This is a genomic window from Enterobacter cloacae complex sp. 394F7 (assembly GCF_057320385.1).
On the sequence record NZ_JBXWCS010000005.1, the window covers coordinates 230687 to 288237 of the forward strand.

The following is a 57551-nucleotide window of genomic DNA, read 5'->3' on the forward strand; positions in this document are numbered from 1 at the left end:
CCTCAAACGACGCACGTCCGTGAAGTACATGCCATGCATAAATAGCCGAAATGGCATGCACATCGTCGGGAAGGGCATCGCGCACTTCCACTTCGGTTACGGATAAAATATCAACAGCCGACATGATGTGCCTGCTCCTCGTCAAAGAATGCCGGAGAAACGTTTCTCCGGCGAGTGCAGGTACTCTAGTACGATTGAGCTGTGCTTAACAATCTCTTAAATATGGCTGTATGAATTAATCAGATGCTTGCGTAATGGCCTGCTCTGCGTTATCGCTCTCTTTCCAGTATTTATTCCGCGTTGTTTTACCAATGCCGGGATTCATACTGTTTGTAGGGTCATTCTCGCGATAAAACTGCTTTAGTGTCTCAGGGGCTTTGTAAAGATGCCCCACGTTGTGTTCCGCAGGATATTGTGCGCCACGTTCGCGCAGAAGGGCGAGCATCTCCTCTTTCAACGCGTGCGCGTCGACCCCTTTTTTAACGATGTAATCCTGGTGGAAGACGTAGCACATAAAGTGGCCGTAGTAGAGCTTATGCACCAGCTTGCTGTCGATTTCCGGCGGCAGGTGTTCAAACCACTCGGTATCGTTGCGTCGCAGGGCAATATCCAGCGCCAGAATATCCTCTACTTCTTCTGAGTGTACGGCCTGGTAACGGATGGCGGCCCCCGCAGCGGCAAAACGGTGCAGGAACGCTTTGCTCCCCTCTTCAGGTGTACAGGCGAAGAAATCTCCCTCGGCGGTTTTGAAGAATTCGCTCAGCCAGTTTTGTGCTTCGGCGATCCCGTCCCCGGCCATTTTCAGCAGCAGGTGATGTTCATACTTGTCGCGCCAGGTTTTCATTCGCTCCGGCAGGTGGGCCGGGAAAACGTTACCCAGCTTCTGCATAAAGCGGTCGGTGAAGTGGGGTTTAAACAGCGGCACTTTCTCCAGCATCGCATCGGTGCGGCCCTTCATGGTGAAGAAGAACGGCATCTTGTCGGTGCCGAGCTTGTCGATCATCAGGAACGTATCTTTGCCGTAGCGTTCGGCGATGTCGTAAATATCCCGGTGCATATACTCGCCCGCCACCGGCAGATGCGTGAATTCGCCCAGAATATGACGACGGATTTCGGTCAGCACGTCAGGCTGATTGGTGCCGATGTAAAACACCTGCTGTTTTTTCTCGGCCGGGAAGGTGTCGAGACGGACCGCGAAAACGGCCAGTTTGCCCGCGCAGCCGGAGGATTCGAACAGGCGATCCGGGTCGGCGTTGTAACGCGCTGGTGTATCCGCGTTGATATCACGTACGCGGGTGATGTAATCGTGATCGTGGGCATGACGGCCATCGTGCTGTACATCTTCATCTTTCACGCGATCGTCGTCGAGCTTACTCAGGATCTGCTCCGGCGTGACGCCCAGATCGATTCCCAGATGGTTCACCAGCGTCAGCTTGCCGTTTTCATCAATACGGGCATAGAGCGACATTTCGGTATAAGCCGGGCCGCGCTGCACCAGCGAACCGCCGGAATTATTACAAATCCCACCAATGACGGAGGCGCCGATGCAGGATGAACCAATCACTGAATGCGGTTCGCGCCCAAGCGGCTTAAGCGCTTTTTCCAGCGAGTAGAGGGTGGTGCCGGGGAAGGCCAGTACCTGCTCGCCTTTATCGAGCAGGTGAAGTTTGTCGAGGCGCAGGGTGCTGATAATCACGATGTCGCGATCGTAATCGTTGCCGTTCGGCGTCGAGCCTTCGGTCAGGCCGGTGTTAGCCGCCTGCATTAAAATAATCTTGTCCGCGGCGACGCAGGCGCTCAGGACGCGCCACAGCTCCAGCAGCGTGCCGGGAAAAACCACCGCCAGCGCATCGCCCTGTCCGGAACGAAAGCCCTTACGGTAGCGGGCAGTTTTGGCCGGGTCGGTGAGCAGGTGAGAGTGACCAACCAGGCGCGACAGTTCGTTAATAAAAGTCGTGTTATCGGCAGTTCGAACAGAAGACATCTTCCACTCCTTGTGGTGGGGCAAATTTCTCGCTGTAAAGCATAGCGCGATTAGCTGTTTAGAGGGCGCGTATTTGCGAGAAAAATCAGAGAATAACCCTGCAACGTTCTGAGGGTTTGTGGCACACTGCGCTTTTCGCACGCCCTGGCCGAGATCTTCCGGCGGAAATTGATGAGAGAGTAAAACGACATGAAATGGCTATGTTCTGTAGGTGTCGCCGTCAGCCTGGCACTGCAACCTGCGCTGGCAGATGAACTGTTTGGCAATCACCCGCTTACGCCTGAAGCACGGGACGCGTTTGTCACGGAATTGCTCAAGAAAATGACGGTCGATGAGAAGATCGGCCAGCTGCGTCTTATCAGCGTCGGCCCGGATAACCCGAAAGAGGCGATCCGCGAAATGATTAAAGAGAGCCAGGTAGGGGCGATTTTTAACACCGTGACCCGTCAGGATATCCGCAAAATGCAGGATCAGGTGATGGAACTTAGCCGCCTGAAAATTCCGCTGTTCTTCGCCTATGATGTGGTACACGGACAGCGTACCGTTTTCCCTATCAGCCTCGGTCTGGCCTCCTCCTTTAACCTCGACGCGGTGAAAACCGTTGGGCGCGTCTCGGCATATGAAGCCGCAGACGACGGCCTGAACATGACCTGGGCCCCGATGGTTGACGTCTCCCGCGATCCGCGCTGGGGCCGCGCGTCAGAGGGCTTTGGTGAAGATACTTATTTGACCGCCACGATGGGGAAAACCATGGTGGAAGCGATGCAGGGTAAAAGCCCGGCGGATCGCTATTCGGTTATGACCAGCGTCAAGCACTTCGCCGCCTATGGTGCCGTGGAAGGCGGTAAAGAGTACAACACCGTCGACATGAGCCCGCAGCGCCTGTTTAACGATTACATGCCGCCGTACAAAGCAGGCCTGGATGCCGGTAGCGGCGCGGTGATGGTCGCCCTGAACTCGCTCAACGGCACGCCTGCCACCTCTGACTCCTGGCTGCTGAAAGACGTGCTGCGCGACCAGTGGGGCTTCAAGGGCATCACCGTCTCTGACCATGGCGCCATTAAAGAGCTCATCAAACACGGTACGGCCTCCGACCCGGAAGATGCGGTGCGCGTGGCGCTCAAATCCGGCATCAACATGAGCATGAGCGACGAATATTACAGCAAATACCTGCCGGGGCTGGTGAAGAGCGGCAAGGTGACGATGGCGGAGCTGGACGATGCCACGCGTCACGTGCTGAACGTGAAATATGACATGGGGCTGTTTAACGATCCATACAGCCACCTGGGTCCGAAAGAGTCAGACCCGGCGGACACCAATGCCGAAAGCCGTCTGCACCGTAAAGAGGCCCGAGAAGTGGCCCGTGAAAGCCTGGTGCTGCTGAAAAACCGCCTCGACACGCTGCCGCTGAAAAAATCCGGCACCATTGCGGTGGTCGGCCCGCTGGCCGACAGCAAGCGCGACGTGATGGGTAGCTGGTCTGCTGCGGGCGTGGCCGATCAGTCCGTGACCGTGCTCACCGGCATTAAAAATGCGGTCGGTGAAAACGCTAAGGTGGTGTACGCCAAAGGGGCGAACGTCACTGATGATAAAGATATCGTGACCTTCCTCAATCAGTATGAAGAGGCGGTGAAGGTGGATCCGCGCTCGCCGAAAGAGATGATTGACGAAGCGGTAAACGCCGCGAAACAGTCTGACGTGGTGGTTGCCGTGGTGGGTGAAGCACAGGGGATGGCACACGAAGCCTCCAGCCGAACGGACATCACGATCCCGCAAAGCCAGCGCGATCTGATCGCCGCCCTGAAAGCCACCGGCAAGCCGCTGGTACTGGTGTTGATGAACGGTCGTCCACTGGCGCTGGTGAAAGAAGATCAGCAGGCTGATGCTATTCTGGAAACCTGGTTCGCCGGTACGGAAGGGGGTAACGCCATCGCCGACGTGCTGTTTGGTGATTACAACCCGTCGGGCAAACTGCCGATGTCCTTCCCGCGCTCTGTCGGGCAGATCCCGGTGTACTACAGCCACCTGAATACCGGCCGTCCGTATAACGCCGATAAGCCAAACAAGTACACCTCCCGTTACTTCGATGAAGCGAACGGTCCGCTGTATCCGTTTGGTTACGGTTTGAGCTACACCACCTTTAAGGTCTCTGACGTGAAAATGTCGGCCCCGAGCCTGAAGCGTGACGGTAAAGTGACTGCCAGCGTTGACGTGACGAACACCGGTAAACGTGAAGGTGCGACGGTGATCCAGATGTATGTTCAGGATGTGACCGCCTCCATGAGCCGTCCGGTGAAACAGCTGCGCGGCTTTGAGAAGGTCAACCTGAAACCTGGTGAAACCAAAACCATCAGCTTCCCGATTGACGTGGATGCACTGAAGTTCTGGAACCAGCAGATGAAATACGATGCGGAACCGGGCAAGTTCAATGTCTACATTGGGGTGGATTCCGCCCGCGTGAATAAAGGCGAGTTCGAGCTGCTGTAACCTTTCCCTCCTTTGCATCCCCCGTCCACCGGGGGATGCGTCTTACCTTATGCTAAAAAGGCATTTTGCCGGGTAAATCCGCCGTTTTAAGCTACGCTTTTCTCTCAAGCCTCTGAAAAAGGCAGCAAAAAAATGAGGATAGTGGAATGACGATTAAAACGGGGATGGTAGTTTCTGCGGCGTTATTCGCGGCGCTAAGCCTGCCGCTACAGGCGGCAGAACCGGTAAAAGTGGGCTCAAAGATCGACACTGAAGGCGCGCTGCTCGGGAATATTATTTTGCAGGTGCTGGAAAGCCACGGCGTGAAAACCGTGAATAAAGTTCAGCTGGGTACCACGCCCGTGGTACGCGGGGCCATCACCTCCGGCGAGCTGGATATCTACCCGGAATACACCGGCAACGGGGCATTTTTCTTCAAAGATGAAAACGATCCGGCATGGAAAAACGCCAAAGCCGGGTATGAAAAAGTCAAAAAACTCGATGCAGAACAGAACAAGCTGGTCTGGCTGACCCCGGCTCCGGCCAACAACACCTGGACCATCGCGGTGCGTAAAGACGTGGCGGAGAAAGGCAAACTGACGTCACTTGCGGATCTCAGCCGCTATCTGAAAGAGAAGGGCGACTTCAAGCTTGCGGCCTCGGCGGAGTTTATCGAGCGTCCGGACGCGCTGCCTGCTTTCGAAAAAGCCTACGACTTCAAGCTTGACCAGGCACAGCTGCTCTCGCTCGCGGGCGGTGACACCGCGGTGACCATCAAGGCGGCGGCGCAGCAGACCTCTGGCGTCAATGCGGCGATGGCCTACGGTACGGACGGCCCGGTCGCGGCGCTTGGTCTGCAGACCTTAACCGATCCAAAAGGCGTTCAGCCTATTTATGCCCCCACGCCGGTGGTGCGTGAGGCGGTGCTGAAAGCCTACCCGGATATCGCCGACTGGCTCAAACCGGTCTTTGAAAAACTGGATGCAAAAACACTGCAACAGCTCAATGCGAGCATTGCCGTAGAGGGACTGGATGCCAAAAAAGTGGCCGCCGATTTCCTGAAACAACAAGGGCTTGTGAAGTAACAGGACAGGGCTGTGCCAATAAAATGTTATAACCGCGTACTGCTGCTATTGGCCTGTGTGGCCATTGCGGCGGTCGCGCTACCGTTTGTCAATGTGGCGCCAAACCGCCTGATGTCGGGGGAAGGGCGCGCGCTCTGGCAGGTCTGGCCGTTTACGCCGCTGCTGCTGCTTGTGGCGCTGGGTGCACTGGTTGTGCTCTCGCTCAGCCGTGGGCGGGTTGCACAGTGGCTGACGCTACTCCTCAGTGAAGGCCTCTTCATCACCTTGTTCTGGAGTGCCGGGCTTGCCGCCACGCACATGACCTCGGCGGAAAGTCCACTGGCGCGAACCACCGTGGGCAGTGGGCTGTGGCTGTGGCTGGCGCTGTGTCTGCTGGCCTGCAGCGATGCGATCCGCCGCCTGATCCCGTCATCTGCCTGGCGCTGGGTGCTCAATGCCCAGATCTGGTGTATTCCGTTGCTGCTGCTGTTCAGCGGTGAGCTGAATAATCTCTCGCTGTTAAAAGAGTACGCCAACCGTCAGGAGGTGTTTGATGATGCGCTGGCGCAACACCTGACGATCCTCTTCGGCACGCTGTTCCCGGCGTTACTGCTGGGGGTACCGCTGGGCATGTGGTGTTATCGTCATCCCTCCCGCCAGGGCGGGGTTTTTGCCGTGCTCAACGTGATCCAGACTATCCCTTCCGTGGCCCTGTTTGGCCTGCTGATTGCGCCGCTGGCGGGGCTGGTGAAGTCATTTCCGGCGTTAGCCTCGGTCGGTATCGCCGGAACCGGATTAACCCCCGCACTTATTGCCCTGGTGCTGTACGCGCTGCTGCCGCTGGTCCGCGGCGTGGTGGCGGGCTTAAGCCAGGTCGCGCCGGATGTACTGGAGAGCGCCCACGCGATGGGGATGAGCCGGCGACAGTGCTTCTGGCAGATCCAGCTGCCGCTCGCCTTGCCCCTGCTGCTGCGCAGCCTGCGGGTGGTGGCAGTCCAGACCGTCGGGATGGCGGTTATCGCCGCGCTGATTGGCGCAGGCGGTTTTGGCGCGCTGGTGTTCCAGGGGCTGCTGAGCAGCGCGCTGGATTTGGTGTTACTGGGCGTGGTGCCCACGATTGCACTGGCGGTCGTCATCGATGCGCTGTTTGCCTTATGGCTCGCGTTGCTCGGGAGAAGAGCCAATGATTGAATTTCACGATGTCAGTAAAACATTTGCCGGTCGTCCGGCAGCAAGTCACCTGAACCTGAATTTTGCCGAGGGGGCGTTTTCGGTACTGATTGGCACCTCGGGGTCGGGGAAGTCCACCACGCTGAAGATGATCAACCGCCTGGTGGAGCACGACAGCGGTGTAATACGTTTTGCCGGGGAAGAGATCCGCAGTCTGCCGGTGCTGGAGCTGCGTCGTCGCATGGGTTACGCCATCCAGTCCATTGGCCTGTTTCCCCACTGGACGGTCGCGCAGAATATTGCCACCGTGCTGCAGCTGGAAAAATGGTCGCGGGCAAAGAGTGACGAGAGGGTGGACGAGCTTATGTCGCTGCTGGGGTTAGAGCCTGGGCTGCGTGGCCGCTATCCGCATCAGCTTTCAGGTGGACAACAGCAGCGTGTGGGAGTGGCGCGCGCGCTGGCGGCGAACCCGCAGGTATTGCTGATGGATGAGCCCTTTGGCGCGCTCGATCCCGTTACGCGCGGGGCACTGCAGACCGAGATGACCCGCATTCACCGCATCCTTGGCCGGACGATCGTCCTCGTGACCCACGATATTGATGAGGCGCTGCGGCTGGCCGATCATCTGGTGTTGATGGACCACGGGGAAGTGATCCAGCAGGGTACGCCGCTTGAACTGCTGACCCATCCGCAGAACGATTTTGTGCGCGAGTTTTTTGGGCGCAGCGAACTGGGCGTCAGACTGCTCTCCCTGCGAACCGTCAGCGATTATATGCGTCGACAGGATGTGGCGATGGGCGGTGAACCGTTACAGGAACAGATGAGCCTGCGGGACGCGCTCTCCGCGTTTGTGGCGCGCCAGTGCGAGGTACTGCCGGTTACGGATGCCGCTGGTGCACCGTGTGGCACCCTGCATTTTCGCGATCTGCTGGCCGGGGAGGTGACGCGTGAAGGTCATGCGTGATCCGCTCCTCTGGCTGACGGGGCTTTTTATTGCCCTGCTGTTTTTGATGCCGCACAGTGGGGCGCTGTTCAGCTCGCTTTTTCCCGGCCTGCCGCGCCCCGTCTATCAGCAGGAGAGCTTTATCAATCTTGCCCTGGCGCACCTGTGGCTGGTGGCGCTCTCCAGCGCGATTGCCGTGGTGCTGGGCGTGGGGGCGGGGATTGTGGTCACCCGGCCCTGGGGGAGAGAGTTTCGCCCGCTGGTAGAGACGATTGCGGCTATCGGACAGACATTTCCGCCGGTGGCGGTACTGGCGATTGCGGTGCCGGTGATCGGGTTTGGTCAGCAACCGGCTATCATTGCGCTGATCCTTTACGGCGTGTTGCCTGTTCTTCAGGGAACGCTGGCGGGCATTGCGTCGGTACCGGCATCGGTACTGAGCGTGGCCGAAGGGATGGGCATGAGCAGCGGTCAGCGGCTGTGCAAGGTTGAGCTGCCGCTTGCGGCACCGGTGATTATCGCGGGGATCCGTACGTCGGTGATTATTAACATCGGCACGGCGACCATCGCGTCTACGGTGGGGGCCAATACGCTGGGAACGCCGATCATCATCGGCTTAAGCGGGTTCAATACGGCCTATATCGTTCAGGGTGCGGTACTGGTCGCGCTGGCGGCCATCGTTATCGATCGCCTGTTTGAACGACTGGCCCGGCTTCTCAGCCGACACCGCCACGAACAATAAATGAGTACCCGGCCAGCATCACGCCGCCGATGCCGCTTACGGCCATCAGTACAAAAAGGGTAATTACGGCCAGTTTGGTTGCCTTCATCATCTGCTCCTGTTGTTAACGGAACAATTATACGGTGAAGCGCAGCTGTTAATGAACCATTAAATGCCGTTACGTTTCATCGGGGCCCAGGGCGTAAACCGGATAACCGTGCTCCCGCCATTCCGTCAGCCGCTGTTGCTGCGAGGCGGTGGGCACTTCCCCGCACCAGACCAGCAGAGTCTGGCCGTCGAAGAATTCGGGCCGTAGCTGAGCCAGCGAATGCGCCAGCACCTCCACGCGCCAGCCCTGCTGGGTGGCGATCCAGGCTTCGAGCCACAGCCGCGTGGTATCGTGCACGTTCCAGCCAACAACCAGCGCGTCTTTTCCGCCCTTGTTTCGCGCCGAGGCCAGACAGACGGCGATATAATTGATCAGCACCCCGTCGAGCATACTCAGCAGCGCCTGCAGGGTAGAGTGCTGGCATTGCAGCCGTCGACGAAGCGGGATGAAAAGATGGTTGATTAAGGTTTGCGCCGGATAATCGCGGCCTTGCTCTTTTATCCACGCGCGCAGACGTTGAACGTTGCCCGCCTGCAGGAGCCGGAGCAGGGTTTCCTGCTGTTCGCGCCAGCGGTGTTGCGTATCGGGATCGTCATGGCAGAGCAGCGACTTTACCTTGCTCACCTGCACACCGTTATCTATCCAGCTTTTGATCTCGCGGATCCGATCGATGTCGGCATCATTGAAAAGGCGGTGACCACCGTCCGTGCGCTGCGGTTTGAGTAAACCATACCGTCGCTGCCAAGCCCGTAGCGTGACGGGATTGATATCACAAAGGAGTGCCACTTCACCGATCGTGTAAAGCGCCATATTCGCCCCCTGGCTAACGCGTCCCCAGCTTAACTGTAGACCCAGTTTGTCGAACCAGGAAGAATTGCCTTTTTTTTGTACAAATAATGCGAAGCAGCCGTTATGTTCGGCAAAAGATGTGATGACGGACACGATTTACCGCTTTTTTGGACTGCTTCAAAGAAACTTCGGCGCCTTCAGTGTATGTTACGCGTTTTCAGAAGGTGCGGTTCCTGAGTATGTACGAGTTTAATCTGGTGCTGCTGTTGCTTCAGCAGATGTGCGTGTTTCTTGTCATCGCCTGGTTGATGAGTAAGACGCGTCTGTTTATCCCGCTGATGCAAGTCACCGTCCGCCTGCCGCACAAGCTCCTCTGTTATGTGACCTTCTCCATTTTCTGCATCATGGGGACCTATTTTGGCCTCCATATCGAAGACTCGATTGCCAATACGCGCGCCATCGGCGCGGTGATGGGCGGGCTGCTGGGCGGCCCGGTTGTGGGTGGCCTTGTCGGTTTAACCGGTGGGCTGCACCGCTATTCCATGGGCGGGATGACGGCGCTGAGCTGCATGATCTCGACCATCGTGGAAGGGCTGCTTGGTGGCCTGGTGCACAGCTACATGATCAAACGAGGCCGCCCGGATAAAGTCTTCAGCCCGCTTACCGCTGGCGCGATCACCTTTGTGGCCGAAATGGCGCAAATGGCGATCATTCTGCTTATCGCCCGACCTTTTGAGGACGCACTGCATCTGGTGAACAGTATTGCCGCCCCGATGATGGTCACCAACACCGTGGGCGCGGCGCTGTTTATGCGCATTCTGCTCGACAAGCGCGCCATGTTTGAGAAATACACCTCGGCGTTCTCTGCCACGGCACTGAAAGTCGCCGCTTCAACCGAGGGGATCCTGCGTCAGGGCTTTAACGAAGAAAACAGCATGAAGGTGGCGCAGGTGCTCTATCAGGAGCTGGATATCGGTGCCGTTGCGATTACCGATCGTGAAAAGCTGCTGGCCTTTACCGGTACCGGCGACGATCACCACCTTCCTGGCAGACCGATTTCGTCCGCGTATACGCTTCGTGCGATAGAGACCGGTGAGGTAGTCTATGCCGACGGTAACGAAGTGCCTTACCGCTGTTCGCTGCATCCGCAGTGTAAGCTCGGCTCTACGCTGGTCATTCCGCTGCGGGGGGAAAACCAGCGGGTGATGGGAACCATTAAGCTCTACGAAGCGAAGAACCGCTTGTTCAGCTCGATCAACCGGACGTTGGGGGAGGGGATTGCGCAGCTGCTTTCCGCGCAGATCCTGGCGGGGCAATATGAGCGGCAAAAAGCCCTGTTAACGCAGTCGGAGATTAAGCTCCTGCACGCTCAGGTGAACCCGCATTTCCTGTTTAATGCCCTCAACACCCTGAAAGCGGTGATCCGCCGCGACAGCGACCAGGCCGCGCAGCTGGTGCAGTTTCTGTCGACGTTTTTCCGCAAGAACCTGAAACGGCCGTCTGAGATTGTGACCCTGGCCGATGAGATTGAACATGTTAACGCCTATCTGCAGATTGAGCAGGCGCGCTTCCAGTCTCGTCTGCAGGTATCGTTATCCGTGCCGGATGAGCTGGCGTATCAGCATCTCCCGGCCTTTACGCTGCAGCCTATTGTGGAAAATGCCATTAAACACGGGACATCGCAGCTTCTGGGCACCGGGGAGATCACTATTTCTGCCAGCCGTTTTAATCATCATCTGGTGCTGAATATTGAAGACAATGCCGGGCTTTACGTCCCGTCCGCTTCAGGCGGGCTGGGGATGAGCCTGGTGGATAAACGCCTGCGCGCTCACTTTGGGGATGGATGTGGCATCACCGTGGCCTGTGAGCCGGACCGATTTACCCGTATTACGTTACGATTGCCGCTGGAGGAGACCGCATGTTAAGAGTGCTGATAGTCGATGATGAACCGTTGGCACGGGAAAACCTGCGCGTGCTGTTGCAGGAGCAGAGTGACATTGAGATTGTGGGAGAGTGCGCCAATGCCATTGAAGCCATTGGTGCTGTGCATAAACTGCGTCCGGATGTGCTGTTCCTCGACATCCAGATGCCCCGTATCAGCGGGCTGGAGATGGTCGGCATGCTTGACCCGGAGCATCGCCCGTATATCGTGTTTCTGACGGCGTTTGACGAATATGCCGTGAAGGCCTTTGAAGAACACGCGTTCGATTACCTGCTGAAGCCGATTGAAGAGAAGCGGCTCGAAAAGACCCTGACGCGTTTACGCCAGGAGCGTACGGTACAGGACGTCACGCTGCTGCCGGAAAACCAGCAGCCGCTGAAGTTTATCCCGTGTACCGGGCATAGCCGGATTTACCTGCTGCAAATGGATGATGTGGCATTTGTCAGCAGTCGCCTGAGCGGGGTGTTTGTCACCAGCGCCGAGGGCAATGAAGGCTTCACCGAGCTGACGCTGCGCACGCTGGAAAGCCGCACGCCGCTTGTCCGCTGCCATCGGCAGTATCTGGTTAACATGGCGCACCTGAAAGAGATCCGTCTGGAAGATAACGGTCAGGCAGAGCTGGTACTGCGGGCCGGTCAAACGGTACCCGTCAGTCGTCGCTACCTGAAAAGTTTGAAAGAGGCGATTGGGCTGTAAAACTGGTACACTGCGCGCCATTGCATCATCGACAGTTAAAGGCACTCATGCTTAGTAATGATATTCTTCGTAGCCTGCGCTACACCCTGAAAGCAAACAACAACGACATGGTGCGCATTCTTGCGCTGTCTGCCATGGAATCCACCTCTGCTGGTTTTGACACCTGGATGACCAAAGAGGACGAAGAGGGGTTTGTTCGCTGCCCTGACATTATCCTGTCAGGCTTCCTGAACGGCCTGATCTACGATAAGCGTGGCAAAGATGATTCTGCACCTGAACTGGCGCTGGAGCGTCGGGTGGACAACAACACGGTGCTGAAAAAGCTGCGTATCGCGTTCTCGCTGAAAACGGATGATATTGTGGCGCTCATGACGGAGCAAAAATACCGTGTATCCGTGCCAGAAGTGACCGCCATGATGCGTGCGCCGGGCCACAAAAATTACCGCGAGTGCGGCGACCAGTTTCTGCGTAACTTCCTGCGCGGGCTAACCCACCGGGTGCATAATACGAAGGCGTGATTGCGGAATGGGTGCGGCCTGATGCCCTCATCCCGGCCCTCTCCCTGTGGGAGAGGGAGAACAAAAAAAGCCGGAGATAATCTCCGGCTTTTTTTGTTATTTCACCTGCTGACCCGGCTTCGCGCCTTCGTCAGGGCTTAACAGGAAGATATCTTTCCCGCCAGGGCCTGCGGCCATCACCATCCCCTCAGAGATGCCGAAGCGCATTTTACGCGGTGCCAGGTTTGCGACCATGACGGTCTGACGGCCAATCAGTACCTGCGGATCAGGATAGGCAGAACGGATGCCGGAGAAGACGTTACGCTTCTCACCGCCCAGATCCAGCGTCAGGCGCAGCAGCTTGTCAGAGCCTTCCACGAATTCCGCGTTTTCAATCAGCGCCACGCGCAGGTCAACTTTAGCGAAATCGTCAAAGGTGATGGTCTCCTGAATCGGATCGTCTGCCAGCGGGCCGGTCACCGGTGCGGCAGCTGCTTTCACCTCTTCTTTCGAGGCTTCCACCAGGGCTTCAACCTGTTTCATTTCGATGCGATTGTAGAGCGCCTTGAAGGTATTCACCTTGTGGCCGAGCAGCGGTTGCTGGATTGCATCCCAGCTTAGTTCGGTGTTCAGGAATGCTTCTGCACGCGCTGCCAGCTGCGGCAGTACAGGCTTCAGCCAGGTCATCAGCACGCGGAACATGTTCAGACCCATGGTGCAGATCGCCTGCAGGTCAGCGTCGCGGCCTTCCTGTTTCGCGACAACCCACGGGGCCTGCTCGTCCACATAGCGGTTGGCAACATCGGCCAGCGCCATGATTTCACGAATTGCTTTACCGAATTCACGGCTTTCCCAGGCTTCGCCAATCGCAGCGGCGGCATCGGTGAAGGTTTTATACAGCTCAGGATCGGCCAGCTCGGCAGAAAGCACGCCGTCAAAACGCTTGGCGATAAAGCCCGCGTTTCGGGACGCCAGGTTCACCACCTTGTTCACGATGTCCGCGTTCACGCGCTGCACGAAATCTTCCAGGTTCAGGTCGATATCGTCGATGCGGGAAGAGAGCTTCGCCGCGTAATAATAACGCAGGCTGTCCGCATCAAAGTGGTTCAGCCAGGTGCTGGCTTTGATAAACGTCCCACGCGATTTGGACATCTTCGCGCCGTTCACCGTCACGTAGCCGTGAACAAACAGGTTGGTTGGCTTGCGGAAGTTGCTGCCTTCCAGCATTGCCGGCCAGAACAGGCTGTGGAAGTAAACGATGTCTTTGCCGATGAAGTGATACAGCTCGGCGGTGGAATCTTTCTTCCAGTATTCCTCGAAGCTGACGGTGTCGCCACGCTTGTCGCACAGGTTCTTGAAGGAGCCCATGTAGCCGATTGGCGCGTCCAGCCAGACGTAGAAATATTTGCCCGGTGCATTTGGAATTTCGAAACCAAAGTAGGGCGCATCGCGGGAAATATCCCACTGCTGCAGGCCGGATTCGAACCACTCCTGCATTTTGTTCGCTACCTGCTCCTGCAACGCGCCGCTGCGGGTCCACGCCTGCAGCATTTCGCTAAAGGATGGCAGGTCGAAGAAGAAGTGCTCGGAGTCACGCATCACAGGCGTGGCGCCGGAGACCACCGATTTCGGGTCGATCAGCTCTGTCGGGCTATAGGTAGCGCCGCACACTTCGCAGTTATCGCCGTACTGATCCGGTGATTTACATTTCGGGCAGGTGCCTTTGACGAAACGGTCCGGCAGGAACATGCCTTTTTCCGGATCGTACAGCTGAGAGATAGTGCGGTTTTTAATAAAACCGTTCTCTTTCAGACGGGTGTAGATAAGCGTTGACAGCTCTCGGTTCTCCTCGCTGTGCGTGGAGTGGTAGTTGTCATAGCTGATGTCAAAGCCAGCAAAATCGGTCTGATGCTCCTGACTCATTTCGGCAATCATCTGCTCCGGGGAAACTCCCAGCTGCTGGGCTTTCAGCATGATCGGCGTGCCGTGGGCATCGTCCGCGCAGATGAAGTTAACCTCGTGGCCGCGCATTCGCTGGTAACGGACCCAGACATCAGCCTGGATATGCTCCAGCATGTGGCCGAGGTGGATTGAGCCGTTGGCGTACGGCAGTGCGCACGTTACCAGAATTTTTTTCGCGACTTGAGTCATAGTAGGCATTACTTCTTTTAACTGTGAAAAGGGTTTTTGATATTACCAAAAGGGGCATTATTAAGTAAGCACAAACCACGGCCTTTCAGGTAAACTTGTTCATCTAAGGTCTTATTCACAAGAACAAAGGAGTCGGGATGAGTTCGCAATCCCAGGCCAAATCACCGGAAGCCTTACGAGCAATGGTCGCCGGGACGCTGGCTAACTTTCAGCATCCAACCCTGAAGCACAATCTCACTACGCTGAAAGCGTTGCACCATGTCGCATGGCTGGACGATACGCTGCACATCGAGCTGCAGATGCCGTTCGTCTGGACCAGCGCCTTCGACGCGCTGAAAGAGCAAACCAGCTCGGAGCTGCTGCGCATTACCGGTGCAAAAGCGATTGACTGGAAGCTGAGCCACAGTATCGCCACCCTCAAGCGGGTGAAAAACCAGCCCGGCGTTAACGGTGTGAAAAACATCATCGCCGTCAGCTCCGGCAAGGGCGGGGTGGGGAAATCGTCTACCGCCGTCAACCTGGCGCTCGCGCTGGCGGCCGAAGGGGCGAAGGTTGGTATTCTGGATGCGGATATCTACGGGCCGTCAATTCCCAACATGCTGGGCGCAGAAAACCAGCGTCCAACCTCGCCAGATGGAACCCACATGGCGCCAATCATGGCGCACGGTCTGGCAACGAATTCCATCGGTTATCTGGTGACTGATGACAATGCGATGGTCTGGCGTGGTCCAATGGCCAGCAAAGCGCTGATGCAGATGCTGCAGGAGACCCTGTGGCCGGATCTGGATTATCTGGTGCTGGATATGCCGCCGGGTACTGGTGATATCCAGCTGACGCTGGCGCAGAACATCCCCGTCACCGGGGCAGTTGTCGTCACTACGCCGCAGGATATCGCGCTGATCGACGCCAAAAAAGGCATCGTGATGTTTGAGAAAGTCGAGGTGCCTGTGCTCGGTATCGTCGAGAACATGAGCATGCACATCTGCAGCAACTGTGGTCATCACGAGCCTATCTTCGGCACCGGCGGTGCAGAAAAACTGGCGGCGCAGTACCACACCCAGCTGCTGGGACAGATGCCGCTGCACATCACGCTGCGTGAAGATCTGGATAGCGGGAAACCGACGGTCATCAACCGCCCGGACAGTGAGTTTGCGGAGTTGTACCGTCAGCTGGCGGGGCGCGTTGCGGCGCAGCTTTACTGGCAGGGTGAAGTCATTCCTGGCGAAATCGCCTTCCGCGCGGTGTAATTCTTCTGCGCTTGAGTGCCGGGTGGCGCTTCGCTTACCCGGCCTACAAATGGCACCATCATGTAGGTCGGGTAAGGCGAAGCCGCCACCCGACATTAACGCAATCGGTAATGCATCAGATAGTACTCTCCCTCCGGAGAATCCCCCGTTGCCTCGATGTGCCAGCCATGACGCTGATAAAACGCGATAGCCCGTTCGTTTCTCACCAGACACTTTAACGCCCCCGTACTGGTAAACGTTTTTTGTACCTGTTCCAGCAGCAAACGGCCAACACCCAGGCTCTGATACTGCGGATCAACGAACAGATTGTGCAGAAAGTTATCATTCGTCCAGACTGACGCAAAGCCCACACGATGGCCGTTCTGTACGGCAACCCAAATCACTTCGTCTCGGGTTGCCTCGTCAAAATCTTCGAGTTGCCATTCTGCACCGTTCAGCCACGGCCACGCCTCGCGGCGGGCATGCAGGTAAAGGGTGCGCAGGAAAGGACGATCGCTCTCCTGCCACGGCCGAATATGGACGGTATCAGCGATGATAGAAGATATCTCCGTTATAGGCTTTATAGATCTTACCGTCGGCATCGCCGATCAGGACATAGTTCTCGCCCATATAGGTCCAGTGCGTACCCGCATCCGGCGCCGGGAGGTTACGCAGTTGATACTGTTTGATGGTGTATTCAGGGGTTTGATACAGCGCCGGAGCCGTGTCGCCAATTTTGAACTTCGTGAAATCAGCAATGAACTCTTGTTCTTCATAAGCTTTGATGCCGCCAGATGCTGACGCCGTTTGCGGGGCTGCCGAAGCCGCGCTCGCAAGAGACATTACTACACCCAGAAGCAGCCATGTACGCTTAGCCATTTTTTCTCCAGTTATACCGTTACTGATACGCTCAGCCTGCTGTGTTGACGATATGGCAGACAGCCTATTTTAAGTATCCCAGCAGAGCCTGTTAGAAAAAAAATGTAACAAAAGTGGACGGTTTTGTGTAGATCAAACGGTTAATACTATTTTGTTTATGAATATTATTTCCTAGGACTAATTCAGAGCAGAAATGTTTTTTTTAATTAATTCTGAAAATATAAGTTTACTCTAAATTTGTGACCTGAAATGCATGCATTTCATTTGAAGACGATTTAAACTTCTAAAAGCGGAGCGGTTTAATTCTCAATTCTACGTGGTTCCGGTCCTTCAGTTCATTCTACACATCATTCAGTGATGTGTGATTTTACGTAATTGCTTGAAAAACAGCATGTTGAAAAAGTAGGCGATTCTTCCGGAATGGCCTGTTATGCGTTTTTTGCGCTCATGAATGAAATATTAATTCTAATGAAAAACACAACCACACTATCTGTAATATTCTTAGCGATAAGTCAGTTGACGGGCTGCGTATTTTCTCCCGGGCAAACATTAAGCTCAGCGGGAAAAAACGTCATTACGTCGGGTGATGAAAATAATAATTTAGATAAGCGCGTGGATCTCTATCCTGTTACCCCTTCATTGATTGAGAAATTGCGCTCTGCCGTCACCAAATCTCAGTCTAATCCTAAGCTCGATGAGCAGGTCAGAAACTGGGAGTACCGCATTGGATCCGGTGATATTTTGACCGTAACCGTCTGGGATCACCCTGAACTGACAACACCGGCCGGACAGTATCGCAGTGCCAGCGACACCGGCAACTGGGTCAACGCCGACGGTACGCTCTTTTATCCCTATGTCGGCAAACTCCCGGTGGCGGGAAAAACGGTCTCTGAAGTCAGGGAAGAGATCGCCAAACGGCTGGATAGTGTGATCGAAAGCCCGCAGGTTGACGTCAGCGTGGCTGCCTTCCGCTCGCAAAAGGCCTATGTCACTGGCGAAGTCGTCAAATCTGGTCAGCAGGCAATCACCAATATTCCCCTGACGGTCATGGATGCCGTCAACGCGGCAGGCGGGCTTTCTGCCGATGCGGACTGGCGCAATGTGGTTCTCACTCACGAGGGGAAAGATTCGCGCCTCTCTCTGTATGCGCTGATGCAGCACGGCGACCTGACGCAAAATAAGCTGCTCTATCCGGGCGATATCCTTTTTGTGCCTCGTAATGACGCCCTGAAAGTCTTCGTGATGGGGGAGGTGATCAAGCAGAGCACGCTCAAGATGGACAGGAGCGGGATGACCCTTGCTGAAGCGCTGAGCAATGCGGGCGGCCTGAATCAGGATATGGCCGATGCGACGGGCATTTTTGTCATTCGATCCATTGCCAAAGGCAACGATGCGGGAAAAATTGCCAACATTTATCAGCTTAACGCGCAGGATGCCTCCGCGATGGTGTTGGGCACTGAATTCCAGCTTGAGCCATACGACATTGTCTACGTCACAACGGCACCGCTGTCACGCTGGAATCGCGTCATTACGCAGCTCGTGCCGACCATCAGTGGCGTTCATGACCTGACCGAAACGGTCCGTTACATCAGATCGTGGCCGCAATAATGTTTGATTCCATCTTAGTGGTCTGCACCGGCAATATTTGTCGCTCGCCGATTGGCGAGCGGCTGTTGCGTCAGTTGCTACCGGGAAAACGGATAACCTCGGCAGGTATCTATGGGCTGGAGGGCAGCCCGGCGGATGTCAGCGCTCAGGACGTGGCCAGGCGACATGGGATCTCTCTTGAGGGTCATCGCGCGCGCAAACTGACCCCGCAGATCATGCGGGAATCGGATCTGATTCTGGTGATGGAACCTGCCCATCTTCGCTTTATCTCTGACATGGCCCCGGAAATTCGCGGCAAATCGCTGCTTTTTGGGCAATGGCTGGGGCCGCAGGACATCCCCGATCCCTATTGTAAAAGTCGTGAAGCGTTCGATTATGTTTTCGGTCTGCTGGGCAAAGCCAGTCAGGAATGGGCTCATCGTTTGAGTCAACAAGGAATGAAGCGTTAATGTCGTCTTACACAACAGACAGTTACGGTGCGGCAGCACCGGAGAATCATGAAATCGATCTCATTAGCCTGCTCGGCGAGGTGATCGATCACCGTGCAGTCATTTTATCGATAACTTTCCTGTTCACCCTGCTGGCGGGGCTGTATGCCTTTCTGGCCACGCCCGTTTATCGCGCAGATGCCTTAATCCAGGTAGAAGGAAAGCAGGATAACAGCCTGCTCAAAAATTTAAGGCAGTTTGGGAGTGAGATGTCTCCCGATGTCGAACCTGAAATTCTTCTGCTTAAATCGCGCATGATCCTGGGCGCAACCGTCGATGAATTAGGCCTAACGCAGCACGTGACGCAGCGTACGTTCCCGGTAGTGGGACGTCTGTGGGCACGGTTGCAGGGCCGTAAACCGGCGACGGTTGCCCTTGGCTGGCTGCAACTTCCCCCTGTCGAAGGCAAACCTCGCACCCTTGTGCTCACTGTGCTGGAAAAAGGGGCATACCAGCTGGAGGGGGATAACTTTTATGCCGAGGGCAGGGAAGGGAAACCGCTGGAAAAAGCCGGCGTTTCACTGTTGGTGGTGAAAATGAATGCGCCAACGGGCACGCAATTCACGGTGCAAAACAGCACCCGTCTGGAAGCTATCAATACGCTCAGCACCCAATTTAGCGTCGTTGAATCGGCAAAGCAGAGTGGGGTGCTGACGCTCACGCTGACCGGCAACGATCCTGAGCGCATTGCGCATGTGCTTGACCGGATTGCCAACAACTATCTGCAGCAAAACATTGCGCGCCAGGAAGCACAGGATGCCCGCAGTCTTGCATTTTTGCAGAAGCAATTGCCTAAAATCAGAAGCGAACTGGATCTGGCTGAAGAGCGGCTGAATCAGTATCGCAAACAGCGTGACTCGGTGGATCTCTCCCTGGAAGCGAAATCGGTTCTCGAGCAGATTGTGAATATCGAAAACCAGCTCAACGAGCTGACGTTTCGTGAGGCGGAGATTTCTCAGCTGTTCAAGAAAGATCACCCGAACTACCGCGCCTTGCGTGAAAAGCGTCAGACGCTTGAGCAGGAGAAGGTCCGCCTTAATCAGCGTGTCGCCGCCATGCCATCAACTCAGCAGGACATTTTGCGCCTTAGCCGGGATGTGGAGTCAGGCCGCACCATCTACTTGCAGCTCCTCACCCGTCAGCAGGAGCTGAACATTTCGCGCTCCAGCGCCATTGGTAACGTGCGAATTATCGACAGTGCGGTGACGCAACCCGATCCCATCAAACCGCGAAAGCTGGTGATCATCGTCTTAGGCATCCTGTTGGGGCTGATATGCTCAATGGGGCTGGTCCTGGTCCGCTTGGCGCTCAGACGCGGCATCAACACCTCCGAGCAACTGGAAGGGCTTGGCGTACAGGTGATGGCCACCTTGCCCCGTTCCCTGTGGCTGTGGAAAAAAACCAATCTGCGTAAAAAACGCGTATTTGGCTCACGCTGGAGACACAAGATTGTCGATGTCCCTTTCCTGCCGGTTGATCGGCCTGCGGATGTTTTTGTCGAGGCCGTGCGGGGGCTTCGCACCAGCCTGCATTTCACCTTGCAGGATGCCGCTAACCGGATCGTGATGATTTCTGGCCCAACGCAGGACTGCGGTAAAACCCTTGTCAGCACCTCGCTGGCCGCGATTGAGGCGCAGGCCGGGCTCAGGGTGTTATTCATTGATGCGGATATGCGCGAAGGCTATGTACACAACATCTTCGATCTGAAAAACCATACCGGGCTTTCCGACGTGCTTGACGGAAAATGTCATTTCCAGGCGGCGATTCAGCGCTATGAGAAAGGCAACATTGATGTACTGACCTGCGGGCCGGTTCCGTTACGCCCCTCTGAACTGCTGATGAGCGAACGCTTCAGGGCGTTAATGACCTGGGCAGATGAGCATTATGATCTTGTGATCCTCGATACCCCGCCGGTGCTGGCCGTAACCGACGCCTCAGTGGCTGCTCCGGTGGCCGCCACCTCGCTGCTGGTGGCCCGCTATGGTAAAACCAGCCTTAAAGAGATGGAGAACAGCATTAAGCGTTTGCAGCAAACGGGGGCGCATATCAACGGCACCGTGCTGAACGATGTGGTGAAATCAGCAGCGCTGTATTACCGTGCAGGCTATGGCCATTACGAGTATGGCCAACGCCCGGCACGGCAACCGCGCAAGGATTAGTGCTTCACCAGCGTGGCAAAGTAATACACCAGCGGAATGGCGAGGATCCAAAGACCAACAGGGATTTCTCGCCATTTTCCTGCAATCGCTTTGATGACGATGTAAAACAGCAGCCCTCCCGCAATCCCTGTCCCGAAGCTGTTGGCAATCAGCGTAATCATTACCATCATCAGCACCGGCAGCCCGTCGGTGAAATTTGCCAGATCCACCTTACGCAGGCCGCTGAACATATTCAGGCCGATCAGGATCAGGGCAGGGGCGGTGGCTTCTTTGGGGATCATGAGCGCAACGGGCGTAAACAGCAGCATCAGCAGGAACATGACCGCAGCGGCCAGCGCCGTCATGCCGGTTTTCCCCCCCGCTTCTGCGGCCGCGGAGGATTCGATCAGCGCCGTGGCAGCAGGAATACCCACCCACGGGCCAATCGCGGCGGCTATCGAGTCCACCATAAACGGGCGATTGATGTTTGCCATATTGCCCTCTTCATCCAGCAGCCCGGCTTCACCTCCCACCGCCAGCGTGGTGCCCATGGTGGAGAAAAACTCCGATGCGAAAAAGACAAACAGGAACGGCAGGAAGGCAATATTCAGCGCGCCCAGCATGTCGATATGGCCCAGCACCGGCGTCAGTGAATGAGGCATGTCAATAAAGCTGGCTGGAAGGTGGGTAACCCCCATCGGAATGCCTACGAGGGTGGCAAACAAAATGGCCCACAAAATGGCGCCCGGAATGCGACGCGCCTGCAGGGCAATGGCGAGGAACAAACCGCTGAGCGCCACCAGCGCGCCTGGGGAGAGAAAATCACCCAGCATCAGCGCGTTCGTTTTTGCGTTAGCCAGCACCAGCCCGGCATTGCGAAAGCCCAGTACGGCGACAAAAAGACCGATAGAGGCCGTCAGTCCCAGTTTGATGGACTGCGGTACGGAGCGGGTCACAACCTCTCGCAGGCCAAAACGGGTGAGCAGGAAGAACAAAATTCCCGACCAGCAGGCAATGCCCAGACCAATTTGCCAGCCGATGCCTTCACTGCCCGCCAGCGTTACCCCAACCAGCACCGAGCCACCAATGCCGGGCCCGACAATAAACGGCAGGTTGGCGTAAAACGCCATCAGCAGCGTACCGGCCACAAACACCAAAATGGTGCCGGTGGTCGCCGCGCCTTTATCCATCCCGCCCACGGCCAACAGCCCCGGGATGACCACCAGCAAATAGGCGGCGGCGAGAAAACCGGTGAGACCGGCCAGGCACTCTGTGCGCACGGTACTGCCGCGCGTATGCAGTGCAAAACGACGTTCAAGCCAGTTCCCTGGTGCTGGCGAATTAACGGTATTGTCGGCCATTATCCGGCTCTCCTTCGGTATTATTGTATGGTGTCCGGGGTTTCCCGGTAAGAAATCAGCGGATCGACAATCTGGCGCGTGCTGCCATCGGTCAGTCCAAGATCGGTTAAATGCGGCCCGGCGTTGCAGGCAAGGCACGTCCCTTCAATGGCTTTAAATACTCTGTATGGCGGCTCCCAGTCGGCAATCTGGCTGCTGCGTTCACGCAGTTCACGAAACTGGCGCGCCAGTTCCGCAGGGGCGAGTTCTGACAACATCCCCGCAATGGGCATCGCCACATGGGCGATCACGTCCCCGTTCTGGACCAGCGCCATCCCGCCACCGCTTTGGATCAGCGTGTTGGCGGCCAGTGCCATGTCATCAGGATTGCGTCCCAGTACCACCAGGTTGTGTGAATCGTGGGAGTAGCTGGTGGCAATGGCCCCCCGCAGCTCTCCCCAGCCTTCCAGCAGGGCGATTTGCGGTTTTGCCGCATGGCGCGCGTGGCGGTGCTGAACCCAAATCAGGCTAAAACCAGCCGGTATCTCAACGCGTCCGTCACGTACCCGGGCGTCGGTTTCTCCCCAGCGGGTAAAACGTGCGCCGCTGATATGACGCAGGCGCGCCACACCGTGGTTTGCGTTGTCGATGCGCATGTAAAAATCTGTGGCGGTCAGCGACGACAGGCGCACGGTATCCCGGGGCAGCGTCAGGGGCGTATCAACAATCGGCTCGATCATCGCTCCGTTACGGGCAATGCATTTTCCGGCGACGTACACCCGGCGAGCCGTCAGTTTATCCAGTGAATCGAACACCACCAGATCCGCACGACGACCCGCGGCAATCAGCCCGAGATCGTTACGCTGCAGGCGCAGGGAAGCATTCAGGGTGGCAAACCGCAGCGCGTCCGTCGCCGGAAGGCCATGTTCAATCAGCAGGTTGAGCAGGGCGATGATGCCGCCTTTTTCCATCAGGATGTCCGCTGGGACATCATCAGTGCAGACCGTGATTTGTGACGACAGATGCGGCAGCGTTTTCAGCGCGCTGACGATATCAGGCAGCAGATAAGGATGCGAGCCGCGGATCTCCAGCGTCAGCCCGGCGCGTAATTTTTCCAGCGCATCGTCGGCGGAGGTGAGTTCATGATCGGAGGTGACGCCCGCCGCCAGGTACGCCTGTAAATCCGCGCCGCTCAGACCACGCGCGTGGCCTTCAATCAGCTTCCCACTTTCCAGCCCGGCCTGCAGGATCTCCAGCATACGCTGACTGCCATTCAGCACCCCGTGCATGTCCATCACTTCCGCCACGCCGCGCACTTCGGGCCAGCCAAGCAGGGTATTCATCTCTTCGCCCGCAAAGTCTGCGCCGGACATCTCCAGCCCCGGTGTGGAAGGGACGCTCGATGGCGCCGCGACCATTACCTGCAGTGGCAGGTTGCGGCTCGCCTCAATGGCAAAGCGGACGCCCTCAATGCCCAGCACGTTTGCCAGTTCGTGCGGATCCCAGAACACCGCGGTGGTGCCCTGCGCCAGTACGATCTCTGCGTAGCGGGCGGGCAGCAGGTGCGAGCTTTCAAGGTGAACATGCGTGTCCATTAGCCCCGGAGAGAGAAACTGGTTATTCAGGTCATGCGTCTCAAGCGCATCGTTGCGGCTGCCGCGTGGATGGACGCTGGCGATAAGCGAGCCGACGATGCCCACATCCGCGTCGCGGATCTCACCGGTTGCCATATCAACAACCCGGGTATGCGTAAGCAACAGGTCAAACGGCGTTTCGCCTCGTGCAGCCTTCACGGCGCGGCGTCGGGTTTCGGCAGTCATGCAATTAACAGTTCCAGCATTGAAATATTGACGTTACTCTATGCACCCGGCAAACGTTTGCCCAGCTGATAAAATTTATCGCCCGATAACCCCGGGTTATTCTGTGACGCGTGTAATGGATAATGATGACGGAACCCTGGCAGCGCTTGCCTGCGCTCTCCCTTCGGCAGCTACAGTATTTTGTCACTCTGGCGCAGCTGCGTCATTTTACGGATACCGCCAGTAAACTGGCCATCAGCCAGCCGGCGCTCAGCAGCGCCCTGCGGCAAATCGAAACCGTGCTCGGCGGTAAACTGGTCAACCGTACCGCGTCGGCGGTCACGCTGACCGAGCTGGGGCACGCCATTCTGCCACACGCCCAGCGGGTGCTCAGCGTGGCGCAGCTGGCGTTTGATGATATGCAGCAGATTGTGCAGGCCGGCGGCGACGGTACGGTGCGGATCGGTCTGGTGCCTTCAGTCAGTTCGCTACTGTTTCCGCTGCTGCCGCAGACGCTGGCGCAGGCCTTTCCACGTCTGCGGGTGGAGTTTCACGACCAGACCAACGATGCGCTGGTGGCGCAACTGCTGAAAGGGCAGATTGATTTTGGCATCGGGGCACTGGACAACTCGGTACCCGAACAGCTGGACGTGTTCCCGTTGCAGGAGGATCCGTTTGTGGCCGTGCTGCATTGCGACGATCCGCTCGCCGCGTCGGCACATGTTCCCTGGAAACAGCTGGTGGGCCGGGATATTGCCGTTTTCTCAAAAGGCAATATTCAGCGGCTGGTCAATGCGCTTGCCGAAAGCCACCGTCTGTCCCTGCAGACCCGTTATCAGGTGGACTATATCGAGACATTATACGGGCTGGTGCGCTCGAAGCTTGCCGTGGGGATATTGCCTCAGCTTTATACCACCCACCTGCAGGACCCGCAGCTTAAGGTGGTCCACCTTCAGCAACCGGCCCTGGCGCGCACGGTGGCGCTGATGCGTGCCCCGCAGGCGCTGCCTGCGCTCATTGAGTCCTGCTTTACCCTGATGGTTGATACCTTACGCACCAGGTAGGGCGACACTTCTTTACAGCGAAACGGCGCGCAGCTCGCTAAGATGACCTTCGTTAAATCACGAGGTCACAATGGAAAACCGCAAATTCAGCCAACTGCGCCGCTGGGCGCGGGAAGGGATCATACTCGTACTGCTGGCGCTGGCCGTGATGTGGGGTGTGGATCAGTACCGCAAGCCGACATTACCCGCCACGTTTAGCGCTACTCCGATGCAGGGCATTGATGGCTCATTACATGACATTGCCGCACTCAGTCAGGATCGGCCGCTGTTGATTTACGTCTGGGCGACCTGGTGCAGCATCTGCCGTTATACCACGCCTGCGGTCAATAGGCTGGCAGAAGAGGGCGGGAACGTGGTGAGTATTGCCATGCGCTCTGGTGATGACGCTAAGCTTGCGCGCTGGGTCGAAAAAAAGCAGCTGAAAATGCCGGTGATTAATGACGAAAACGGTGCGCTGTCACAGCAATGGCAGGTTAGCGTAACGCCGACGCTGGTGCTGGTCTCTAAAGGCAATGTCGTCAGTACAACAACGGGCTGGACAAGCTACTGGGGATTAAAAGTCAGGATGTGGTGGGCAGGGTTATAAAAATAGCCCCTCTTCCGGTGGAAGAGGGGCTGTGTATTACTTCGCCAGAACTTCCTGCGCAGTACGCTCAACCAGAGACAGCAGGGTTTTGATATCCTCCAGCGTCACGGTTGGGTTCAGCAGCGTCAGCTTCAGACAGGTCACGCCGTTATGCTCGGTCACGCCGACGTTTGCACGGCCGGACTCCAGCAGCGCATCACCAATTTTCTGGTTCAGCAGGGCGATACCTGCATCATCTGCCTGCACCTCGCCACGGAAGCGGAACAGCACGCTTGCCAGCTGTGGCTGCATAACCAGTTCCAGAGCGGGCTGCTCTTTCACATAAGCTGCAACCTGCTGTGCCAGCGTCACGCCGTGATCGATGATCGCCGCGTATTGCTCCTGACCCAGCGCTTCCAGGCTCATCCACAGCTTCAGCGCGTCGAAACGGCGTGTGGTCTGCAGCGATTTGGAAACCAGGTTCGGCACGCCGGCTTCTTCGTCGAACTCAGAGTTCAGGTAAGCCGCCTGATAGCGCATCAGCTCATAGTGGCGCGCTTCCTTCAGCAGGAATGCACCGCAGCTGATGGTCTGGAAGAACTGTTTGTGGAAGTCCAGAGTAACGGAATCCACCAGTTCAATGCCGTCCAGGTAGTGGCGATACTGCTCAGACATCAGCAGTGCGCCGCCCCAGGCCGCATCAACGTGTACCCAGATGTTCTGCTTCGCCGCCAGTTCAGCAATGGCACGCAGCGGGTCAATAGCACCGGCATCGGTGGTCCCGGCTGTCGCGACAATCGCCAGGATCTGTTCGCCGTTGGCGTTGCACTGCTCGATTTTCGCCGCCAGATCGGTCAGATCCATGCGAGAGAATTCGTCAGTTTTCACCTGCACGACGGACTGATAACCCAGACCCATGAGCGCCATGTTTTTCTGCACGGAGAAGTGCGCGTTTTCGGAGCACAGTACGCGGATCTTACGCAGATCGCCCGTCAGACCATCCTGCTGGACAGAGTGGCCCTGACGTGCGAAGAACGCATCACGTGCCAGCATCAGACCCATCAGGTTGCTCTGGGTGCCGCCGCTGGTGAAGACACCCGCGTCGCCAGCCTGATAACCCACGCGGGTACGCAGCCATTCGATCAGTTTGATCTCAATAATGGTTGCGGACGGGCTTTGATCCCAGGAGTCCATGCTCTGGTTAGTGGCGTTAATCAGCACTTCCGCCGCCTGGCTAACGACCAGGCTTGGGCAGTGCAGGTGCGCCACACACTGCGGGTGATGAACGGACAAACTGTCTTTCAGGAAGAACTCCACGGCGCGTTCAATCGCCGCTTCGTTGCCCAGCCCTTTCGGGTTGAAATCCAGCTTAATGCGGTCGCGCAGTTCCGCGACCGTTTTGCCCTGATACATCTCAGGCTGTTTCAGCCACTGCATCACAGCCTGAGTGCTTTGTTCAATCGCCTGCTGGTAAGCTTCAATGCTCTGCGCAGAGGAGAACAAAATTGGGTTTGAATCAGACATCGTAATCAACAACTCCGGTTACGCCGGGCGAACGCCCGCAGCAAGCAGTGCCTGCTCGAATTTATCCAGGAAGACTTTCAGCTCATCATCGCTGATCAGCAGAGAAGGCAGCAGACGCAGAACGATACCGTTACGACCACCGCGCTCCAGAATCAGACCGGCTTCGAAGCACTTCTTCTGAATCAGTGCAGACAGCTCGCCATCACCCGGGAAGCAACCCATGTGGTCAGCGGCTTCGTGTGGTTTAACGATCTCAATACCGATCATCATGCCCAGACCGCGAACGTGGCCGATAACCGGATAGCGTTTCGCCATCTCGTTCAGCTGGCCTTTCAGCCATTCGCCCTGTGCAGCCACTTTGCCAGCGATGTTCTGGTCTTTCAGGATCTTCAGCGTCGTCAGACCGGTTGCCATCGCCAGCTGGTTGCCGCGGAAGGTGCCGGTGTGGTGACCTGGTGCCCATGCATCGAACTGCTTTTTGATACCCAGCACAGCCAGTGGCAGACCGCCGCCAACGGCTTTGGACATCACGATGATGTCTGGCTCAATGCCAGCGTGTTCGAAGGCGAAGAATTTACCGGTACGGGCAAAGCCAGCCTGAACTTCGTCCAGGATCAGCAGAATGCCGTGTTCCTGAGTCACTTTACGGATGCGCTGCAGCCACTCAACCGGAGCCGGGTTCACGCCGCCTTCACCCTGAACGGCTTCCAGAATGACCGCAGCAGGTTTGCGCACGCCGCTTTCGACGTCGTTGATCAGGTTTTCGAAATAGTAGGTCAGCGCTTTCACGCCAGCCTCACCGCCGATACCCAGTGGGCAACGGTACTGGTGTGGATAAGGCATGAACTGCACTTCTGGCATCATACCGTCTACCGCTTCTTTCGGAGACAGGTTACCGGTCACGGATAGTGCGCCGTGAGTCATACCGTGGTAACCACCAGAGAAGCTGATAATACCGCTACGGCCGGTGACTTTTTTCGCCAGCTTCAGCGCCGCTTCCACGGCGTCAGCACCGGATGGACCGGTGAACTGCAGGCAGTACTCTTTGCCCTGACCAGGCAGCAGAGAGAGCAGGTATTCGGAAAACGCGTCTTTCAGAGGCGTAGTCAGATCCAGAGTATGTAACGGCAAGCCGCTGGTAATGACATTTTGGATGCTTTTCAGCACATCAGGGTGGTTATGGCCAAGCGCGAGGGTGCCTGCGCCTGCTAAACAGTCAAGGTATTCTTTATTATCTGCATCGGTGATCCACACGCCTTCTGCTTTAGTGATGGCTAAAGGCAGTTTGCGCGGATAACTCCTGACGTTAGATTCAAACTCGGCCTGACGGGCCAGATAGGTTTCGTTGCTTTTGTGGGCATCTACGGTGTCAATACGGACTTTATCCGTCATCATATCACTCCTACAACCGCCGCTTCGTTATGAGCCACGATTGAATAAAAAGTTAAAAAACAGATGGGGGCCTGAAAAAAACGCCGCCAATATAGAGCCTTTTGCCACGGGGCTCAATGGTTAATTTGTTTACTGTTTTGTGACATGGGGCACAGGGGACGGAATATCCCCGTTTTGAGAAAGAAAATTACGCGTTATGGCAAATAAAAACAGCCGGTTACGTGCTAACTGCCCGGAGGGTAAAATCATAAAAAAGAGTGTGACAAATCGTGCCATTTTTCCCTGAAAGGGAGGTTGACCGCCTCCTTAGCCTGCTTATTACTGCGACAGGGCTAAAAAGCGGTGGTCATCATAGATGCGTAATGGAATTCCGCATTAAAAATGGACTTTCAACGCGCGTGGTTTCCCGATGGGTTTCACCGTTAATAATATGCAGAGCACTGAGGCGACCAATTTCATAATGCGGCAGTTGAACCGTTGAAAGAGGCGGAAGAAAGAGTTCTCCAATGCCCACCATATTGTCATAGCCGATAACCGCGATATCTTCAGGGATGCGAATTCCTTGCGCCAGCAGGGTCTGGTAAACCATCAATGCGATACGATCGTTGCCGCAGATAACCGAGTCGAACTGGGGAAGGCCATTCTGAATGTGCGCCTGCAGAACTGACGGAATGTCGCGATAGTGCTCGTCCCCAAACGCCATATAACTATGATCCAGACGGTCCGGGTCGAGCCCCGCTTCACGGCATGCACGTTCCAGCCCGTGACGGCGTCGGGTTGTGGCCAGATGGTCGGCGGGTAAATGCAGGCACAGGGGCTGTCGATAGCCTGCGGCGAGTAACGCCTGTACGGCGGTGTACTGCCCCTGTTCATCATCAGGAATATAGCTGGCGACCTTTTCATCGATACTTTCGCAGTTGGCCAGCACGCAGGGGAGGGTAAGGAGCTTGGCCGGGAGAGGAACCTGACGTAATCCCATGGTGGTGTAAATAATGCCGTCCGGGCGGTGAGAGAGCAGCAGATCGACGATTGCCTCCGGGTTGTCATCGGTAAACATATTCATGACGAAGCTGTTCCAGCCGTGCATCCTGGCCGTCTCTTCAATGGACAGCGTAATCTCCACCGAGAAAGGTGTCGTCACCGTATCGAGTGCCAGCACGCCTATGGTTTTTGGCGAGGCATGCGCGCCGCGTACTTTCTTGGCGGAAAGATCGGGTACGTAGCTGGTCTGCTCAATAGCCTGCTGTACGCGTGCCAACGTTTCCGGTTTAAGGCGCTCCGGGTTGTTAAGCGCGCGTGAGACGGTCATCAGCGATACGTTAGCCAGCTTTGCGACGTCCTTCAGGGAAGCCATTTTCTTACTCCGTTAATGTCACGTGTTAAAGAGTATACAACTAAGTTACTGATGTAAAAGGAAAGGGGTTATGTGAGTGGAGCCAGACAGGCGTCATTGATGAATAATTGATCGCGATCTCACTTCTGTAATGTTAACGTTAACTTTCGTGATTAACATCATGAATCTGATCCAAACCGCATGAATAGCGCTCAATGTTAACGTTACCATTTTGTCATTACTCCAACATGAGAATGTCATGATGAAAACGCATCACTCTCACAGCTACCCTTTATTGAGCGCATTACTGTTTTTCTTTTTTGTCACCTGGTCTTCTTCCGGCTCTTTGCTTTCCATCTGGCTCCACCAGGAGGTGGGCTTAAAAGCGGGCGACACCGGCATTATCTATGCCGTGCTTTCTGTCTCCGCGCTTTTCGCTCAAATCTGCTATGGATTCATTCAGGACAAACTTGGTCTGCGCAAGAACCTGCTCTGGTTTCTGACCAGCCTGCTCATTCTTTCTGGTCCGGCCTTTTTGCTGTTTGGTTATCTGCTGCAGATTAACGTCTTACTCGGCAGTATTTTCGGCGGGATTTATATCGGCCTGACGTTTAACGGTGGGATAGGGGTACTGGAGTCCTATACCGAGCGTGTCGCCCGCCAGAGCCAGTTTGAGTTCGGCAAGGCGAGGATGTGGGGATCGCTTGGCTGGGCGGTGGCAACCTTTTTCGCGGGACTTCTGTTTAACATTAATCCGAAGCTGAACTTCGCTGTCGCAAGCTCTGCAGGACTGCTGTTTTTTGTTTTGCTGGCGCGTCTCAGGGTCTCTTCCGCCCCGCACGCCATGCAGGAAGCGGTGTCAGGCGGTAAAGTCACGCTGGAAGATGCATTGCGTCTGCTGACGCTGCCGCGGTTCTGGGCGCTGGTATTTTTTGTTATCGGCACCTGTATTTATGGCGTTTACGACCAGCAGTTCCCGGTCTATTTCTCCTCCCAGTTCCCGACGTTACAGGAAGGAAACGCCATGTATGGCTATCTCAACTCCTTCCAGGTTTTCCTTGAGGCGGCGGGCATGTTCTGCGCGCCATGGCTGGTGAATCGCCTTGGCGCAAAGAATGGCCTGATTTTTGCGGGAATGGTGATGGCGATGCGTATGGTGGCTTCGGGGCTGGTTGAGGGGCCGGTACTGATCTCCATTACCAAGCTATTGCACGCGGTCGAACTGCCCGTTTTGCTGGTCTCAATTTTTAAATACAACAGCTTACATTTTGATAAACGGCTCTCTTCCACCCTCTATCTGGTGGGCTTTGCCTGTACCAGCTCAGTGATCGCCTCGGTCCTGTCGCCGCTGGCGGGTTACAGCTATGAGAAATACGGCTTCGCCCAGTCCTATCTCATTATGGGGCTGTTAGTTTTCAGCACCACGTTTATCTCCATCTTCCTGTTGCGCTCGGGTAAATCCTCTTCTGACCCGCTCATGCCGCAACCTTCCACCATCTGATCGAAAGAGTAGAAAAATGACGTATTCAATTACTAAAGCAGAGCAGGAACTTCAGTCCAGACGCGAAGGGCTCAACCTGCGCTGGTATCCACGTTACCACCTCGCTGCACGCGCTGGCTGGATGAACGACCCAAATGGCCTGATCTGGTTTGACGGCTGGTATCACGCTTTTTACCAGCATCATCCGTACTCCACCCAGTGGGGGCCTATGCACTGGGGCCATGCGCGCAGCAAGGATTTAGTTCACTGGGAGCATCTCCCCGTTGCGCTGGCGCCAGAAGGGCCTGAAGACAAGGATGGCTGTTTTTCCGGATCGGCGGTGGTGGATGGCGATACGCTGGCGCTGATTTACACCGGACATAAATTCCACGGCGATCCTGATGACGAGGCGAATCTCTACCAGGTGCAATGTCTGGCGACCAGCCGTGACGGCATTCATTTTGTCCGGCAGGGAATGATCGTTGATACCCCGCCAGGTCTGCATCACTTCCGCGACCCGAAAGTGTGGCGTGAAGGGGAGAGCTGGTACATGGTTGTCGGTGCACGGGACGGTGAGACGGGCCAGGTGCGCGTTTATCGTTCTGCCGATCTGCGTGAGTGGCAGGATATGGGCGTGCTGGCAGTGGCTGAAAAAAAGATGGGCTACATGTGGGAATGCCCGGACTTTTTCATGCTCAATGGCAAACGCGTGCTGATGTTTTCGCCTCAGGGGATGGCCGCTGAAGGATTCAAAAACCGTAATCTTTTCCAGAGCGGCTATCTGTTGGGCGAATGGCAGCCCGGGCAGCCTTTTGTGCGGGAAGGTGAGTTTGTGGAGATGGATCGCGGGCATGATTTCTATGCGCCACAAAGTTTCCTCACGCCTGATGGTCGCCGCATCGTTATCGGCTGGCTGGACATGTGGGAATCCTCCCAGCCGGAACAGGAGGACGGCTGGGCAGGGATGCTCTCTTTACCGCGCGAACTGACGCTTGGCGCGGATCACCGTCTGCAAATGCGGCCAGCCAGAGAGGTCGAAGGCCTGCGGCGAGCGTGGTTCCCCTGGCCGGTCAGCACGTTGACTCATCAGCAGATGGCTCTGGTGGAACGCTGCGACGCGATGGAGGTTATTCTGCAGTGGGATTGTGCCAATAGCAGTGCCGAGCAGTACGGCATGAGTCTGGGAGAGGGGCTGCGCGTCTACGTGGATGCTCAAATGCAGCGTCTGGTTCTTGAGCGAAACTATCCGCAGTATGGCCTGTGCGGGACACGAAGCGTCGCGCTGAACCTGGATAATACGCTTAATCTGCGTCTGTTCTTCGACAGTTCATCCGTGGAAGTTTTTGTCAATGAAGGCGACGCGTGTTTAAGCAGCCGAATTTATCCTGATGAAGATTGCCGTGATCTGGCGCTGTTTGCCTGGATGGGGCGAGCGTCACTTATCCATGGTGGGGCCTGGCAACTGGAGTAAACATTGACCTGGCGACGACGGGCATCAGGTCAGTTTAATTTAAGGTATTGCCCCATCTTGATGGGGCGACTTAAATACAGAGTCATTAATGATGATTCTTTTTAATCTTTAGAGAGTTGAGTGTTCATGAATTTCTCATTCTCTTCAACCAATTGAAGATAATAGCCACCTTTGTTCTATGTACCGTCGTTTGGTTTCCAGCCTTTTGAGAGAAGATGTTCTGCAGCATTCGAGATTGGCTGGTTCATAACGTAATCAGTTTCATTGATAAGTTGTTTAACGCTGCTGTTCTGTTTAGCTGGCTTCACGTTACATTCACCATTCGCGTCCTGCAATTGCGTACAGACTCAATTGGTTGCTAATCATGTTTTCAAAATAAATAAGATTTACCTATATGGAATAGTTGATTTTAATTTGGTGAAGAGTGCATAAGGGCATACCGCTGTCGGGCGTATAGTATGGTAATATGTGTCATTGAATTATGTGTTGTAGTAGTATGTATAATGATGATTTTAGTTATATATTATCATGCGTTTTCACTATTGATGCCGAGAAAAGAATTACTGAATACTTAAGATCTCAGAATCTTGAAAATATAAAAAATATGCAGGTTGAAAAGACGTTTAACGATTTAGGGTACGAAGTAAATATTTGGAATGTTAGAACAAAAAATGATGGTAACTGGTGGGTTGCTGAGGGAGAACTCGTCCCTTTAAATCTTTATACTCAGGGTGAATATTTCTTTTCTGCTGACGAAGCATACTCTTTTCATTTAGGTATAACGCAGAGACTACAGGCAAGACATCATAGTGAGTTCAAACATGTTATTGATGAATTGCCCTTAGATATCGATATGCTATGCTCAATCAGTCGTAGGCTTAATGCCTCTGCTGTTGCTCTGAATGATATAAGTGCCCCTGAAGACATTTAAAGTATTGGGTTAACATGTAGAGAGAGTATGGTTGAACTCGCTGCCCATCTTTATAAAACTCATGAGGATATTTTAAAGAAAGATAACATTAAAGCTGCTGATTTTAAGAATATCTGCAGAATAGTCATTGGGTTATATGCGGCAGGAAAGCATAATTCTGGCTTAAGGAAATATTGCCGTTCAACTGTTGAATCTGCGTGGGATCTATCTGCAGAAACAGTGCATTCTTCAAATAAAAATTTACCTGATGCAAAGATTTGTCTTTTACTTACTTGCACTGCTGTTTCATTAATTCAAAACCTATTCCTTAAATTTATTGGGTTTGATAATGAAATAAAATGTCCTAACTGTCACAGCTTAAAGAGTGAAATATACGAATCCGAAGAAGATAGCCAACTTCACGTGGTGTGCGGGGAGTGCGGGGAAATTGTGGAGGTCATATCCGAAGAAACGGATGAACAGCCATAAATACTCCAATAAGTTATAAAATTTACGCCCGAATGAAGCGGGCTTTATCCATTAATGGTTCGCCGCTGACTGTTCAATAGCTTGTCGCCAGTAGCTATTCCAGCGCCGCCACCCATCCGCAACGTTTGCGGTGTGGATTTCCGCAATTTTCTGGTAGGTCTTTGACGTCTGATCATAGTTCTGTGATGTGTGCGCCAGCATTAGATCGGTTTTTTCCTGATCGCGTCTAACCTCAATGCGCAGAATGTTAGCCCAGGAACGGCGCAAATTGTGAACGGCGCATGTCACTTCTACCGGTTCGCCGGTCTGCTCGTCGGTGTAACCAGCCATCACGCCCAGCCGCGCTAAAACGTCGTTTAAAGTTGTTCCGCCGACAGGCCAGCATTTGCCTGCGTCTGTAGGCGAAAGCCCCAGCACGTCGCGAACGCTGCTATTCTTTGAACGGTTTCCAGAAATGAACCATACATCGCGCCGTATCTCCTGTCGCACCATTTCAACAACTTCGTTTTTACGACGGCCAGTTACCATAATAAACCGAAGCGCGTTACCTGCGACGGTGTGCGGCAGTTAGGCGAATAACTGCCGGTAAGTGTCCGCCGTTATGCTGGCTTGTCGCGGTTTGGCTTTTGCGGGCATCTGGTTCTTATCGATGCTGTCCTTCAGTGTCTGCGGAACTTGGATCGGCTGCGGATTGTTCCCGCCGGTGTGGATATCCTCAGTTTCTTCTGTGATTGATGGGGGCTGATTGGGAGTCCTGAGTGGTTCACTAACGGGCATTAAGGCTTGTATTGTCTAAAATCTGATAAATTGTATAAACATTATGTGATCGTTAACCTTAAATGGTTGAAACGCCCTGGTACCACCCAGACGATAAGAAAGGGGATAGAGTCTGCGAAAAGTTTCGGCTGGATTGCTATAACGTTCATCAGTATGATTGCTTGTACAATCTGGGGTTGGGGAAACATCTTTGAAAGATAAAGGACGATACAATATGAAAGTTACTGATGAAGCTTTGTTACGTTCTGGTTTTACACCATCGGATTTGCAGAAGATAAAAAACAATGTTGAAAGCTATGGTGGTACGTTGGGAGAAGCGATTCAGGATCTGGCAAATCGATTCAGGATAGTTATTTGGATCTTTTCCGCTTTCATGGCAATGTTTCTCTGGGTAATTATTTCAAATGAAATACAATACATCATATCCACAGGGATCGGTTTATCTATAGCAATGTTGATTGCTGTTTTTGTTCAACCGCCAGTCCTTTCTTACAAATCCTGGCGGTTCTGGAGAAAATACAGAGGTTAATGATTCGGTGCTTCGGTGGAAAGCAGGTCAAAAATAACTTTAGCCTTGATACCGTAGCCTACTATTTTCATAGTTAACTTGGGGCGACTCATTATGTTGACTTTACGATAGTAATCGTGGGGAAGCCAACGGAACAATCGCCAGGCACCTGCTTTTCGCGCTAATCCAAAAATGCTGTAGATGTTTGCGCTTAATGTCAGAGTGTTATACAAAGCCAGACCAGATTCAGCCTTAAACCCCATAAACTGAGCAATATTAATCACTTTGTCAGCGACCACACCTTCAGAGTTAGATTCCCCTTGAGATAAAAATTTATTCACTTCTTTAGTTATACCGTTAGTGCCATCAGCAACTAAGATTGCACCAGCGAGGACTCCAATAGGGTTCATCGTCGAGATCATGATCATCCCACCATAGAAAACCATCCCTGATATAACGATATTCACAGCCGAAATCATATATCCGACGATTTTATTATTTTCCCGAACAAACTCGACCTGTGCATAAAGTTGTGCGGCTCTGGTTTTTAACAGGCGTTCTTGTTCGTGCAGATTATCCGTTTCGGCACGCAGATTTTTGATGCATATAATGCATTCTTCGTCTGTTTTAGCTCGCCGTGCTGCCTCGAACTCCTTTTCTACGACCTGTTTTATCTCTTCGACAAACTTGATACGTGTTAGACCATCTTGCAAATAGAATGCTGACAACCGGTTTGCTGTTTCGACGAGTTTCCGGGCTTCCAGATTCACCATGGTATCTGACCATGTTCTGTTCCAGCCTCTGTTGAGCAGCGCGATATCCATTAAAGACTCCTTCCCAAAATGTGTCTGGTCATTTTACGTGCAATAAGGTCGAAGACAAAAGGAAATACATTCCCAACGTCTTATTTTAGCGGAAAGAACACATGATCAAACTTTGAGACTCCATGCCGCAATTCTCTACTTTTATTCTCCGACGTTTCAAACGTCCTGGAGTACGGGCAGGACTGCGAGCGAGTAACGTACTCTTCATTTTCTATACCTTATAAACTGCAGTCGAAAGGATTGAAGAGAACAAGCTTACTGGCAGGTAAGGTTCTAATATTTTTTTGAGTATTGGCAGGCTTCCCCCACGTTTCAGAACGTGATAGCGAAGGTTCTTGCGTGGGCTGTGGGCTGCAATGTGAAGAGCGAGCATATCCCTGGCCTCTTTAAATTTGGCTGAGACCGTCACACGTCAGATCGGTTTCGAAAACAGCGAAAGATCACAACTAAAAGAGGCTCGAGCAATCCGGCCTTTTTGTCGTTTGGATGTGGGATACAGCTTGTGATACAAGCTGGGACACAGAGCATTTTTTAGGGTTGAGTCTTTGGCTTTCCGCTGGCATGATCCAGAACAGGGATTAACGGGACGTTAATCGCAAGCTTTTGATTTTTATTTATTTGACTCGGGGTGCCCTTCTTTGTGAAGGCTGAGAAATACCCGTATTACCTGATCTGGATAATGCCAGCGTAGGGAAGTCAGATGCCTCCTCTGGTCATCGCTTCTTCACGCAAGGCAGGAGCGAACCCATGCAGCCTGACCTGCTCGATTTACACGTTTTACATCACTTCCGAACCCGTTCGCCGCTCACGCACTGTATGACCAATGATGTCGTGCAAACCTTTACGGCCAACGTTCTGCTGGCGCTTGGTGCTTCTCCGGCAATGGTGATTGAAGCCGAAGAGGCCGAGCAGTTTGCCGGGATGGCCGATGCGCTGCTGATTAACGTCGGTACCCTCACCACGCCCCGCGCCCAGTCGATGCGTCGGGCTATTGAGAGCGCGGTGGCGGCAGGCAAGCCCTGGACGCTTGATCCGGTTGCCGCGGGCGCTCTGGCGTTCCGTACCCGCTTTTGTCATCAGATCCTTGCACTGAAACCAGCCGCCATTCGCGGCAATGCGTCGGAAATTCTCGCCCTTGCGGGGATGAGCGCAGGGGGACGCGGTGTCGATACCACCGACACCGCCGCTGCCGCGCTGCCCGCCGCACAGGCGCTGGCTCGCCAGTCCAATGCCATTGTGGCAGTGACGGGGGAGGTGGATTACGTTACCGACGGCCAGCGCACCCGAAAGGTTGCGGGCGGCGATCCGTTAATGACCCGCGTGGTGGGCACCGGGTGTGCGCTCTCGGCGGTGGTGGCGGCGAGCTGCTCGCTGCCGGGCGATCGGCTGGATAATGTTGCCGCTGCCTGCGGATGGATGAAGCGTGCCGGAACGATCGCCGTTGCGCAGTCTCACGGGCCGGGCAGCTTTGCCAGCGCGTTCCTTGATGCGCTGCACAACCTGGAGGCACAGGCATGAAACGAATTAATGCTCTGACGATTGCCGGTACCGATCCAAGCGGCGGTGCCGGTATCCAGGCCGACCTGAAAACGTTCTCCGCTCTTGGCGCTTACGGCTGCTCGGTGATCACCGCCCTGGTGGCGCAAAACACCCGTGGCGTGCAGTCGGTCTACCGTATCGAACCTGATTTTGTCGGTGCACAGCTGGACACGGTATTCAGCGATGTGCGCATCGACACCACCAAAATCGGGATGCTGGCAGAAACGGATATCGTCGAAGCGGTGGCCGAGCGGCTGCAACGTTATCAGGTGCAAAATGTGGTGCTGGATACGGTGATGCTGGCTAAAAGCGGCGACCCGCTGCTCTCTGCCTCTGCTGTTGAGACATTGCGCAAGAAACTGCTGCCGCAGGTGGCGCTGATTACGCCAAATCTGCCGGAAGCGGCCGCACTGTTAGACGCGCCGCACGCGCAGAACGAACGTGAGATGAAAGAGCAGGGGAACGCCCTGCTGGCGATGGGGTGTGGCGCGGTGCTAATGAAAGGCGGCCATCTTGATGACGATGAAAGCCCGGACTGGCTCTTTACCCGTGACGGTGAACTGCGTTTCACGGCCCCGCGTGTGCACACCAAAAATACCCACGGTACGGGGTGCACGCTCTCTGCCGCGCTGGCGGCGCTGCGTCCACGGCACAACAGCTGGGGCGATACGGTACGCGAGGCCAAAACGTGGCTCTCCGCCGCGCTGGCAAAAGCCGATACTCTGGAAGTGGGTCACGGTATTGGGCCGGTTCATCATTTTCATGCATGGTGGTAAGCCAGTATACTGGCAGGAAACACCAGGCCTGAGAAAACAGAGATGGAACAAGCGCATACCCGGTTAATCGCTCAACTGAATGAACGGATCGCCGCGCCCGACAACATGCCGCTGTATCTGAAATTTGCCGAAACGGTAAAAAACGCGGTACGCAGCGGAGTGCTGGAGCACGGGAATATTCTGCCCGGCGAGCGCGATCTGAGCCAGTTAACCGGGGTGTCGCGCATTACCGTGCGCAAAGCGATGCAGGCGCTGGAAGAAGAGGGCGTGGTAACGCGCGCCCGGGGTTACGGGACACAGATCAACAACATCTTTGAATATTCGCTCAAGGAAGCGCGCGGGTTTTCCCAGCAGGTGGTGCTGCGCGGTAAAAAACCTAACACGCTATGGGTGAATAAACGGGTGGTGAAGTGTCCGGAAGAGGTCGCCAGCCAGCTGTCGGTACCCCCGGACAGCGAGGTATTCTTGCTTAAGCGCATTCGTTACGTTGACGATGACGCGGTGTCGATTGAGGAGTCCTGGGTTCCGGTTGAGTTAATTCATGACCCGGACGCAATTGGCATCTCGCTGTACGACTACTTCCGTAGCCAGAATATCTTTCCGCAACGCACCCGCTCCCGGGTCAGCGCCCGGATGCCGGACAGCGAGTTTCAGGCGCATATCAGTATGGATGACAAAATACCGGTACTGGTGATCAAGCAGGTTGCGCTTGACCAGCAGCACCGGCCGATTGAGTACAGCATCAGCTACTGTCGCAGCGACCTATACGTCTTTGTGTGCGAGGAGTAAGGCCTCGCGCGTCGGCGCGCAATCCCCGCCGCGGTGGCTGACCACCCAGGCCGCCACGGCATTTCCCAGCGTCACGGCATCCGCCAGACGCCATCCTGCCGCCAGACCGGCAAGCGTACCGCCCGCATGGCTGTCGCCTGCGCCAATGGTGTCGACGACGGTGGCGGGAAACGCAGGAACATAACCCGATGCGTCGCCTTCATACCAGGCTGCGCCATCTTTGTCGTGACGAATAATCAGCGCGGCGCCATAACGGTGCTGCCACTGCACGCCTAAAGTATCAACGTCCATGCCAGCGCGCTCCGCGGCAATCTGCGCCTCCTGACGATTGAGCGACACGATAGGTTTCAGAGCCATGATCCGCGCCATCAGCGCGTCGGGAATATCAGCAATGCGGGGGCCAAAATCGATAAACGCGGTGACGTTTTCCAGCGACTCCAGCCAGCGTGTAAGCAGTTCGCCCGATGGCGATGCCAGCTGATAGCCGGACAGATACACCAGGCTACCCGGTGGGACGTTCAGCCCATCCAGCCAGTGCGGCTGCCACTGGTTCTCCACGCCGCTAAACGACATAAAGGTGCGTTCGCCGTCAGGCTCTACCAGCGCCAGACACCAGCCGTTATCGCCCGCTTCGGCCTCCACGGCGCTGTGCAGATCCTGCCTAGCCATGGCGTTACGGATGATCTCCGCCCATACGCCGTGGCCAACGGGCAGGGCGTTTTGCGCCGCAATGCCGAGCCGCTTCAGGGCGATGGCAATATTCAGCGCACAGCCGCCGATATTCACCCCTTGTTGTTTCAGCTCGATATCGCATCCGCGCCAGGGCAGGGCGTACGCGTCGGCGATCACGTCGATGACCGCCGCGCCCAGCACCGTGACCGGGCGTGTGGCCTGTAATGTTTCAAGACGCTGGGCTAACGTACTCATACGCCCTCCCTTTGCTCCCGGTAGTGCAGCAGTTTTTCGCAGTAGTGGTCAAAATTGAGCCGGTTTACGGTGTCGAGCTCATCCTTCAGCGCCGGGTCAATCGCCTGCACGCCGTGCAGTGCCCCGCAGATGGCCGTTGCCATCGCCCCGATGGTGTCTGTATCTCCACCGAGGTTGGCGCACAAAATCGCGCAGCGGTTTGGGTCCGTGCCGGCCAGCTCCACCATCGCAATCGCCGCCGGAACGGACTCAATGGTGCTGGTGCCCGCACCAATAAGCTGGTAAACCTGCTCGCTGGCGGAGTCGATGCCGTGGGCTTCCCGCACGGTCTTAAGCGCCAGTTCAATACGTGCCGCCAGCGAGGCGCTGAAGGTGGTGGTATTCGCCTCCTGTGCGTAGCGGGCAATGCCGGGCAGGGCATCGACGATGTTCTGCCAGCGCTCGCCGTCGATGGCGCGCGAAACCGCCCAGGCAATCACCACGGCCCCGGCGATGGCGAGGTCCGATTTATGCGTCGGGCTGGAGGCCAGCGCGACCTGCCCGACAAAATGTTCCAGCCGCGTCGCCGGTAGCAGGCAGCCCAGCGGGGAAGCCCGCATCGCCGCCCCGTTGGTCACACCGTTGTTGTCCAGTTCACTGACGGGTTTGCCGTCGCGGATGGCGTTAAGCGCGATTTTTGAGGTGGGACCCAGCACGTTTTTATTAAAGGCATCGAAATCCAGCGCCCAGTTCAGGATGTGTTTGCCGATGATATCCGCGTCAATCTCCCCGTCGCATTCGATAATCGCATCGGCCAGGCACAGCGCCATCGAAGTATCATCGGTAAACTCCGCGCGCTTAAAATAGCAGGCCGCGTTATTCTCTGCCGGGCCGGGTAAGAAGCGGTCGATCCAGCCGAAGTGCGCTTTTACGCGCTTTCTTGGCCATAGCTCGGAGGGCATACCCATCGCATCCCCTAACGCCTGCCCGTAAAGGGCACCGAGAATACGTTCTTGTTTCATTTAACTTCCCCTTGTGTCAGCGCAGCATCGCCATCAACCACCTCAATTGCGGTGATCTCTTTGTCCGATTCGCGGAAAAACAGCATAAACAGCACGGCAATCACGGCAATCATGATCGCACCGAATGTCCACATTCCGGCCCAGTTGAAGGTCAGCCCATTCACCGGCTCTTTGTAAGCGAACATTTTTTCCATCATCACGCCGCCCAGGCGGTAACCCAGCAGGCTACCAAAGCCCTGACAGCACAGCGTAATCAGGCCTTGCGCAGCCGTACGCATATGCGCCGGCGCTTTTTTATCCACGTAGATATACGCGGTTACATAGTAGAAGTCGTAGCTCACCCCGTGCAGCAGAATGCCGAGGAACAGCAACGCATAGGTGAAGTATTGTTCTGCGCCGCCGTAAACAAAGAAACCGTAGCGGATGGCGGCCGTGAGCAGGCCCAGCAGTAAGACCTTCTTAATACCAAAGCGTTTAGTGAAGAATGGCAGCGCCAGCATAAAGAAGATTTCAGAGAACTGGCCGAGCGTCATCCAGCCGGTGGCGTTTTTCATCCCCACTTCGGTGAGATAGCCGTTGGCGAAGATGTAATAGAAGGCCAGCGGCATCGCGAACAGGAAAGAGCAGAAGAAGAATACCAGGAAGTTTTTGTCGCGCAGCAGGATCAGCGCGTCCAGACCGAGCATCACTTTGAAATCCAGCTTGCCGGTACTTTTCGGCGGCGTATTCGGCAGGAACAGGGCAAACACGCCCAGCAGGGCGGAGCTGGCTGCGGTCATCAGCAGCGGAATATTGGTATCAGAGATATCGCTATAGCCCAGCATCTGCGGCAGGAACCCGCATGCCAGACCGGAGGCGATCCAGCCGATGGTGCCCATCACGCGTATACGCGGGAAATCGGCTTCCACGTCATCGACGTTGGCGAAGGCAATACTGTTGGTCAGCGCAATGGTGGGCATATAGGTAAGAGAGTAGGCCAGCAGCAGCGGGAAGAAGGTGCTGAACTGGGTTTGCTGTGCGGCGAAGTACATCAGAATGGCACCGGCAAACATCAGAACCGCCAGCACTTTCTGGGCGGCAAAGAAGCGGTCGGTCAGCGAGCCGACGAGAATAGGCGACAGGATCGCCGCAATGGCCGTACAGGCGTAGGACCAGCCAATCTCCCCGGCGGTAAAGCCGCTTTTGCTCAGCCATAGCCACAGCGGCACAAACCACGCTCCCCAGATAAACCATTCAACAAACATCATGAATGACAGTTGGACTTTCGTTTTCATTGTTTAATCCTGCATGTCAGTGAGAGTACGCCTTTAACATACCATTCAATAATACCTTTGAAATACCTTTGTGGTGATTGTTTGATCAATGTAACAGTTTTGTTGTACACGAATCGAGCCAGCAGATTGTGCTGAAAAAAAATGCAAATGCTGGAAAATCTGTTAAGTCGGTACCAGGCTTAGTCTGCCCATAAAAATGTGGGTCTGGATAAACACTCACCGACATGACGTCGGAATTACGGGAGCATCGCTATGACTGATATTGCGCAGTTGCTTGGCAAAGACGCCGACAGCCTTTTACAGCATCGTTGTATGACCATTCCAGCCGACCAGCTTTATCTGCCCGGCCACGACTACGTTGACCGCGTGATGGTGGATAACAACCGTCCACCGGCCGTGCTGCGAAATATGCAGACGCTCTATAATACCGGGCGGCTGGGCGGTACCGGGTATCTCTCGATTCTGCCGGTTGACCAGGGCGTTGAGCATTCGGCAGGCGCCTCCTTTGCAGCCAATCCGCTCTACTTTGATCCGAAGAACATTGTTGAGCTGGCGATTGAAGCGGGCTGTAACTGTGTGGCCTCTACCTATGGCGTGCTGGCGTCTGTTTCACGGCGTTATGCCCACCGCATTCCTTTCCTCGTCAAACTGAACCACAACGAGACGCTCAGCTACCCAACCGAATATGACCAGACCCTCTACGCCAGCGTGGAGCAGGCGTTCAATATGGGCGCAGTAGCGGTTGGGGCAACGATCTACTTCGGCTCTGAGCAGTCCCGTCGTCAGATTGAAGAGATTTCCGCCGCCTTTGAACGCGCCCATGAGCTCGGGATGGTGACCGTGCTGTGGGCGTATCTGCGTAACTCCGCGTTTAAAAAAGACGGGGTGGATTACCACGTCTCAGCTGACCTGACCGGTCAGGCAAACCACCTGGCCGCAACCATTGGTGCTGACATCGTGAAGCAGAAAATGGCCGAGAATAACGGCGGCTATAAGGCGGTGAACTTCGGTTATACCGATGACCGTGTCTACAGCAAGCTGACCAGCGATAACCCGATCGACCTGGTGCGCTACCAGCTGGCGAACTGCTACATGGGACGCGCCGGGCTGATTAACTCCGGCGGTGCGGCGGGTGGAGATACTGACCTGTCTGACGCGGTACGCACGGCGGTTATCAACAAACGCGCAGGCGGTATGGGGCTGATACTTGGCCGTAAAGCGTTTAAGAAATCGATGGCGGACGGCGTGAAGCTGATCAATGCAGTTCAGGATGTCTATCTGGACAGCAAAGTGACGATCGCCTGAGTACTCCCTCTCGGTGGGCATAATGCCTGCACAGACGGCCCCCTCTCCCTTTGGGAGAGGGCTGGGGTGAGGGGGAACATACGGCTGTGGAGGTCATTCCGTTCACTTTATGTTCCTTGCTACTCTGTAACAACATGACCCGTGAACGTGCCAGGGTGGCTCAATCGCCACCACCCTGGCGACCCGGGCTCCCGGCGGTAAATCGCCGCTTCGCGGTGCCTTCGGCTTATTCCTTCCGGCTTATCGGGGACGGGCGGATGTAACGTCCCTGTAAAGCCGCCCTCTCGGCGCATCCCTGCGCCTCGCCCCGGCCTGCAGGAAACGCCTCAGCGATTTACAGCCGGACCAGGGCATCGCTGAATGTTCTCCGTCATTCTGAGAGCAGTGTTATCGCTTCTGGTTATGAATTACTGGGGAACCCTCAGCCCAGTGGAAGAGAACTGGGCTGAGGGATCAGCGCAGAAGCACACAATCCGGCGGCAACCGGCACTGCAGCGCGCCGGGCAATACCTCTATGCGGAAATGCTCCCCGCTCAACGGTTCCCCATCCAGATTAAACGTCATCCCGTGCGGGGCATTTACTTCGAACCACGCGGATTTTCCGGCAATAATGTTTGGGCTCTCTTCCGGCTGCGTCAGCGTGGTAAATAGCGCGGGCAGCAGGCCGTCGCCGGTGAAAATACGCAGCTGAAGCTGACCGTCATTAATTAGCGCCTCCGGGCACAGCTGCTGCCCGCCGCCAGCCTGACGTCCGTTGCCAATGCCAATCACCAGCGCGTCTCCCTGCCACTGGAAATCCTCGCCGCGAATTTCACAGCGGTCCGGCTTGAGGGTGTCCATGCGCATCAGGCCGTGGATCAGATAAGAGACACCGCCCAGTGCCGCTTTGAGTTTTTCCGGCGTTTCGCTGGTGATCCGCGTGCCGAACCCGCCCGTCGCCATGTTGATAAAGCAGGTTTTGTCATTCACCTGCGCAATGTCCACGGCGGTAGCTTTACCGAGGATCGCCAGTTGCAGGGCTTTACTTAACTCCTCCGGAATGCCAGCGCTGGTGGCAAAATCATTGGCGGTACCGAGCGGTAAAATGCCCATCACCGGACGGTCTTCGGTGGGCAGGTCGACAAGCGCAGAGGCGATCTCATTGATGGTGCCGTCGCCGCCGCCGGAGATAATGGTTTCGACACCCAACGTCAGGCCTTCATGGATATACCGTGCCGCGTCGCCTTTTTCCCACGTGACCCGTACATGGATCCGCGCCCCGTCTTCCCGCAAATCAGTGATTGCCTGACGCAGCAGATCGTTGCCTGCACTTTTACCATTGAGAATCAATAAACTGTCTGGATAGGTTGCCATCCTCGCTGCTCCCTTTTTTAGCGTTAGTAAGAGTGTATAGCAGTGCGGAAAAAAGCGGGTAAGAACAGGATGAAAGGGAAAAATAAGGCCGCGTAAGCGGGGCCTTTATACCGCCAAACGAAGCCCGTAGCGCTTACATAGCATGCTCCTGTCAATTGCGGTTATCGTTTGAGCCCTGACATTTGCTTTGCCTCAATTTTCAACTGCTTACGCCAGACACGGTTATGTAGCGTTAGCGCAATGGAACGGTAAAAAATCGATGTATTCATCCACATGATGTTCAGACAGAAAAATCCCAGACCCAATAAAGAGGTTATTTGCGGCGTGTAATTGTCAACGGGGCCGAATAAAAGCGAAATCCATGTCGAGAGGAAATAAACGATGCTCATCAAGCCTGTCAGCGTAATGACAAAAATATGCAGTTTATATCCAGACAAAGAACCCCGTGTCGTCATAAACATCGTGCTCATCACTGCCAGACAAGGTAGATTGAAGTAAAAACGTCCATTATGATGACCCCACAGGTTAGCCCAAAAGGAAATCATGACAATGAGCGTTGGATTAATTACAGACGCGCCAGGACGTTTCTACACCTTCCAGTCAACATTGCCCGCCGGTGAATATTTCGAATTTCGCCCCCGCAACCCTCCACTGAACTCAAAACCCATTGTTGATGACGAAAGCGGGATGTGTATTGGTTATTCTGTCGCACAGGCTCCCGGTTTATGGCAGATTTACGATGCCGACGGCATGTTTGTCAGGCTGGAAGAAGCGCCATTAGAAGCCCCACTGATTGACCCAACAGACCTCGCTTTAATTGCCTTTGGTGCATTTCGTCTTTTTCGGGCAGGTAAGGCGTTACTGGAGAGTGGTGTCAAAACCGCCGTAACGGTGAGGCTCAGTGAGGCTACCATCAGTCTCTTGCGGGGCCGCCTTAAATTAGGCTTATCAGCGCGCGCCCTCAGGATGAGCGAGTCATCGGCAAAACACATGCTGACCCCAGGTCGTTATGTGCCGTTACAGATTCAGGAAAAGGCCATTCGTTATGGTACCAGAACGCCAGACCCACTAAAAAAGCCTGGGCTTTTCCGGTACGAAGCGCGTATGTATAAGCTTGTGGAAGACAGGCAAAAGAAAGGCACTTATATTTATAAGTCTTATCGTCTTGAGGTTTTGGTCAGAGAAACTGACTGGACTATCATGCATTTTCAGTACATGCCGTAAGGGGGGATCATGATAGACATCACAAGCGGTGACAGACACCTTAAATTAACGCCTTATGAAAGACTGACTGAGCCCGAGGAGCCAGCTTATAGCCGTATTATGGTATGGGTTGAATTCTCAATCCCTGCCTTAAAAACGGCGTTTGCTGCAGAGTTTTTTGTCGGTCAGTTAGAGCAGTTCAGGCATGATCTCCATGGCTTCCATGAGGCCTTAAAAACAGGGGCGAAATTTAAGGATATTAATTTAACCTCGGCATTCGAGCAGGTTATGCTTAAGTTTCATCAGGCACATTTTGCCGGGGCTGTTGGCGTCAGCCTGGTACTGAAGCCTGAGAACCATGCTGACAGTATTACGCTTGAGGATTCCTTCGATATTGATGAAAGCTATTTTCCAGACCTACTCTCAGGTCTGGACGACATCATTTCATGGCAGAATTGACGCCTGAATGAATCCATAAAACCGGCACTCAATATGCCGGTTTTTTTATGTCCTTTTTCGCAATTTTCCCGTGTTTAAGTCGCGCATATCTCGGTTTGGGTCTCCTGATGCCCAGGCAGCAATAGCGACCCGTTATCTAGTATTTGACGAAGTAGGGAGCGCTGAGTTTGAGGGGATCCTTCAGCGCAGATGCGGGATATATAATGAGGTGGTCAATATATGAGCATGATTAAGAAAAAATCGTTTTACTAAAGCAAAAAAATAAGCCCACGTAAGGGAGATTACGCGGGCTAAGGAGGTGGTTCCTGGTACAGCTAGCATTTATGGGTTATGTTTTTCAGCGCTGGGGATAATACCCGTATTGAACGAAGCGGTATGTGATCCGATTCTAAGAATTTTCCCGGCGCGAAAAAATTTCCCTGGTTGACTATTTACTATGCGGATTTCGGGTGCTTTCACCGTTGAAATTGCGCATCAGCAGGGCAAACTCCAGCTCCACCTCTTCCGGTACCGGCAGCCAGACGGTATGACCATTGCCCGGCGCAACCTCAATCGCTTCGCCTTTGCCGTTCTCCAGGTGTTCCAGCGTGAAGTTCATGTTGCCCTGCGGGGTCATCAGCTCCAGGCTGTCGCCTTTGGTGAACTTGTTTTTCACCGCCACGGCGGCCAGCGCACCTTTGCGCTCGCCGGTAAAATCGCCGACAAACTGCTGACGCTCGGACACAGAATAGCCGTGCTCGTAGTTCTGATAATCGTCATGGGTATGACGACGCAGGAAACCTTCGGTATAGCCGCGGTGCGCCAGACCTTCCAGAGTTTCCAGCAGGCTGGTGTCGAACGGTTTACCGGCTGCCGCGTCGTCAATCGCTTTGCGGTACACCTGTGCGGTACGCGCGCAGTAGTAATAGGATTTGGTGCGGCCCTCAATTTTCAGGGAGTGCACGCCCATCTGGGTCAGACGTTCAACGTGGGCGACGGCGCGCAGATCTTTTGAGTTCATAATGTACGTGCCATGCTCGTCTTCAAAGGCGGTCATGTATTCGCCCGGACGTTTGGCCTCTTCAATCATAAACACGCTGTCGGTTGGCGCGCCGATGCCCAGCGTAGGCTCAACGTTCGTAACCGGGATTGGCTCATGCTTGTGGACGATATTACCGATATCGTCCTCTTTGCCTTCCTGGACATTATATTCCCAGCGGCAGGCGTTGGTGCAGGTGCCCTGGTTCGGGTCGCGCTTGTTGATGTAACCGGAGAGCAGGCAACGCCCGGAGTAGGCCATGCACAGCGCACCGTGAACGAAAATTTCGATTTCCATATCCGGCACCTGGGTGCGGATCTCTTCAATCTCGTCGAGGGAAAGTTCACGCGACAGAATGACGCGGGTCAGCCCCATCTGTTTCCAGAATTTGACCGTCGCCCAGTTCACGGCGTTAGCCTGCACGGAGAGGTGAATATCCATCTCCGGGAAGTTCTCCCGAACCAGCATGATTAAACCCGGATCCGACATGATCAGCGCGTCCGGCCCCATATCCACCACCGGCTTCAGGTCACGGATGAACGTCTTCAGCTTGGCGTTGTGCGGCGCGATGTTGACCACCACGTAGAATTTTTTGCCCAGGGCATGCGCTTCGTTGATGCCGAGCTGCAGATTCTCGTGGTTGAATTCGTTGTTGCGCACGCGCAGCGAGTAGCGCGGCTGGCCCGCGTAGACGGCGTCGGCACCATAGGCGAAAGCGTAACGCATATTTTGCAGCGTTCCCGCCGGGGAAAGGAGTTCCGGTTTAAACATGTTTATTCTCGTTCTGATGACAGGTCAGATCCGCGTGCACCAGGTGCAGCGGTAAGGGGAGATCCCCCACTTTAAGGGCGGGCATTGTAGCGCCGCGGGGCAGGGAGGTAAAGCTTTGCCCCTCACCCCTTTGTGGAGAGGGTTAGGGTGAGGGGGCGTTTAGCTATGCAATCCTGCACGCATCCGCTTCCCAGCGGTATCCCACGCCATACACCGCGCGAATAAATGACTGTTCGGCGTCGAGCGCCTCCAGCTTACGGCGCAGGTTTTTGATGTGGCTGTCGATGGTGCGGTCTGTCACCACGCGGTAATCGTCATACAGGTGGTTGAGCAGCTGCTCGCGAGAGAACACTTTTCCCGGCTCGTGGGAAAGGGTTTTCAGCAGGCGGAACTCAGCAGGCGTGAGATCGAGAAGCTTGCTGCGCCAGCTGGCCTGGAAGCGGCTCTCATCGACAATCAGCGGGCTTTCGGCGTCCAGCACCTGAAGCTCGCGCTGCGGCTTACAGCGACGCAGAATGGTTTTCACGCGGGCGACCACTTCACGCGGGCTGTAGGGTTTGCAAATGTAATCGTCCGCGCCAATTTCGAGTCCCAGCAGTCGGTCGATCTCTTCGATTTTTGCCGTCACCATGACGATCGGCACGTCGGAGAAGCGACGAATTTCCCGGCACAGGGTCAGGCCATCCGTGCCGGGGAGCATCAGATCCAGCAGGATCAGATCCGGCGGCGTCTGGCGCACGTACGGTAACACCTGATCGCCATGGCTGATAAGCGACGGGGCGTAGCTGGCCGCACGTAAATAGTCGATCAGTAACTGCCCAAGCTTAGGCTCGTCTTCCACAATCAAAATGCGTGGCGTGTTTTCGTCAATCGGTAATTCGGTCATGCTTCTCTCGATAAATCCCGTTCCAGCGGTAACTCTACTGTAATGCTAACCCCGCCAAAAGGCGAATGGGCGGCATGCAGGGTGCCATTGTGCGCCTCGACGATATTAACGCAAATCGCCAGTCCCAGCCCGGAGCCGCCGCTGGCACGGTTGCGGGAGCCTTCGGTGCGATAAAAACGTTCAAACAGTTTTTCCAGCTGCGCATCCTGCACGCCGGGAGCGGAGTCGGCAAAGGTGAGGGCGAAGCGGCCGTTTTCCTGTCTGCCGGAGATGTGGAGTCCGCCACCGCTGTCGGTGTAGCGCAGGCTGTTTTCAAGCAGGTTGTTGAAAAGCTGCATCAGACGATCTTTATCGCCAAACACCACCGCGCTGTCCGGCAGGGAGAGGTCAATGGTCAGGTTGCGGCTGGCAAAACGTTCGCGGAAAGCCCCACTGATAACCTCCAGAATGTTGATCACGTCCACCGGTGCTTTCTGGTAGGCCAGCGCCCCTTCGTCTGACATGGAGAGCTGGTGCAGATCGTCTACCAGTTTGGTCAGCGTACCCACTTCCGCCTGCAGCGAAGCCACGGATTCGGGCGTGAACTTGCGCACGCCATCCTGAATGGCCTCCAGTTCGCCGCGCAGCACTGCCAGCGGGGTGCGCAGCTCGTGCGAAATATCGGCCATAAAATCGCGCCGCATCTGCTGGTTTTTCTCCAGCGTACTGGCGAGCTGGTTAAAATCCTGCGCCAGCTTGCCCAGCTCATCCTGGCTGCGCGTGTCCACGCGGGTGGAGAAATCCCCGGCGGCCAGTTTATGCGTGCCTTCCACCAGCCTTTTCACCGGGGCGAGCAGGCCCCGCGCCAGCGGGAAGGTGGCAAGCGCGGCCAGCAGCGTGGAGAGGATGACGATCAGCCAACTGGCCCGGCGCTGCTGACGATCGAAGTTGATATCGGTGTTACGCGTCAGGCGCTCCACTGGCGAGGCGATAACCCAGCCGACGGTAGCGTTATTCACTTTGATTGCCCGCCGGGTGCCGTCCGGGGGGATGGGCGCACGTGGGCCAACCAGCGTGCGCATATCCTGGTCGATCACCCAGAACTGGGTGCGCCAGCCGTGGGGCGGCATGCCCGGGCCGGGGCGGTCATCGCCGCTATCGTGCTCCAGCGAGCGCAGGATCTGGAAGATAAAACGGTCATTGTTACGTAAAAAACGCCAGTTCCCGTGCTGGGCATACTGCTCGCTCAGTGCATCGCTCAAACCCTGCAGGCGCTGCTCATTACCATGCTTAATGTAATCGATAAAACCGCGCTCAAAGCTGAGCCGTACGGCCCAGTGCATGGTGATTAGCAGGACAATACAGGTGGCAAAAATTGCCAGAAAGAGCTTACCGGTAATGCCCGGACGCCAGAATTTCATGATCCACTCCTTTTACTGCGCCGGATAACGACGTTCTTACGGGTATCATCCGGCACACGGGCGAAGATGAAAGCGGGCAGGGCGATGATAACCGCCATGCTGAGATACGTGTATAAAAAGACCTGATGCGCCACCGGCGTGTCGACGCTGAGATGGTGCTGACCGTACATGCCGAGCAGTAAACCGGCAATGGTGACCCCCACGCTCATGGAGAGCTGCATGATCATCGACAGCAAACTGTTGCCGCTGCTTGCCAGTTCGTCCGGCAGATCCTTCAGCGTCAGGGTGTTCATCGACGAGAAGCGCATGGAGTTAATAATGCCCTGGCAGAACAGCACCAGCGGCAGGGCGTAGTACCAGCCCATCAGCGCTACGGCCATAAACAGCAGGCTGACCAGTGCCAGCCCCAGCGTGGCGGTGACCAGCACGTGGCGATAGCCAAAGCGGTTAACCACCTGCACCACAATGCGCTTCATTCCCATGCTGCCCAGCACCATCGGGATCATCATCAGCCCCGCGTGAAACGGTGAAAAGCCCATACCGATTTGCAGGAACACGGGTGTCATAAACGGCAGCATGCCGCTGCCCACGCGCCCCGCAAAACTTCCGAACAGGCCAAGCCGGTAGGTAGGGTTTTTAAACAGCGTCAGGCTGAACAGCGCCCGGTCGTTTCCTCTGGCATGCCACAGATACCACAAAATGGCGCTAATCCCGATAACGATCAGAATGGCGAGCGTCAGTGAGGAGATACCCAGCCCTTTTTGCCCGTCGAGAGCGAGGGTCAGCGTCGCCATACCGGTGGCGAGCAACAGAAAACCGATTACATCAAAGCGCCGCGTCTGCAGGGTGTAGTTGGGCATCAACGCCAGGGTGGCGATAGCACCAATAATGCCCACCGGCAGGTTGATGAGGAAAATCCAGTGCCAGGAGGCATATTCCACGAGTATGCCGCCCAGCGCCGGACCAAGCAGCGGACCCACCTGGCCTGGTAAGGTCACAAAAGTCATTGCCGCCATATACTGCTCGCGTGGGACGATCTTCATCACCGTCAGTCGCCCGACTGGCACCATCATGGCTCCGCCAACGCCCTGCAGAACGCGTGCCATCACCAGCTGATCCAGCGTATTCGCCATCGCGCAACACAGCGACCCCGCGGTAAACAGCACGATAGCGGTGAAGAAGATATTGCGCACCCCCACTTTGTCCGCCAGCCAGCCGCTGGCAGGGAGCATCACGGCAACGGTCAGCACGTAGGAGACAATCACCATATGCATGTGCAGCGGGCTCTCCCCCAGGCTTTTTGCCATTGAGGGGAGGGCGGTATTGACGATGGTGGTATCCAGCGACTGCATAAAAAAGCCGAAGGCCACTATCCATAATTGCCAGCGAACGTTACTGGGAAGATCAGTCATTTACCCGGTCACCGTGGTTCTGTTTTTACGTGAAAAACGCAGACGCAGGCGGTCAAAGAACAGATAGACCACCGGCGTGGTGTAGAGCGTCAGGAGCTGACTCATCACCAGCCCACCGACAATAGTGATCCCCAGCGGCTGGCGCAGCTCTGAACCATCGCCACCGGAGATCACCAGCGGCAGCGCGCCAAACAGCGCCGCCAGCGTGGTCATCATGATCGGACGAAAACGCAGCAGGCAGGCCTGGAAAATCGCCTCTTCTGGCGTCAGGTTGCCGTTACGCTGAGCCTCCAGCGCAAAGTCCACCATCATGATGGCGTTTTTCTTCACAATACCAATTAACAGCATGATCCCGATTAAGGCGATGAGGCTAAAGGGCGCGCCAAACAGCTCCAGCGCCAGCAACGCCCCCACGCCTGCCGATGGCAGCGTTGAGAGAATGGTCAGCGGATGAACATAGCTCTCATACAGCACGCCAAGCACGATATAGACCGTGGCAATGGCCGCCAGAATCAAAATCACCTGCGAATTCATCGTCTCCTGGAAGACCTGTGCGGTCCCGGCAAAACTGCCGCGCACGGTCGAGGGCATGCCGAGCTGGGTCATGGCACGGTCGATGGCCTCGCTGGCCTCGGAAAGCGACGAGCCGGTGGGCAGGTTAAAGGAGATCGTGGACGCTGCCGACAGCCCCTGATGGTTCACAGAGAGCGGCGCGTTAGCGGGCCGCCAGCTGGCGAAGTAAGAGAGCGGGATCGCTTTACCGTCGTTGTTAATGACAAACATTTTATCCAGCGCGCTGATGTCCTGGGTATAGCGCGGGTCCACTTCCATCACCACCTTGTACTGGTTCATTGGCTGATAGATGGTGGAAATCTCGCGCTGGCCAAAAGCGTTGTTCAGCAGACTGTTGGCGGCTTCAACGTTAATGCCCAGCCGCGACATGGTTTCACGATCGTAGGTCAACGCCATTTCTGCCCCGTTGTCCTGCTGATCGGAGTTCACGTCCGCCAGCTGCGGCAGGGCGGCCAGCGCTTTACGGATTTTGGGCTCCCACTCGCGCAGCGCGGCCAGATCGTCAGAGAGCAGGGTGTACTGGTAGCTGGCGTTCGCCTGACGTCCGCCCACGCGGATATCCTGAACGGCCATCAAAAACAGGTTGGCGCCTGGCTCTTTGGCGAGCTTCATTCGCAGCCGGTCTATTACCTGCTGCGCCGTTTCATTGCGCTCGCCGCGCGGCTTAAGGGTGATAAACATCATCCCGCTGTTAACGCGTGACCCGCCGGTAAAGCCGGTGACGTTATCCACCGCCTTGTCTTCGCGGATGATCTTCATAAAATCCTGCAGCTTGCCGCGCATCGCCTGGAAGGAAATACTCTGGTCAGCCTGGATGCCGCCCATCAGCACGCCGGTGTCCTGCTCAGGGAAGAAGGTTTTCGGGATGGAGATATACAGCCAGACGTTGAGCGCGATGGTGCCGACAAGCACCAGACCAACCAGCCGCGTGTGGTTGAGCACCCACTTCAGTGATTTTCCGTACCCTTCCTGCATTGCCAACAGGAAACGACCAAACCCTTTACGACGCGGCTGCGAGTGCGGTTTGCTGCGCTTAAGCATCCAGCCGCACATCATTGGCGTGAGCGTTAGCGAGATAATCAGCGAGATGCCGATAGCCACCGAAAGGGTGACGGCAAATTCGCGCAGCAGTCGCCCCGGCAGCCCGCCCATCAGCAGCAGCGGCAGGAATACCGCCACCAGCGACAGGCTCATGGAGAGCACCGTAAAGCCCACTTCGCGCGTGCCCTGCAGGGCGGCCTGCAGCGGTTTTACCCCGGCTTCCAGATGGCGGGAAATATTCTCCAGCACCACGATGGCGTCATCCACCACAAAGCCGGTGGCGATGGTCAGCGCCATCAGCGACAGGTTGTTCAGGCTAAAACCGCACAGGTACATGGCGGCGAAGGTACCAATCAGCGACACCGGTACCGCAACGGCGGGAATAAGCGTTGCGCGGCCCGAGCGCAGAAACAGGAACACCACCAGGATCACCAGCCCGACGGAGATCACCAGCGTCTGTTCCACCTCTTCAAGCGAGGCGCGAATGGTCGGCGAACGATCCTGGGCAATCTGCAGATCAATAGCGGCCGGAATGGTCTTCTGTAACTCCGGCAGACGCGCGCGAATGCTGTTTACCGTTTCAATAATATTGGCTTCCGGCAGCTTGCGGATCATCAGCAAGATGGCCGGTTTGGCGTTGGTCATCCCGGCGTTGCGCACGTCCTGCACCGAGTCGGTGACGCTGGCTACGTCGCTTAAACGTACCGCCGCGCCGTTATTGTAGTGGATGATGAGCGGCTGATATTCGGCGGCGGTTTTGAGCTCGTCGTTGGTCTGGATCTGCCAGCGGTGGCTGTTGCTCTCTATCGCCCCCTGCGGCCTGCGCACGTTGGCGCTGCTGATGGCGGAGCGCACGTCATCCAGCGACACGCCCTGGTTAAACAGCGCCTGCGGGTTCAGGCCGACGCGCACGGCGGGCAGCGAGCTACCGCCAACGCTCACGTCACCCACGCCGTTTATTTGTGAGATCGTCTGCGCCAGTTGGGTCGACGCAAAGTCGTAGAGCTGCCCCTGGGAATAGGTGTCCGAGGTCAGCGTCAGGATCATGATCGGCGCGTCGGACGGGTTGGCTTTACGGTAGGTCGGGCGGCTTGGCATTCCGCTCGGCAGCAGGCTTTGCGCGGCGTTGATGGCGGCCTGCACGTCGCGCGCCGCACCGTTAATATCCCGGTCGAAGCTGAACTCCAGAATGATGCGCGTGCTGCCGAGCGAGCTGCTGGAGGTCATCTCGTTGACCCCCGCAATTCGCCCGAGCGAGCGTTCCAGTGGTGTGGCAACCGACGAGGCCATGGTCTCCGGCGACGCGCCCGGCAGCGATGCGCTGACCATGATCACCGGAAAATCCACCTGCGGCAGGGGGGCCACCGGCAGCAGGCGGAAGCCCAGCACGCCGCACAGCGTAATGGCGAGCGAGATTAAAATCGTCGCCACCGGGCGGTAAATGAAGAGGGCGAAAAACTTCACTTACGCCTCCTCTTCACGTTTCGGGAAGCGGCTTTTGGTCCACAGGGCCAGTTGGTCAAACAGCAGGTAAATCACCGGCGTGGTGAACAGCGTCAGCACCTGGCTCACCAGCAGACCACCGACCATGCCGATACCCAGCGGACGACGCAGCTCCGCACCGACGCCGGTGCTGAGCATCAGCGGCAGCGCGCCCAGCAGGGCGGCGAGCGTGGTCATCAGGATCGGACGAAAACGCAACAGACAGGCCTGGAAGATGGCGTCTCGCGGCGACATGCCCTGCTCGCGCTCGGCGGCAAGGGCGAAGTCGATCATCATGATGGCGTTTTTCTTCACGATCCCGATAAGCAGAATGATGCCGATAATGGCGATGACGTCCAGTTCGCTGCCCGCCAGCATCAGGGCCAGTAGCGCACCCACCCCGGCGGTCGGCAGGGTAGAGAGGATGGTGATTGGGTGGATAAAGCTTTCGTACAGCACCCCAAGGACGATGTACATCGCCACCACGGCAGCCACGATCAGCCAGATGGTATTGCCCAGCGCAGCCTGGAACGCCAGGGTGCTGCCCTGGAACTGGGTCTGAATATCAGACGGGAAGTTGAGTTCTTTCTCCGCGCCCAGAATGGCCTCGACCGCTTCACCCAGCGAATAGTTGTCCGGTACGTTGAACGAGATGGTGGTGGACGGGAACTGATCGAGATGGTTAATCGACAGCGGCGTATAACGCTCCTCCACGCTGGCTATGGCGCTTAACGGCACAATACCACCGTCTTTGCTGGTCAGGCGCACCGAGTCCAGCGCTGCCAGGCCGGGCGTGTTATCGGTGTTGTGTTCCAGCACCACGCGATACTGATTCGCCTGGGTATAAATGGTGGAGATGAGGCGCTGACCAAAGGCGTTATAGAGCGCGTTGTCCACGTCGGACATCGTGATGCCCAGCCGGCTGGCAGTATCGCGATTGACATTCACATATGCCGCCAGCCCTTTGTCCTGCCAGTCGCTGCTGACGTCAGAAAGCTGCGGCAGCGCCTTGAGTTTGTTGACCAGTTGCGGTACCCACGTGCTCAGCGCATCAAGGCTGGTGGCCTGAAGCGTGAACTGGTACTGCGTGCGGCTGACCTGGGTATCGATGGTCAAATCCTGAATTGGCTGCAGGTAAAGTTCAATCCCCGGCACGCGCGCCACGGCAGTTTGCAGCCGCTCAATGACGGCGTTGACCCGATCGTCGCGGTCATCCAGCGGCTTGAGGTTGATTTGCAGACGCGCACTGTTCAGCGACGGGTTGGTGCCATCGACGCCCACATACGCGGTCAGGCTTTCCACCGCCGGATCTTTCATGATGATGTCAGAGACCTGCTGCTGACGCTGCGCCATGCTGGCGAAGGAGACCGACTGGGGCGCCTGAAGCGTGCCCTGAATAATGCCGTTGTCCTGAATCGGGAAGAAGCCTTTCGGGATAACGATCCACAGCATGACGCTGAGTGCCAGCGTGCCGAGCGCCACGCCGAGCGTCGCCCACGGGTGGTTAAGCACTTTTGCCAGCACCCGGCCGTAAGCGGCAATGATCCGTTCGAACATCCGCTCAGAGGCGCGAGAGAAACGGTTTTGCTTGCGCAGGGATTCATGGCTCAGCATGCGGGCGCACATCATCGGCGTCAGGGTTAGCGACACCACGGCAGAGATCAGAATGGCGACCGCCAGCGTGACGGCAAACTCTCGGAACAGTCGCCCGACGATATCGCCCATAAACAGCAGCGGGATCAGCACCGCAATCAGCGAGAAGGTCAGCGAGATAATGGTAAAGCCGATCTCGCCCGCTCCTTTCAGCGCAGCGGCCAGTGGTTTTTCGCCTTTCTCGATATAGCGCGAGATGTTCTCGATCACAACGATGGCATCATCCACCACGAAGCCGGTGGCGATGGTGAGCGCCATCAGCGTCAGGTTGTTGATCGAAAAATCGAGGAACACCATCACGGCAAATGTTCCCACCAGCGAGAGCGGCACGGCAACGGCGGG

Annotated in this window: 50 protein-coding genes and 1 riboswitch (2 of these 51 running past the window's edge); of the genes, 25 read left to right on the forward strand and 25 right to left on the reverse strand. The window is 55.7% G+C overall.

Annotated features, from left to right (window positions below):
• Together AC2FAK_RS09990 and dld are read right to left on the reverse strand one after the other, a co-directional pair.
• On the reverse strand, positions 1-124 hold the beginning of the coding sequence (locus tag AC2FAK_RS09990; protein WP_020690140.1) for a GNAT family N-acetyltransferase. Its footprint begins 431 nt before the window's first position; the window shows 124 of its 555 coding nt (coding positions 1-124); the start codon lies at positions 122-124; its stop codon lies beyond the left edge, outside the window.
• Positions 125-235: 111 nt separating this feature from the next.
• On the reverse strand, positions 236-1984 hold the full coding sequence (gene dld, locus AC2FAK_RS09995; RefSeq protein WP_013097938.1) for a D-lactate dehydrogenase: 1749 nt from the start codon (positions 1982-1984) through the stop codon (positions 236-238).
• Between the two features lie 189 nt (positions 1985-2173).
• Here dld and bglX point away from each other — a divergent pair, with 189 nt between their 5' ends.
• The 5 genes from bglX (at position 2174) to AC2FAK_RS10020 (ending at position 8369) form a co-directional block, all read left to right on the forward strand.
• The gene (bglX, locus tag AC2FAK_RS10000) at positions 2174-4471 is read left to right on the forward strand and encodes a beta-glucosidase BglX (RefSeq protein WP_020690142.1); all 2298 of its coding nucleotides are present in this window, start codon (positions 2174-2176) and stop codon (positions 4469-4471) included.
• Positions 4472-4617: 146 nt separating this feature from the next.
• On the forward strand, positions 4618-5535 hold the full coding sequence (gene osmF / locus AC2FAK_RS10005; protein WP_013097936.1) for a glycine betaine ABC transporter substrate-binding protein OsmF: 918 nt from the start codon (positions 4618-4620) through the stop codon (positions 5533-5535).
• Between the two features lie 12 nt (positions 5536-5547).
• Entirely contained in the window at positions 5548-6705 is a 1158-nt protein-coding gene (locus AC2FAK_RS10010) for an ABC transporter permease (protein ID WP_095455010.1), read from the forward strand.
• Positions 6698-7648, forward strand: coding sequence for an ABC transporter ATP-binding protein (locus AC2FAK_RS10015; RefSeq protein WP_020690144.1), 951 nt, complete (start codon positions 6698-6700; stop codon positions 7646-7648). The genes AC2FAK_RS10010 and AC2FAK_RS10015 overlap by 8 nt, the downstream gene beginning before the upstream one ends.
• Complete coding sequence (locus AC2FAK_RS10020) at positions 7632-8369, forward strand: ABC transporter permease (protein ID WP_047023850.1); 738 nt, start codon at positions 7632-7634, stop codon at positions 8367-8369. Before AC2FAK_RS10015 ends, AC2FAK_RS10020 begins: the two co-directional genes overlap by 17 nt.
• On the opposite strand, the gene AC2FAK_RS10025 is transcribed toward AC2FAK_RS10020, so the two are convergent.
• Together AC2FAK_RS10025 and mlrA are read right to left on the reverse strand one after the other, a co-directional pair.
• Positions 8344-8457 (reverse strand): protein YohO, encoded by a 114-nt coding sequence (locus tag AC2FAK_RS10025; RefSeq protein WP_010433613.1) that lies wholly within the window; start codon positions 8455-8457, stop codon positions 8344-8346. The genes AC2FAK_RS10020 and AC2FAK_RS10025 overlap by 26 nt on opposite strands.
• Positions 8458-8526: 69 nt before the next feature.
• Positions 8527-9267, reverse strand: a complete 741-nt coding sequence (mlrA, locus tag AC2FAK_RS10030) for an HTH-type transcriptional regulator MlrA (RefSeq protein WP_029881769.1) — start codon at positions 9265-9267, stop codon at positions 8527-8529.
• Positions 9268-9485: 218 nt separating this feature from the next.
• On the opposite strand from mlrA, the gene AC2FAK_RS10035 reads away from it, so the two are divergent.
• The 3 genes from AC2FAK_RS10035 to AC2FAK_RS10045 are packed head-to-tail and all read left to right on the forward strand — an operon-like array spanning position 9486 to position 12402.
• Complete coding sequence (locus AC2FAK_RS10035; RefSeq protein ID WP_013097931.1) at positions 9486-11171, forward strand: sensor histidine kinase; 1686 nt, start codon at positions 9486-9488, stop codon at positions 11169-11171.
• Entirely contained in the window at positions 11165-11884 is a 720-nt protein-coding gene (gene btsR, locus AC2FAK_RS10040) for a two-component system response regulator BtsR (RefSeq protein WP_014832665.1), read from the forward strand. The genes AC2FAK_RS10035 and btsR overlap by 7 nt, the downstream gene beginning before the upstream one ends.
• A gap of 47 nt (positions 11885-11931) precedes the next feature.
• The gene (locus tag AC2FAK_RS10045) at positions 11932-12402 is read left to right on the forward strand and encodes a YehS family protein (protein ID WP_095455009.1); all 471 of its coding nucleotides are present in this window, start codon (positions 11932-11934) and stop codon (positions 12400-12402) included.
• A 96-nt stretch (positions 12403-12498) separates the two neighbouring features.
• Here the strand turns inward: AC2FAK_RS10045 and metG are convergent, their stop codons facing one another.
• Positions 12499-14532 (reverse strand): methionine--tRNA ligase, encoded by a 2034-nt coding sequence (gene metG / locus AC2FAK_RS10050; RefSeq protein ID WP_048971021.1) that lies wholly within the window; start codon positions 14530-14532, stop codon positions 12499-12501.
• Between the two features lie 137 nt (positions 14533-14669).
• Between metG and apbC the strand changes: the two genes are divergently transcribed.
• Positions 14670-15779, forward strand: coding sequence for an iron-sulfur cluster carrier protein ApbC (gene apbC / locus AC2FAK_RS10055; protein ID WP_013097927.1), 1110 nt, complete (start codon positions 14670-14672; stop codon positions 15777-15779).
• Between the two features lie 95 nt (positions 15780-15874).
• Here the strand turns inward: apbC and AC2FAK_RS10060 are convergent, their stop codons facing one another.
• Entirely contained in the window at positions 15875-16360 is a 486-nt protein-coding gene (locus AC2FAK_RS10060; protein WP_028028119.1) for a GNAT family N-acetyltransferase, read from the reverse strand.
• Positions 16305-16637 carry an RcnB family protein gene (locus tag AC2FAK_RS10065; RefSeq protein WP_013097925.1) on the reverse strand — a complete coding sequence of 111 codons (333 nt, stop codon included), beginning with the start codon at positions 16635-16637 and terminating at the stop codon, positions 16305-16307. The genes AC2FAK_RS10060 and AC2FAK_RS10065 overlap by 56 nt, the downstream gene beginning before the upstream one ends.
• Before the next feature lie 468 nt (positions 16638-17105).
• Between AC2FAK_RS10065 and AC2FAK_RS10070 the strand changes: the two genes are divergently transcribed.
• Genes AC2FAK_RS10070 through etk form a run of 3 tightly spaced genes read left to right on the forward strand, consistent with a single transcriptional unit; the run spans position 17106 to position 20892 of the window.
• Positions 17106-18245: a polysaccharide export protein gene (locus AC2FAK_RS10070; RefSeq protein WP_095455061.1), complete on the forward strand. Its 1140-nt coding sequence runs from the start codon at positions 17106-17108 to the stop codon at positions 18243-18245.
• Positions 18245-18694, forward strand: a complete 450-nt coding sequence (locus AC2FAK_RS10075; RefSeq protein WP_013097923.1) for an arsenate reductase/protein-tyrosine-phosphatase family protein — start codon at positions 18245-18247, stop codon at positions 18692-18694. The genes AC2FAK_RS10070 and AC2FAK_RS10075 overlap by 1 nt, the downstream gene beginning before the upstream one ends.
• Positions 18694-20892, forward strand: a complete 2199-nt coding sequence (gene etk / locus AC2FAK_RS10080; protein WP_095455008.1) for a tyrosine-protein kinase — start codon at positions 18694-18696, stop codon at positions 20890-20892. Before AC2FAK_RS10075 ends, etk begins: the two co-directional genes overlap by 1 nt.
• On the opposite strand, the gene AC2FAK_RS10085 is transcribed toward etk, so the two are convergent.
• Positions 20889-22232 carry an NCS2 family permease gene (locus AC2FAK_RS10085; RefSeq protein WP_020690155.1) on the reverse strand — a complete coding sequence of 448 codons (1344 nt, stop codon included), beginning with the start codon at positions 22230-22232 and terminating at the stop codon, positions 20889-20891. The genes etk and AC2FAK_RS10085 overlap by 4 nt on opposite strands.
• 20 nt (positions 22233-22252) lie before the next feature.
• Positions 22253-24031 carry an adenine deaminase gene (locus AC2FAK_RS10090; RefSeq protein ID WP_095455007.1) on the reverse strand — a complete coding sequence of 593 codons (1779 nt, stop codon included), beginning with the start codon at positions 24029-24031 and terminating at the stop codon, positions 22253-22255.
• A gap of 122 nt (positions 24032-24153) precedes the next feature.
• Here AC2FAK_RS10090 and AC2FAK_RS10095 point away from each other — a divergent pair, with 122 nt between their 5' ends.
• On the forward strand, positions 24154-25074 hold the full coding sequence (locus AC2FAK_RS10095; RefSeq protein ID WP_162185063.1) for a LysR family transcriptional regulator: 921 nt from the start codon (positions 24154-24156) through the stop codon (positions 25072-25074).
• 70 nt (positions 25075-25144) lie between these two features.
• On the forward strand, positions 25145-25660 hold the full coding sequence (locus AC2FAK_RS10100) for a protein disulfide oxidoreductase (RefSeq protein WP_095455006.1): 516 nt from the start codon (positions 25145-25147) through the stop codon (positions 25658-25660).
• A 36-nt stretch (positions 25661-25696) separates the two neighbouring features.
• Here AC2FAK_RS10100 and AC2FAK_RS10105 read toward each other — a convergent pair whose 3' ends face one another.
• From AC2FAK_RS10105 to AC2FAK_RS10115, 3 genes are all read right to left on the reverse strand, one after another.
• Positions 25697-27163 carry a pyridoxal phosphate-dependent decarboxylase family protein gene (locus AC2FAK_RS10105; protein WP_013097917.1) on the reverse strand — a complete coding sequence of 489 codons (1467 nt, stop codon included), beginning with the start codon at positions 27161-27163 and terminating at the stop codon, positions 25697-25699.
• Positions 27164-27181: 18 nt separating this feature from the next.
• Positions 27182-28558: a diaminobutyrate--2-oxoglutarate transaminase gene (locus tag AC2FAK_RS10110; RefSeq protein ID WP_013097916.1), complete on the reverse strand. Its 1377-nt coding sequence runs from the start codon at positions 28556-28558 to the stop codon at positions 27182-27184.
• 346 nt (positions 28559-28904) lie between these two features.
• Complete coding sequence (locus AC2FAK_RS10115) at positions 28905-29909, reverse strand: LacI family DNA-binding transcriptional regulator (protein ID WP_058683285.1); 1005 nt, start codon at positions 29907-29909, stop codon at positions 28905-28907.
• A 238-nt stretch (positions 29910-30147) separates the two neighbouring features.
• Here AC2FAK_RS10115 and AC2FAK_RS10120 point away from each other — a divergent pair, with 238 nt between their 5' ends.
• The 4 genes from AC2FAK_RS10120 (at position 30148) to AC2FAK_RS10135 (ending at position 34238) form a co-directional block, all read left to right on the forward strand.
• Positions 30148-31389: an MFS transporter gene (locus AC2FAK_RS10120; RefSeq protein ID WP_020690161.1), complete on the forward strand. Its 1242-nt coding sequence runs from the start codon at positions 30148-30150 to the stop codon at positions 31387-31389.
• A gap of 16 nt (positions 31390-31405) precedes the next feature.
• On the forward strand, positions 31406-32839 hold the full coding sequence (locus tag AC2FAK_RS10125) for a glycoside hydrolase family 32 protein (protein ID WP_095455005.1): 1434 nt from the start codon (positions 31406-31408) through the stop codon (positions 32837-32839).
• A 496-nt stretch (positions 32840-33335) separates the two neighbouring features.
• Positions 33336-33770, forward strand: a complete 435-nt coding sequence (locus tag AC2FAK_RS10130; protein WP_205742472.1) for a hypothetical protein — start codon at positions 33336-33338, stop codon at positions 33768-33770.
• 27 nt (positions 33771-33797) lie between these two features.
• Positions 33798-34238 carry a hypothetical protein gene (locus AC2FAK_RS10135; RefSeq protein ID WP_205742471.1) on the forward strand — a complete coding sequence of 147 codons (441 nt, stop codon included), beginning with the start codon at positions 33798-33800 and terminating at the stop codon, positions 34236-34238.
• Between the two features lie 51 nt (positions 34239-34289).
• Here the strand turns inward: AC2FAK_RS10135 and AC2FAK_RS10140 are convergent, their stop codons facing one another.
• Positions 34290-34766: a hypothetical protein gene (locus AC2FAK_RS10140; protein ID WP_095455004.1), complete on the reverse strand. Its 477-nt coding sequence runs from the start codon at positions 34764-34766 to the stop codon at positions 34290-34292.
• A 463-nt stretch (positions 34767-35229) separates the two neighbouring features.
• Between AC2FAK_RS10140 and AC2FAK_RS10145 the strand changes: the two genes are divergently transcribed.
• Positions 35230-35544, forward strand: coding sequence for a hypothetical protein (locus AC2FAK_RS10145; protein ID WP_023621964.1), 315 nt, complete (start codon positions 35230-35232; stop codon positions 35542-35544).
• On the opposite strand, the gene AC2FAK_RS10150 is transcribed toward AC2FAK_RS10145, so the two are convergent.
• Positions 35541-36347, reverse strand: a complete 807-nt coding sequence (locus AC2FAK_RS10150) for a DUF4225 domain-containing protein (protein ID WP_061772972.1) — start codon at positions 36345-36347, stop codon at positions 35541-35543. The genes AC2FAK_RS10145 and AC2FAK_RS10150 overlap by 4 nt on opposite strands.
• A 614-nt stretch (positions 36348-36961) precedes the next feature.
• Positions 36962-37058: riboswitch (TPP riboswitch) on the forward strand.
• A gap of 36 nt (positions 37059-37094) precedes the next feature.
• Here AC2FAK_RS10150 and thiM point away from each other — a divergent pair.
• The 3 genes from thiM to AC2FAK_RS10165 are packed head-to-tail and all read left to right on the forward strand — an operon-like array spanning position 37095 to position 39451.
• Positions 37095-37865 (forward strand): hydroxyethylthiazole kinase, encoded by a 771-nt coding sequence (thiM, locus tag AC2FAK_RS10155; protein WP_095455003.1) that lies wholly within the window; start codon positions 37095-37097, stop codon positions 37863-37865.
• Positions 37862-38662 carry a bifunctional hydroxymethylpyrimidine kinase/phosphomethylpyrimidine kinase gene (gene thiD / locus AC2FAK_RS10160; protein WP_095455002.1) on the forward strand — a complete coding sequence of 267 codons (801 nt, stop codon included), beginning with the start codon at positions 37862-37864 and terminating at the stop codon, positions 38660-38662. The genes thiM and thiD overlap by 4 nt, the downstream gene beginning before the upstream one ends.
• A gap of 42 nt (positions 38663-38704) precedes the next feature.
• Positions 38705-39451 carry a GntR family transcriptional regulator gene (locus tag AC2FAK_RS10165; protein WP_013097911.1) on the forward strand — a complete coding sequence of 249 codons (747 nt, stop codon included), beginning with the start codon at positions 38705-38707 and terminating at the stop codon, positions 39449-39451.
• Here the strand turns inward: AC2FAK_RS10165 and AC2FAK_RS10170 are convergent.
• Genes AC2FAK_RS10170 through AC2FAK_RS10180 form a run of 3 tightly spaced genes read right to left on the reverse strand, consistent with a single transcriptional unit; the run spans position 39425 to position 42653 of the window.
• Complete coding sequence (locus AC2FAK_RS10170; RefSeq protein WP_038979523.1) at positions 39425-40378, reverse strand: PfkB family carbohydrate kinase; 954 nt, start codon at positions 40376-40378, stop codon at positions 39425-39427. The genes AC2FAK_RS10165 and AC2FAK_RS10170 overlap by 27 nt on opposite strands.
• A complete protein-coding gene (locus tag AC2FAK_RS10175) occupies positions 40375-41379 on the reverse strand; it encodes an ADP-ribosylglycohydrolase family protein (protein ID WP_062728876.1) in 1005 nt (334 codons plus the stop codon). Before AC2FAK_RS10175 ends, AC2FAK_RS10170 begins: the two co-directional genes overlap by 4 nt.
• Positions 41376-42653 carry a nucleoside permease gene (locus AC2FAK_RS10180; RefSeq protein ID WP_013097908.1) on the reverse strand — a complete coding sequence of 426 codons (1278 nt, stop codon included), beginning with the start codon at positions 42651-42653 and terminating at the stop codon, positions 41376-41378. The genes AC2FAK_RS10175 and AC2FAK_RS10180 overlap by 4 nt, the downstream gene beginning before the upstream one ends.
• Before the next feature lie 252 nt (positions 42654-42905).
• On the opposite strand from AC2FAK_RS10180, the gene fbaB reads away from it, so the two are divergent.
• The gene (gene fbaB, locus AC2FAK_RS10185) at positions 42906-43958 is read left to right on the forward strand and encodes a class I fructose-bisphosphate aldolase (protein ID WP_008500869.1); all 1053 of its coding nucleotides are present in this window, start codon (positions 42906-42908) and stop codon (positions 43956-43958) included.
• Between the two features lie 453 nt (positions 43959-44411).
• On the opposite strand, the gene yegS is transcribed toward fbaB, so the two are convergent.
• Both yegS and AC2FAK_RS10195 read right to left on the reverse strand, forming a co-directional pair.
• Positions 44412-45311 (reverse strand): lipid kinase YegS, encoded by a 900-nt coding sequence (yegS, locus tag AC2FAK_RS10190; RefSeq protein ID WP_023621952.1) that lies wholly within the window; start codon positions 45309-45311, stop codon positions 44412-44414.
• Between the two features lie 161 nt (positions 45312-45472).
• Positions 45473-45772: a hypothetical protein gene (locus AC2FAK_RS10195; protein ID WP_230199650.1), complete on the reverse strand. Its 300-nt coding sequence runs from the start codon at positions 45770-45772 to the stop codon at positions 45473-45475.
• 82 nt (positions 45773-45854) lie between these two features.
• Between AC2FAK_RS10195 and AC2FAK_RS10200 the strand changes: the two genes are divergently transcribed.
• Together AC2FAK_RS10200 and AC2FAK_RS10205 are read left to right on the forward strand one after the other, a co-directional pair.
• Positions 45855-46535: a hypothetical protein gene (locus tag AC2FAK_RS10200; RefSeq protein ID WP_320713949.1), complete on the forward strand. Its 681-nt coding sequence runs from the start codon at positions 45855-45857 to the stop codon at positions 46533-46535.
• A gap of 9 nt (positions 46536-46544) precedes the next feature.
• A complete protein-coding gene (locus tag AC2FAK_RS10205; protein WP_240516900.1) occupies positions 46545-46973 on the forward strand; it encodes a WapI family immunity protein in 429 nt (142 codons plus the stop codon).
• 427 nt (positions 46974-47400) lie between these two features.
• On the opposite strand, the gene trhP is transcribed toward AC2FAK_RS10205, so the two are convergent.
• The 6 genes from trhP to AC2FAK_RS10235 form a co-directional block, all read right to left on the reverse strand.
• Complete coding sequence (trhP, locus tag AC2FAK_RS10210) at positions 47401-48762, reverse strand: prephenate-dependent tRNA uridine(34) hydroxylase TrhP (RefSeq protein ID WP_040022494.1); 1362 nt, start codon at positions 48760-48762, stop codon at positions 47401-47403.
• A gap of 163 nt (positions 48763-48925) precedes the next feature.
• Positions 48926-49648 carry an envelope stress response regulator BaeR gene (gene baeR / locus AC2FAK_RS10215; protein ID WP_013097904.1) on the reverse strand — a complete coding sequence of 241 codons (723 nt, stop codon included), beginning with the start codon at positions 49646-49648 and terminating at the stop codon, positions 48926-48928.
• Positions 49645-51048, reverse strand: coding sequence for an envelope stress sensor histidine kinase BaeS (gene baeS / locus AC2FAK_RS10220; protein ID WP_045903330.1), 1404 nt, complete (start codon positions 51046-51048; stop codon positions 49645-49647). Before baeS ends, baeR begins: the two co-directional genes overlap by 4 nt.
• On the reverse strand, positions 51045-52460 hold the full coding sequence (gene mdtD, locus AC2FAK_RS10225; protein WP_095455001.1) for an MFS transporter: 1416 nt from the start codon (positions 52458-52460) through the stop codon (positions 51045-51047). The genes baeS and mdtD overlap by 4 nt, the downstream gene beginning before the upstream one ends.
• Positions 52461-55538, reverse strand: coding sequence for a multidrug efflux RND transporter permease subunit MdtC (gene mdtC, locus AC2FAK_RS10230; RefSeq protein ID WP_095455000.1), 3078 nt, complete (start codon positions 55536-55538; stop codon positions 52461-52463). It abuts the gene before it with no gap.
• Positions 55539-57551, reverse strand: partial view of an MdtB/MuxB family multidrug efflux RND transporter permease subunit gene (locus AC2FAK_RS10235; RefSeq protein WP_095454999.1) — the 3' portion only. It continues 1110 nt past the right edge of the window; the window shows 2013 of its 3123 coding nt (coding positions 1111-3123); the start codon falls outside the window, past its right edge — the gene reads right to left on this strand; its stop codon occupies positions 55539-55541. It lies immediately after the preceding gene.

Coding starts and splice junctions, on each gene's coding strand:
- dld (WP_013097938.1), bottom strand. CDS start 1,984: ATGTCTTCTGTTCGAACTGCCGATAACACGACTTTTATTAACGAACTG.
- bglX (WP_020690142.1), top strand. CDS start 2,174: ATGAAATGGCTATGTTCTGTAGGTGTCGCCGTCAGCCTGGCACTGCAA.
- osmF (WP_013097936.1), top strand. CDS start 4,618: ATGACGATTAAAACGGGGATGGTAGTTTCTGCGGCGTTATTCGCGGCG.
- AC2FAK_RS10015 (WP_020690144.1), top strand. CDS start 6,698: ATGATTGAATTTCACGATGTCAGTAAAACATTTGCCGGTCGTCCGGCA.
- AC2FAK_RS10025 (WP_010433613.1), bottom strand. CDS start 8,457: ATGAAGGCAACCAAACTGGCCGTAATTACCCTTTTTGTACTGATGGCC.
- mlrA (WP_029881769.1), bottom strand. CDS start 9,267: ATGGCGCTTTACACGATCGGTGAAGTGGCACTCCTTTGTGATATCAAT.
- AC2FAK_RS10035 (WP_013097931.1), top strand. CDS start 9,486: ATGTACGAGTTTAATCTGGTGCTGCTGTTGCTTCAGCAGATGTGCGTG.
- btsR (WP_014832665.1), top strand. CDS start 11,165: ATGTTAAGAGTGCTGATAGTCGATGATGAACCGTTGGCACGGGAAAAC.
- AC2FAK_RS10045 (WP_095455009.1), top strand. CDS start 11,932: ATGCTTAGTAATGATATTCTTCGTAGCCTGCGCTACACCCTGAAAGCA.
- metG (WP_048971021.1), bottom strand. CDS start 14,532: ATGACTCAAGTCGCGAAAAAAATTCTGGTAACGTGCGCACTGCCGTAC.
- apbC (WP_013097927.1), top strand. CDS start 14,670: ATGAGTTCGCAATCCCAGGCCAAATCACCGGAAGCCTTACGAGCAATG.
- AC2FAK_RS10060 (WP_028028119.1), bottom strand. CDS start 16,360: ATGCCGACGGTAAGATCTATAAAGCCTATAACGGAGATATCTTCTATC.
- AC2FAK_RS10065 (WP_013097925.1), bottom strand. CDS start 16,637: ATGGCTAAGCGTACATGGCTGCTTCTGGGTGTAGTAATGTCTCTTGCG.
- AC2FAK_RS10070 (WP_095455061.1), top strand. CDS start 17,106: ATGAAAAACACAACCACACTATCTGTAATATTCTTAGCGATAAGTCAG.
- AC2FAK_RS10075 (WP_013097923.1), top strand. CDS start 18,245: ATGTTTGATTCCATCTTAGTGGTCTGCACCGGCAATATTTGTCGCTCG.
- etk (WP_095455008.1), top strand. CDS start 18,694: ATGTCGTCTTACACAACAGACAGTTACGGTGCGGCAGCACCGGAGAAT.
- AC2FAK_RS10085 (WP_020690155.1), bottom strand. CDS start 22,232: ATGGCCGACAATACCGTTAATTCGCCAGCACCAGGGAACTGGCTTGAA.
- AC2FAK_RS10090 (WP_095455007.1), bottom strand. CDS start 24,031: ATGACTGCCGAAACCCGACGCCGCGCCGTGAAGGCTGCACGAGGCGAA.
- AC2FAK_RS10095 (WP_162185063.1), top strand. CDS start 24,154: ATGATGACGGAACCCTGGCAGCGCTTGCCTGCGCTCTCCCTTCGGCAG.
- AC2FAK_RS10100 (WP_095455006.1), top strand. CDS start 25,145: ATGGAAAACCGCAAATTCAGCCAACTGCGCCGCTGGGCGCGGGAAGGG.
- AC2FAK_RS10105 (WP_013097917.1), bottom strand. CDS start 27,163: ATGTCTGATTCAAACCCAATTTTGTTCTCCTCTGCGCAGAGCATTGAA.
- AC2FAK_RS10110 (WP_013097916.1), bottom strand. CDS start 28,558: ATGATGACGGATAAAGTCCGTATTGACACCGTAGATGCCCACAAAAGC.
- AC2FAK_RS10115 (WP_058683285.1), bottom strand. CDS start 29,909: ATGGCTTCCCTGAAGGACGTCGCAAAGCTGGCTAACGTATCGCTGATG.
- AC2FAK_RS10120 (WP_020690161.1), top strand. CDS start 30,148: ATGATGAAAACGCATCACTCTCACAGCTACCCTTTATTGAGCGCATTA.
- AC2FAK_RS10125 (WP_095455005.1), top strand. CDS start 31,406: ATGACGTATTCAATTACTAAAGCAGAGCAGGAACTTCAGTCCAGACGC.
- AC2FAK_RS10130 (WP_205742472.1), top strand. CDS start 33,336: ATGTATAATGATGATTTTAGTTATATATTATCATGCGTTTTCACTATT.
- AC2FAK_RS10135 (WP_205742471.1), top strand. CDS start 33,798: ATGGTTGAACTCGCTGCCCATCTTTATAAAACTCATGAGGATATTTTA.
- AC2FAK_RS10140 (WP_095455004.1), bottom strand. CDS start 34,766: ATGGTAACTGGCCGTCGTAAAAACGAAGTTGTTGAAATGGTGCGACAG.
- AC2FAK_RS10145 (WP_023621964.1), top strand. CDS start 35,230: ATGAAAGTTACTGATGAAGCTTTGTTACGTTCTGGTTTTACACCATCG.
- AC2FAK_RS10150 (WP_061772972.1), bottom strand. CDS start 36,347: ATGGATATCGCGCTGCTCAACAGAGGCTGGAACAGAACATGGTCAGAT.
- thiM (WP_095455003.1), top strand. CDS start 37,095: ATGCAGCCTGACCTGCTCGATTTACACGTTTTACATCACTTCCGAACC.
- thiD (WP_095455002.1), top strand. CDS start 37,862: ATGAAACGAATTAATGCTCTGACGATTGCCGGTACCGATCCAAGCGGC.
- AC2FAK_RS10165 (WP_013097911.1), top strand. CDS start 38,705: ATGGAACAAGCGCATACCCGGTTAATCGCTCAACTGAATGAACGGATC.
- AC2FAK_RS10170 (WP_038979523.1), bottom strand. CDS start 40,378: ATGAGTACGTTAGCCCAGCGTCTTGAAACATTACAGGCCACACGCCCG.
- AC2FAK_RS10175 (WP_062728876.1), bottom strand. CDS start 41,379: ATGAAACAAGAACGTATTCTCGGTGCCCTTTACGGGCAGGCGTTAGGG.
- AC2FAK_RS10180 (WP_013097908.1), bottom strand. CDS start 42,653: ATGAAAACGAAAGTCCAACTGTCATTCATGATGTTTGTTGAATGGTTT.
- fbaB (WP_008500869.1), top strand. CDS start 42,906: ATGACTGATATTGCGCAGTTGCTTGGCAAAGACGCCGACAGCCTTTTA.
- yegS (WP_023621952.1), bottom strand. CDS start 45,311: ATGGCAACCTATCCAGACAGTTTATTGATTCTCAATGGTAAAAGTGCA.
- AC2FAK_RS10195 (WP_230199650.1), bottom strand. CDS start 45,772: ATGTTTATGACGACACGGGGTTCTTTGTCTGGATATAAACTGCATATT.
- AC2FAK_RS10200 (WP_320713949.1), top strand. CDS start 45,855: ATGACAATGAGCGTTGGATTAATTACAGACGCGCCAGGACGTTTCTAC.
- AC2FAK_RS10205 (WP_240516900.1), top strand. CDS start 46,545: ATGATAGACATCACAAGCGGTGACAGACACCTTAAATTAACGCCTTAT.
- trhP (WP_040022494.1), bottom strand. CDS start 48,762: ATGTTTAAACCGGAACTCCTTTCCCCGGCGGGAACGCTGCAAAATATG.
- baeR (WP_013097904.1), bottom strand. CDS start 49,648: ATGACCGAATTACCGATTGACGAAAACACGCCACGCATTTTGATTGTG.
- baeS (WP_045903330.1), bottom strand. CDS start 51,048: ATGAAATTCTGGCGTCCGGGCATTACCGGTAAGCTCTTTCTGGCAATT.
- mdtD (WP_095455001.1), bottom strand. CDS start 52,460: ATGACTGATCTTCCCAGTAACGTTCGCTGGCAATTATGGATAGTGGCC.